The following is a 48,440-nucleotide window of genomic DNA, read 5'->3' on the forward strand; positions in this document are numbered from 1 at the left end:
CACCGCCATCGCGGGCAAGCCCGGCTCCCACATTGACCGCGTACAACCGAGTGAATTTGCCACACCGAAGATCAAAATGTGGGAGCGGGCTTGCTCGCGAAAGCGGAGTGTCAGCCAACAGATTCGTCGACTGATTCACCGCCTTCGCGAGCAAGCCCGCTCCCACATTTTTGACCGGGTTGTGCCAGCTTATTCAGCCGTAGACGGTTTTTCCCACAGGTTAATCCCGCCTTCCTGCGCAAACCGATCAATCTCCGTCAGTTCTTCTGTACTGAAGCTCAGGTTCTTCAACGCACCGACGTTTTCAATGATCTGCTCCGGGCGGCTCGCACCAATCAAGGCACTGGTCACCCGTGGGTCTCGCAGGGTCCAGGCCAAGGCCAGTTGCGCCAGGCTTTGGCCACGGCGCTTGGCGATTTCATTCAACCCGCGCACATGGGCGATATTGGCCTCGGACAAGTGCTTGGCCTGCAACGAGCCGCCACCTGGACGGTTGACCCGCGCATCGGCCGGCACGCCGTTGAGGTACTTGTCGGTGAGCAAACCCTGGGCCAGCGGCGTAAAGGCAATCACCCCGGCACCCAGCTCATCGGTGGTGTCCAGCAGGTCTTTTTCAATCCAGCGGTTGAGCAGGTTGTAGGCCGGCTGGTGGATCAGCAACGGCACTTTCCACTCTTGGAGCAGCGCCGCCATTTCGCGGGTTTTCACCCCCGAATAAGACGAGATACCAATGTACAACGCCTTGCCCTGTTGCACGGCAGTGGCGAGGGCGCTGGCGGTTTCTTCCAGCGGGGTGTCGGCGTCAAAACGGTGGGAGTAGAAAATATCCACGTAGTCGACGCCCAGGCGTTGCAGGCTCTGGTCCAGGCTCGCCAGTACGTATTTACGCGAACCACCACCCTGGCCGTAAGGGCCGGGCCACATGTCCCAACCGGCTTTGCTGGAGATGATCAGTTCGTCGCGGTAGTGCTTGAAGTCTTCGCGCAGCAAACGGCCAAAGTTGATCTCGGCGCTGCCGTACGGCGGGCCATAGTTGTTGGCCAGGTCGAAGTGGTTAATACCCAGGTCGAACGCGGTGCGCAGCAAGGAACGCTGGGTGTCGATCGGGGTGCTGTCGCCAAAGTTGTGCCACAGCCCCAGGGACAGTGCCGGCAGCACCAATCCACTGCGACCTACGCGGCGGTACGGGATAGATTCATAGCGGTTTTCGGCAGCAATGTAAGTCATCGAATCCTCTCTTGGACGTAGGCAAATAAGGCCCGGGAATAAGGGTATCCCCAGGCCTTTTAACCAGCTGAATCGCTTAAGCCTGCCGTTCCGTTCTACAGCAATTTCCTACCAGAGTGGAACGACATAGCTGACATAAAAGCGATTTTCATCTTGGACGGTGGCACCGGTAATGTCCGGGCTGGCGTGGGCATTTTTCCAGGTCACGCCCAGGCCCTTGAGGGTGCCGGTGGGTACCTGGTAAGCCACGGCAATGTTGCGTTCCCACTCGCTGGTGGTGCCTTGCACGGTGCGGATGTCATCACCGTGGGCATAGGCGGCCGAGAACGTCAGGCCGTTGAGGCCCAGCTTACCGAAGTCATACTTGTACTGCGCAAGCCATGTGCGCTCACCGGCGTGTTGAAATTTATTCAACTGCATGTTGGTGAGCGCCGGGGTGTCTGCGCCTGAGCCCGGCCCTTGGCGGTTGTCGCCGCTGTTGAGGCCGGAATCAAGGTACGGAAAGTCGCTGTCGCCGCTGTTTTTCTGGATGCCCAGGCCGACGGTGTGACCGTCCAGGCTGTAGCTCTCAAGCAAGCTGGCGGTGGTCTGGTTGATGCGGCCTTTGCTGGTGCCGTCGCCATACAGACCGGCGCCGGTAAAGTCTTTATCGCCATCGGCGTTGGCGCCTACCCCGAGGCTGCGGAACACGCGCACGTCGGTGTCGATGGCGCCCACGGACAACGCGTCATGGCGCTTGGCACCGAGGAAGAACTGCTGGTAGTAATCCTCAAGGTTGGAGTACCACAGGCTCACGGTGGTGTTCTGGATGCCGGTGTAATCCGCACCGCCGAACAGGAAGCGGTCGCTCTCTTTGGTGCCGCCGGCGGTGATCATGCCTTGGTCGCCGGTTTCGTTGCGGATCTTGGTCTTGAAGATATCGCCGCCGGTGAAGGTGAAGTCGCTGAGGTCTTTGGAGACCAGTTGCACGCCGGTATTGGTCTGCTGGTACAGGCGGCCGTCGGTGTTGGCCAGTACCGGGTTGTTGCCGAACAAGGTGCCGACGCGCAGCTCATCCTTGGCGAAACGCATCTTGAATGTAGGGCTGAGCACACCGAACTGGTCGGCGGACTTGCCGTCGTCCAGCGGGAACATGCTGCCGGGGTAACGGCCCTGGTGATCCTTGTCGTTGAGGTCGCCACCGGAGTCGAGTTTAAGGCCGTAGAACGCCTGCAAATCCAGGCCAAAACCTACCGGGCCTTCGGTGTAGCCAGACTTGAAGTTGAACTCGAAACCCTGGCCCCAATCCCGCACGCTATGCGCCTTGGCGTTGCTGCCCACCACGTCACGACCTTGCTGGTTGAGATAGCGGTTGAGCAGGGTCACGTCGGCGTGGCTGTCGTCGATAAAATCGGCATGGGCGGACAGCATAAAGCTCGCCATGGCGGCACCCACCATGGGGCTTATTAACGTCTTCATTGTTACCGGTCTCCGTCACTGTTCTGAAATGAAAGCGTCAAACGCTTCACACAATTACGCAGTGGCCAGATGACAGTTCGGAGTCAAAACACTTAGTTCACGAATGAAATTAAGTTTAAGAAAGCCTTTAATTACGCGGGCTTGCGGGCATTTGATCGTTCCCACGCTCTGCGTGGGAATGCATCCATTGACACTCTGCGTCATCTCTGCGGCGGGACGCGGAGCGTCCCAGTCGGCATTCCCACGCGGAGCGTGGGAACGATCGGTGGGTCAGCGCACCAGGTGCAGGAACTGCAGGTGGCGCTCGTACTGGTCGAGGATATCGTTGATGATCTGCTCCTTGGTGTAGCCGACCAGGTCGTAGTCCTGGCTGCCCTCACTCAAGTGCACTTCCGCACGGTAGTAACGGCGGTTGTTGATCTCTTTGGAACCCATGCCACCGCGCGCAAACGACGGCGTGAAGTAGCCGCGCATCTGCACTTGGTAAACGAACGGATGCTCCTCGCCATGCCCGATTTCCAGGCTGACGCTGTCGTTGGACGGATCAGGCTGAGTCACCACATTCAGGCCCTTCTCGACAAACACCGCCGTCACTTCTTCGATCGCCGGGCGCACCGTCGCTTCGAGGAAGCGGTACACCTCATCCCGTGACGGGAAGTGCACGGCCTGGCTCAAGCGCTGACGCCAACCGCCTCGGCCTTTGCGCGCCGCCGACACCGGCGCCAGCGAATGCAGCTGGGCAATCTGCTTCTGCGATTCAAGGTAGAACGCCTTGTGCAGCCCCCACATCATCAACAACAGGATCAGCGAGAACGGCAACGACGTGAGCACCACCGCCGATTTGAGCGAGTCGATACTGCCGGCAAACAGCAGGGCACTGGTGACCAGCGCCGTCATCGCGCCCCAGAACACCCGCAGCCATTTCGGCCCGTCTTCATCGGCGTTGCCGCCTTTGGACGACAAGGTCGACAGCACTACGGTGCCGGAGTCGGCCGAGGTGACGAAGAACACGAAGCTGATAAACACCGTGACGGCGATTACCGTCTTGCTCCACGGGTAGGTTTCCAGCAGCAGGTAGAGGCTCATCGACGGGTCGTCGATGGCCGACTGGCCGAGCGCGGTCATGCCGTGGTTAAGCACTTGGTCGATGGCACTGTTGCCGAAAATCGACATCCACGCCAGGGTAAAGCCCAGCGGAATCAACAGTACGCCGAAGACGAACTCGCGGATGGTACGGCCACGGGAAATACGCGCGATAAACAGGCCCACGAACGGCGACCATGCGATCCACCAGGCCCAGTAGAACACCGTCCAACCGCCCAGCCAGTCGCTGGGTTTGTCGTAGGCGTACACATCGAAGCTCTTGGTCGGCAAGGCGCCGAGGTAGTCACCGATGTTCTGGATCAGGGTGTTGAGCAGGTGCTGGGTGGGGCCTGCGAACAACACAAACAGCAGCAGCGCGCAGGCCAGCAGCATGTTGATGTCGGACATCACTCGCACACCCTTGTCGACACCAGCCACGGCGACGAGGATCGCGGCGCCCATCATCAAGGTGATCAGGCCAACCTGAATCCACTGGGTATGCGCGATGCCAAACAGGTAATCGAGACCGGAGTTGAGGTGCAGCACGCCAAAACCCATGTCGGCGCCCAGGCCGAACACCGTGGCGATGATGCCGAAGCCATCGACGGCATAGCCTATAGGCCCGTTGATACGCTTGCCGATCAGCGGGTACAGCGCCGAACGCAGCGCCAGCGGCAGGTTATGCCGGTAGGCGAAGTACGCCAGGGCCATGCCGACAAAGGCAAACACGCCCCAGCCGTGCAGGCCCCAGTGCAGAAACAGAATCTGCATGGCCTGACGTGCCGCATCGGCGTTCATCGGCGCGCCCTGAGGCGGTTGCACCAGGTGCGTCAATGGCTCGGAGACACAGAAGAAAAACAGCGTGATGCTGATCCCGGCCGCGAACAGCATGCCGGCCCAGGACAGGTAACTGAATTCGGGCTCGTCGTGGTCGGCACCGAGTTTTATCTTGCCGTAGCCCGATAGCGCGGTGACCACCACGAAGACCAGATACAGCGTCATCGCGAGCATGTAGTACCAGCCGACCGTGTTGGCCGCCCAGTTTTGTGCGGCCAGCAGCCAGGCACCGGCCTGTTGCGGAATCGCGATGACAGTGATGCCAAACAGCAGGATGAAGCTTGCGGCAAAGTAGAAAACCGGCGCATTCATGCGCACCAGGCCGCTGGATGGGGTGGACGATGCACTCATGATCGATGCACCCCGAAGGTGTGTGATGTGGCTGTAAATAACGGACTCAGCAAAGGTAAGCCTCCTGTTGTGAGCGGGCAGCGAACCACCGGGTTTAACTTGAACGAGCATTCAAGTTAAACATAGGTAGGCGGTTTGGGACTAATCGCAGGGCCGAGCGGTAGACAATTCCTACACTAGCTCAAGGATTGGTATGACGGGCGGGGATGGCAAATCGTTCAGTGGTTGCGGGTCTAATTTGAAATGCGGTTAAACCTGTGGGAGCTGGCTTGCCTGCGATAGCGGTGGGTCAGTCAGCAAATCTTTAACTGACAGATCGCTATCGCAGGCAAGCCAGCTCCCACAGTTGATCGGTGTTTGGCTCAAATACTATTTCTGCGCGCCGTCGTCATGCTGCAAATTCGCCTGGGTGATGTTCACCCCCGCCGGCACGCTGCGGGTCAGCCACACATTGCCGCCAATGGTCGAGCCCTTGCCGATGGTGATGCGCCCCAGGATCGTCGCCCCGGCGTAAATCACCACATCGTCCTCAACAATCGGATGGCGCGGATGGCCTTTCTGCAACTGCCCGTCCTCATCCGCCGGGAAGCGCTTGGCGCCCAACGTAACGGCCTGGTAGATGCGCACACGCTCGCCGATGATCGCGGTCTCGCCGATCACCACACCTGTGCCATGGTCGATAAAGAAGCTCGGACCGATCTGCGCACCAGGGTGAATGTCGATGCCGGTGGCCGAGTGGGCAATCTCTGCGCTGATGCGCGCCAGCAACGGCAGACCGGAGCGGTACAGATGGTGCGCCAGGCGATGGTGAATCACCGCCAGGATTCCCGGATAGCACAGCAGCACTTCATCCACACTGCGTGCGGCCGGGTCGCCGTGGTAGGCGGCAAGCACGTCGGTGTCCAACAGACTGCGCAGTGAGGGCAAGGCCAGGGCGAAGTCCTGGATCAGCCGGATGGCCAGCGCATCGACCTCGCTGTCATCCTTGGCGCCCTGGCGCGCGGCGTAGCGCAGTTCCAGTCGAGCCTGGGCCAGCAAGGCATTCAGGGCGACGTCGAGGGTATGCCCGACGTAAAAATCTTCACTTTCTTCACGCAGGTCCACCGGCCCCAGGCGCATCGGGAACAACGCGCCGCACAACGCTTCAAGAATCTGCGCCACCGCCTCGCGGGACGGCAACTCGCGGCCACCGTGTTCGCCACTCAGGCGGCCATTGCGCGTGCGCCACTGATCCCGGGCGCTGCGCAGTTGGCTGACGATGGTCTGCAATTGCCAATGGCTGGAACGCTCACTCACGGTATTCACTCCTGACGATATGGCCATCACTTTACGGTATGCACCCTGGCCGCCCTTAAGAACCAATGGTGTGATGCTAAGAACTATCCGGCATAAGCGATTGGCGGTTGCCGGTTGAAAAGTGCCTGCCTATAGTCGCCCCATCACTTAGCCACTGTACGTCGCCATGATCAAACAACAGCTCGACCGTTTTAACCGCCTGGAACTGCTGGGCGGCGCCACTGCCCTGGAAAAACTCGAGCGGCTGTCGGCCTGGCTGGGCAGGGACATTTACGTCAAGCGCGACGACACCACGCCGCTGGCCATGGGCGGTAACAAGCTGCGCAAACTTGAATACCTGGCCGCCGATGCCATTGCCCAGGGCGCCGACACCCTGGTGACCGCCGGCGCCATCCAATCCAACCATGTGCGCCAGACCGCCGCGCTGGCCGCCAAGCTTGGCCTGGGCTGCGTCGCGCTGCTGGAAAACCCCACCGGCACCGAAGACCCCAACTACCTCGGCAACGGCAACCGCCTGCTGCTGGAGTTGTTCGACGCCAAAGTCGAATTGGTCGAGAACCTCGATAACGTCGACGACCAACTCAACGCCCTCGCCGACCGCCTGCGCAGCAACGGCAAAAAACCGTACCTCGTCCCCATCGGTGGTTCCAATGCCTTGGGTGCCTTGGGTTATGTGCGCGCCGGGCTGGAGCTGGCCGGGCAGATCGCAGACAGCGGCATTGAGTTCGCCGCCGTGGTGCTGGCCTCGGGCAGCGCAGGCACCCACAGCGGCCTCGCGCTGGCGTTGAGTGAAGTGCTGCCGAATCTGCCGGTGGTGGGCATTACGGTGTCGCGCACCGAAGAAGCGCAGTTCCCGAAGGTTCAGGGCCTGGCCGAACGCACCGCCGAATTGCTGGGCGTGGACATTCCCGAAGCCTTCAAGGTGATCCTGTGGGACGAATATTTCGGCCCGCGCTACGGCGAACCGAACGCCGGCACCCTGGCTGCGGTCAAGCTATTAGCCAGCCAGGAAGGCTTGCTGCTGGACCCGGTCTACACCGGCAAGGCCATGGCCGGCTTGCTTGATGGCATCGGGCGTCAGCGGTTTGAGGACGGCCCGATCATTTTCCTGCACACCGGCGGGGCACCGGCGTTGTTTGCGTATGACGCTATTCTAACGGACTGAACACGGAACAAAATGTGGGAGCTGGCTTGCCTGCGATAGCGGTCCGTCAGCTACAGATGGGCTGGCTGATCCACCGCTATCGCAGGCAAGCCAGCTCCCACATTAGATCACCTGAATATTCAATAAAAGAATATCAAAAAGAATTTATATTATTTTCAAGTCTTAAAAACTGGCTTTATAGTCGCGCCGCAGGCGAAGACGCGCATCGTGCTTTAGGGCAGGATACGACTACTGCGTCACCTGCTTCGCTCAACATAAAAACACAGGGGCTGTTCATGACTATTTCTGTATTGCGTCGCACGTTGCTGGTTGGCACTTTGGGCTTGGCACTCGGGGCAGGTCTGATGGGCCAGGCCATCGCCGGCGAGCAGTTGGGCAACATCAAGAAAGCCGGCGAGATCAAGATCGGCCTGGAAGGCACCTACCCGCCGTTCAGCTTTGTCGATGAAAGCGGCAAGCTCAGCGGCTTCGAAGTCGAGCTGTCCGAAGCGCTGGCCAAGGAGCTGGGCGTCAAGGTCAAGCTGCAGGCCACGCCGTGGGACGGTATCCTCGCCGCCCTGGAATCCAAGCGCCTGGACGCAGTGGTCAACCAAGTGACCATCTCTGAAGAGCGCAAGAAGAAGTATGACTTCTCCAAGCCGTACACCGTGTCGGGTATCCAGGCACTGGTGCTGAAGAAAAACGTCGACTCCATCAAGACTGCCAACGACCTGGCCGGCAAGAAAGTCGGCGTAGGCCTGGGCACCAACTATGAGCAATGGCTCAAGGACAACCAGCCTAAAGCCATCATCAAGACTTACAACGATGACCCAACCAAGTTCCAGGACCTGCGCATTGGCCGTATCGACGCCATCCTGATCGACCGCCTGGCCGCGCTGGAATACGCCAAGAAAGCCCCGGACACTGCTGCTGCCGGTGATGCCTTCTCCCGCCAGGAAGCCGGTATTGCCCTGCGCAAAGGCGAGCCAGAACTGCTCGACGCGGTGAACAAGGCCCTCGACAAGCTGCGCGCCGATGGCACCTTGAAGAAGCTGTCCGAGAAGTACTTCAACGCTGACGTCACTGAATAATGGAAGCAGGTTTCCAACTCGCGCTGGACTCCGCGCCCTTTCTGCTCAAGGGCGCGTACTACACGGTGATTCTTAGCCTCGGCGGGATGTTTTTCGGCTTGTTGCTGGGCTTCGGCCTGGCCTTGATGCGCTTGTCGCGCTTCAAGCTTCTAAGCTGGACCGCCCGAGTCTACGTGTCGTTCTTTCGCGGCACGCCGTTGCTGGTGCAGCTGTTTTTGATCTACTACGGCTTGCCGCAAGTGGGCATCGAGCTGGATCCGATCCCGGCGGCCATGATCGGCTTTTCGCTGAACATGGCCGCTTACGCCTGTGAAATCCTGCGCGCCGCGATCAGTTCCATCGAGCGCGGCCAATGGGAAGCTGCCGCCAGTATCGGCATGACGCGCGCGCAGACCCTGCGCCGGGCCATCCTGCCGCAGGCGATGCGCACGGCCTTGCCGCCGTTGGGCAACAGCTTTATTTCGCTGGTCAAGGACACGGCGCTGGCCGCCACAATCCAGGTGCCGGAGTTGTTCCGCCAGGCACAGCTGGTGTCAGCGCGTACCTTCGAAATCTTCACCATGTACCTGTCCGCCGCCCTGATCTACTGGATCCTGGCGAGCATCCTGGCGCACTTTCAAAATCGCCTGGAAGACCGGGTCAACCGGCATGACCTGGAGTCCTGAGCATGATCGTGGTTGAAAAACTGACCAAACAATTCAAAGGTCAGGTGGTACTCAACGGCATCGACCTTGAGGTCAAGGAAGGCGAAGTGGTCGCCATCATTGGCCCCAGCGGTTCCGGCAAGACCACCTTGCTGCGCTGCCTGAACTTCCTCGAAGAACCCACCAGCGGTCGCATCAAGGTCGGTGATATCGAGATCGACAGCAGCAAGCCGCTCAACCAGCAACAAGGCCTGGTGCGGCGCTTGCGCCAGCACGTGGGTTTTGTGTTCCAGAATTTCAACCTGTTCCCCCATCGCACCGCGCTGGAAAACGTCATCGAAGGCCCGATCGTGGTCAAGAAGATGCCGCGCGAGGCGGCGACCGCACTCGGTCGCAAGCTCTTGGCCAGGGTCGGCCTGGCAGGCAAGGAAGACGCGTACCCGAGGCGCTTGTCCGGCGGCCAGCAACAGCGCGTGGCGATTGCCCGTGCCTTGGCCATGGAGCCGGAGGTGATTCTGTTTGACGAACCCACCTCGGCGCTCGACCCGGAGCTGGTCGGCGAAGTGCTGGCGACCATCCGCAGCCTGGCCGAAGAAAACCGCACCATGGTCATCGTCACCCACGAAATGAGCTTCGCCCGGGATGTGGCCAACCGGGTGATCTTTTTCGACAAAGGCGTGATCGTGGAACAGGGCGAAGCCAAGGCGCTGTTTGCCAACCCCAAGGAAGAGCGGACCAAGCAGTTTTTGAGCAAGTTTTTAGCCCACTGACAGTTTTTGTGGGAGCTGGCTTGCCAACTCCCACCTAACAGCGTTCCTACACAAAATCCTCGTTCCCATCAGTAAAACTCCCCGCGACACCCACCTTAAAATCCCCCGCCCCGTCAGCCTTTTCTGAATCTGCTCCAACTCGCCGTTAAGCCTTTTGCCGCCATTGACGACTGCCAGCCAACCCTCTTATCTAGCGCCCAGAGGATTGGATCCTATCCCGGCTACTCACTGAATCGTTCCTTTCGGCACCCCGCGCGCAATCGCGCCACGGGCGCCGGAACGATTGCTGCTGGCTGCATCAAGGAGATTACTTATGACGCGCACCGCACCCCAGGCCACGCTCACCGCCCCGACCCTGCCCCAGGCGAATCGACACGGCATCAATGCCCTTGCCGCTACCCAATTGCAGGTGGATATCGCGCCTTACCCTGGCATGGACGAGGGCGACCTGATCGAGTTGTTCTGGAACAACTGCTTTGCCGACTCACGTCGGATTACCGCGTGCAAGGTCGGCACGCTGACTCGCCTGCGTGTACCCGAAAGTTTTATTCAGGATGGCACGGCACGGGTTCACTATCAGGTCATGCAAGTCGGCCACGGCCCGGCACGTTCAGAACTCACCCAGGTGCCCGTGAAGACCTGCTACCCCGGTGGCCACCCTTCTGCGCTGCTGGACGGTGAAAACCAGAACCTTGCCCCCGTGGGCCTGCCCGAAACCATCCGGCGCTACGGCGTCAACGGCAGCCAGGTAAGGCGCGGTATCCCGCTGACCATTCAGCCCTACCTGAACATGGCCAAGGGCGACGCCATTACCCTGCGCTGGGGCGACGTGCGCCTGGACCTGCCGAGAATCCAGGCCAAAGGCGTGGGCCTGCCGGTACAAGTGTGGGTGCCGTCGGCCATTATTATCGAAGCAGGCGACGACAGCCGCCTGGACGTCACGTACTGCATTCTCGATCGCGTCGGCAATAATTCGCGCTGGGCGCCGGTGCGCACCTTGAACATCGCCACCTGCGCGCCCCAGCCGCCGGCCCGGCCAGCCAGCGCCACGACGGTCTATCAACCGCGTCAGCCCGGTTCACCCTGCGAACCTGGGTGACAGCCCTTCTATGCATATTCCTAAAAGTTAGTTTATTTAAAGATTTAACACGCTTAGGGTATATGCACCGGACCACCGGACATCTCTGATTTTTTTGTTTCTATTTCATTGAATGCGAGGTCGGTATGGTCAGAATTACCCCGGTGCATAACGCCAGGGCATTACGTGCAGCCAAGGAGCGGCGCTGATGTCTAACTTGGCTCTAACACCCCCCCAGAGTGATCTGGACGTAGCCCCACTGCTGTTGCCGGCCACGGTGCTGCGCAACGACGCCCAGGCGTTGAGCGCGGCCCATGAGCTGGCCCAGGCCGCACGCCTGCAAGCCGCCAAACGCGACCAGCAGCGCCAACTGCCCTGGGCGCAGCTTGAGCAGTTCACCCGCAGCGGGCTGGGCAGTATTTCGATTCCCCGTGAATACGGCGGCCCCCAAGTGTCATTCGTGACCCTGGCCGAAGTGTTCGCGATCATCAGCGCAGCGGACCCGGCCCTCGGGCAAATCCCGCAGAACCATTTCGGCATTCTGCACCTGCTGCAAAGCACCGCCACCGAGCGCCAGAAAAAGCAGCTGTTCCAGAGCGTGCTCGACGGCTGGCGTATCGGCAATGGCGGCCCCGAACGCGGCACCAAAAACACCCTGGAACTCAAGGCGCGCCTCACTGCCAAGGATGACGGCTATGTGATCAGCGGCCAGAAGTTCTACTCCACCGGTGCCTTGTTCGCCCATTGGGTCGCGGTAAAAGCACTGAACGATGACGGCAAGCAAGTCATGGCGTTTGTACGCCGTGGCACGCCAGGGCTGCGCATCGTCGATGACTGGTCGGGCTTTGGCCAACGCACCACCGCCAGCGGCACCGTACTGCTCGACCAAGTGCCGGTGGACGCAGAGTTGGTCGTCGACAACTGGCGCCTCGCCGACAGCCCGAATATCCAGGGCGCCGTCTCGCAACTGATCCAGGCCGCCATCGATGCCGGCATCGCCCGTGGCGCGCTGGACGACACCATCGCTTTCGTGCGCGAACGCTCGCGCCCGTGGGTCGACGCCAAGGTCGAACGCGCCAGCGATGACCTGTACGTGATCGCCGATATCGGCAAACTTAAAATCGAACTGCACGCCGCCGAAGCCCTGCTGCGCAAAGCCGGCAAGCTGCTGGACGACATCAGCGCCGCGCCGATCTCCGCGCAATCGGCCGCCCGTGCCTCGATTGCCGTGGCCGAAGCCAAGGTGCTGACTACCGAAGTGTCGTTGCTGGTCAGCGAAAAGCTCTTCGAGCTCGCCGGCAGCCGCGCAACCCTTGCCGAATTCAACCTCGACCGCCACTGGCGCAATGCCCGCGTACACACCCTGCACGACCCGGTGCGCTGGAAGTATCACGCCATCGGCGCCTATCGACTGAACGGCACTTTGCCTGCTCGACATTCCTGGATCTGACCGACCAGACATCTGGAGAAACCCATGACTTTTTCCCCTAACGTCGCGGTCATCACCAGCGACGAACAAGCTCTTGTTGTCGCCAGCGACCTGGCCGAAGACTTTCGCCGTGACAGCGCCCAGCGCGACCGCGAACGCCGCCTGCCCTTGCCTGAATTGGACGTGTTTTCGCGCTCCGGCCTGTGGGGCATCAGCGTGCCCAAGGAGTATGGCGGCGCCGGCGTGTCCAACGTCACCCTGGCCAAAGTCATCGCCCTGATCGCCCAGGCCGACGCCTCGCTGGGCCAGATCCCGCAAAACCACTTTTATGCGCTGGAGGTCCTGCGCGTAAACGGCAGCCCGGCCCAGCAACAACGCCTGTACGCCGAAGTACTCGCCGGGCAACGTTTCGGCAATGCGCTGGCGGAACTAGGTACCAAAACCGCCCACGACCGCGTCACCTCCATCACACGCGATGGCGATGGTTTTCGCATCACCGGGCGCAAGTTTTACTCCACTGGTGCGATCTACGCTCAACGCATCCCTACTTCGGTGGTGGATGAACACGGCGTGCAGCAACTGGCGTTTGTGCCCCGTAACAGCGAGGGTTTGAGCGTGATCGACGACTGGAGTGGCTTCGGTCAGCGCACCACTGGCAGCGGCTCGGTGGTGTTCGAAAACGTCTGGGTGGCAGCCCAGGACGTAATCCCGTTCCAGAGCGCCTTCGCGCGCCCGACCACCGTCGGCCCGCTGGCGCAGATCCTTCACGCCGCCATCGACACCGGCATAGCCCGCGCCGCCTTCGAAGACGCGCTGCACTTTGTGCGCACCAAAACTCGCCCGTGGATCGACGCCGGCAACGACAAGGCCAGCGAAGACCCGCTGACGCTCAAGAGCTTCGGCCACTTGAGCGTCCGCCTGCACGCTGCCGAAGCCTTGCTGGAGCGCTCGGGTGAATACCTCGACCGCGCCCAGGCCGACAGCAATGCCCAGACCGTCGCGGCGGCCTCGATTGCTGTCGCCGAAGTGCGCGCCCTGAGCACGGAAATTTCCCTGGCTGCCGGCAGCACCTTGTTCGAGTTGGCGGGCAGCCAGGCGACCCTGGCCGAGCATGGCCTCGACCGCCACTGGCGCAACGCCCGCGTACATACCCTGCACGACCCGGTGCGCTGGAAATACCACGCGGTGGGCAATTACTACCTCAACGATGAAAACCCACCCCTGCGGGGGACCCTCTGAATGGCCAAGAAAAAAATCCTGCTCAATGCCTTCAACATGAACTGCATCGGGCATATCAACCACGGCCTGTGGACCCACCCACGGGACACCTCGACGCACTACAAAACGGTCGAATACTGGACCGACCTGGCGCAAACCCTGGAGCGCGGGCTGTTCGACGGTTTGTTCATCGCGGATATCGTCGGCGTGTACGACGTGTACCAGAACGCTATTGACGTGCCGCTCAAAGAGTCGATCCAACTGCCGGTCAATGACCCGTTGCTGTTGGTCTCGGCGATGGCCGCCGTGACCAAAAACCTCGGTTTCGGCCTCACCGCCAACCTCACCTACGAGCCGCCGTACCTGTTCGCCCGGCGCATGTCCACGCTCGATCACCTGAGCCGTGGCCGGGTCGGTTGGAACATCGTCACCGGCTACCTCGACAGCGCGGCCAAGGCCATGGGCCTGACCGAGCAGGTCGAGCATGACCGCCGCTATGACCAGGCCGATGAGTACCTGCAGGTGCTGTACAAACTCTGGGAAGGCAGCTGGGAAGACGACGCGGTGCTCAACGACCCCAAGCAACGGGTCTACGCGCAACCGGGCAAGGTGCACAAGGTCGAGCATCACGGCGAGTTTTATCAGGTGGAGGGTTATCACCTGTGCGAACCCTCGCCGCAGCGCACGCCGGTGCTGTTCCAGGCGGGCAGTTCGGACCGTGGCCTGCTGTTCGCCGGGCAACATGCCGAGTGCGTGTTCATCAGCGGCCAGAACAAGGCCGCGACCAAAGCCCAGGTGGACAAGGTGCGCGCCAGTGCCGTCGCGGCCGGGCGCAACCCGGAGGACATCAAGGTGTTCATGGGGCTTAACGTGATCGTTGGCGCCACCGAAGAACTGGCCTGGGCCAAACACGCCGAGTACTTGAGCTACGCCAGCCCGGAGGCCGGCGTGGCGCACTTTTCGGCATCCACCGCGATTGATTTTTCTCAATACGAAATCGACGAACCGATCCAGTACGTGAAGAGCAACGCGATTCAGTCGGCCACCAAGAACCTGCAGAACAACGACTGGACCCGGCGCAAATTGCTGGAGCAGCACGCCTTGGGTGGGCGCTACATCACTTTGGTTGGCTCGCCCGAACAGGTGGCGGATGAGCTGGAATCCTGGATCAGCGAGACAGGGCTGGATGGCTTCAATTTGACGCGCATCGTGACGCCGGAAAGCTATGTCGACTTTATCGATTTGGTGGTGCCCGAGTTGCAGAAGCGTGGGTCGTACAAGACGGCTTATGAGCAGGGAACACTGCGCGAAAAGGTCTTTCACGCCGGCGCTCGCCTGCCCGAACAACACACCGGATCAACCTACCGACACTGAACCAAAACTGTGGGAGCTGGCTTGCCTGCGATGGCGGTGGGTCAGCAAAAAATATGTGGCTGACACGCCGCCATCGCAGGCAAGCCAGCTCCCACATTTAGAGCCACATTGTTCTTACCAACACCTTATGACTGGAAATCGATTATGAAAAAAACACTGCTCTCCCACCCAGTCAAAGCACTGGCCCTGGCCTTCGGCTTATTCAGCGCCAGCGTTTTCGCCGCTGACGCACCGCTGAAAATCGGCACCACCGCCGCCTTCGCGATTCCCCTCGAAGCCGCCGTCGCTGAAGCCGGCAAGCAAGGCCTGAAAGTCGAGCTGGTGGAGTTCACCGACTGGATCGCGCCCAACGTCAGCCTGGCCGCCGGCGATATCGACGTGAACTACTTCCAGCACATCCCGTTCCTGGAAAACGCCAAGGCCGCCGCCGGTTTTGACCTGGTGCCATACGCGCCGGGCATCATCAATAACGTCGGGCTGTACTCCAAGAAGTACAAAACCATCAACGACCTGCCCCAAGGCGCCAGCGTGGCGATTGCCAACGACCCGATCAACAGCGGTCGCGGCTTGCAATTGCTGGCCAAGGCCGGGCTGATCAGCCTCAAGCCGGGCGTGGGCTACAAGGCTACCGAAGAAGACATCATCGCCAACCCGAAAAAGCTCAAGATCCTGCAAGTCGAGGCCGTGCAACTGGTGCGCGCCTATGACGACGCCGATCTGGTGCAGGGCTACCCGGCCTACATCCGTCTGTCCAAGACCTTCGATGCCGAGTCGGCGCTGCTGTTCGACGGCCTCGACCACCCGGAATACGTGATTCAGTTTGTGATCCAGCCCAAGAGCAAAACCGACCCACGGGTGATCAAGTTCGTCGACATTTACCAGCACTCGCCGGTGGTACGTGCCGCGCTGGATAAATCCCTCGGCAAGCTTTACCAGGTCGGCTGGGAAGCTAAAAAATGACCGCCGCCCACGCCCAACTGCGCGACCTGGGCACACCACCCAGGGACGCCGAGCAGACAGAGCTGCACCCGGACCTGAACCGCGCCCATGTGCGCTTCATCAACCTGGGCAAAACCTATGACGGCGCCGTGCATGCCCTGCAAGGCATTGATCTGGCGATCCAGCATGGTGAAGTGTTCGGCATTATCGGCCGCAGCGGCGCCGGCAAGTCGTCGCTGATCCGCACCATCAACCGCCTGGAACAACCCAGCAGCGGGCGCGTATTGATCGATCAGGTGGACATCGGTGAGTTCGACGAAGACCGCCTGGTGGCGCTGCGTCGGCGCATCGGCATGATCTTCCAGCACTTCAACCTGATGTCGGCCAAGACCGTGTGGCAGAACGTCGAACTGCCGCTGAAAGTCGCCGGAGTGCCCAAGCCGCAGCGGGAGCAAAAAGTGCGCGAGTTGCTGGAACTGGTCGGCCTCAAGGACAAGCACAGAGCCTACCCGGCGCAACTCTCCGGCGGGCAGAAACAGCGCGTGGGCATCGCCCGTTCGCTGGTGCACGACCCGCAGATTTTACTGTGCGACGAAGCCACTTCGGCCCTCGACCCGGAAACCACCCAGTCGATCCTCGGCCTGTTGCGCGAGATCAACCAGCGCCTGGGCCTGACCATCGTGTTGATCACCCACGAGATGGCGGTGATTCGCGATATCTGCGACCGCGTGGTGGTATTGGAACACGGGCGCATCGTCGAACAAGGCCCGGTGTGGCAAGTGTTCGGCAACCCGCAGCACGAGGTCAGTAAAACTTTGCTGGCGCCGTTGCAACACGGGCTGCCGGACGAACTGCAAAGTCGCTTGCAGGCTGAACCTTCGTCGACGGCGGCGGTGGTGTTGCGGTTGCAGTTCACCGGCAGCGCCGCAGACGAACCGGACCTGGCCGCGCTGTTCAGCGCCCTCGGCGGGCGCGTGCGCTTGCTGCAAGGCGGTGTGGAACGGATTCAGGGACATGCACTGGGGCAATTGTTGTTGGCGGTAAATGGCTCGCCACACAACGCCGAGGAACTGCGCAACCGTGCCGGGCATTGGGCACAACAGGTGGAGGTGCTGGGCTATGTGGTTTGAACGTTTATTGCAGGGCGCCATCGACACCTTGTTGATGGTTGGCGTGTCATCGCTGATCGCACTGCTGGTGGGGATACCGCTGGCGGTGTTCCTGGTCACCAGCGACAAAGGTGGCATCTACCAGGCACCGGCGCTGAACCGCGTGCTGGGAGCGTTCGTCAATCTGTTCCGTTCGATTCCGTTTTTGATCCTGATGGTGGCGCTGATCCCGTTCACCCGGCTGATCGTCGGCACTACCTACGGCGTGTGGGCCGCCGTTGTACCGCTGACCATCGCCGCCACGCCGTTCTTTGCGCGCATCGCCGAGGTCAGTTTGCGTGAGGTCGACCACGGCCTGATTGAAGCAGCACAGGCCATGGGCTGCCGCCGCTGGCACATTATCTGGCATGTGTTGCTGCCAGAAGCACTGCCGGGGATTGTGGGTGGTTTTACGATTACCCTGGTGACCATGATCAACTCGTCGGCCATGGCTGGGGCGATTGGGGCTGGCGGTTTGGGGGACATTGCGTATCGGTATGGGTATCAGCGCTTTGATACGCAGATCATGCTCACGGTAATTGTGCTGCTGGTGGTGTTGGTGGCGGTGATTCAGCTGGGTGGAGATCGGTTGGCGCGGGGGCTTAACAAGAGGTGAGGTAGAGGTGAGGTATAGTCAGGCAATCTCAGCGCCCGGTATTACCCGTCATGACCCTAAAGCCCGACGACCTCAACCAAATCACCACCACCACCCTCGGCCACTACAACAAAGTCGCCGAAGACTTCCGCGAAGGCACGCGCGATCACGATGTGAGCCAGAACATCGACGCCCTGCTGCGGCATATCGACGGCTCGGCGCCGTTCACCGTGCTGGATTTCGGCTGCGGCCCTGGGCGGGATTTGCGCACGTTTACGCGCATGGGGCATATCGCCGTGGGGCTGGACGGCTCTGAGCGCTTTGCGCAGATGGCGCGTGAAGACAGTGGTTGTGAGGTGTTGCAGCAGGACTTTCTGAAGCTGGCTTTACCCGCCGCGCGCTTTGATGGGGTGTTTGCCAATGCGGTGCTGTTTCATATTCCCAAGCAGGAACTGCCACGGGTGCTCAAGCAGCTGCATGGGGCGCTGAAGCCGGGTGGTGTGTTGTTCAGTTCCAACCCTCGAGGTGAGAACCAGGAAGGCTGGAACGGGCCTCGGTACGGGTCTTATCACGACCTCGAGGCGTGGCGGGGTTTGCTGACGGCGGCGGGGTTTGTGGAGTTGGAGCATTACTACCGACCGGCCGGGTTGCCGCGGGAGCAGCAGCCTTGGTTGGCGAGTGTGTGGCGCAAGCTTTAGAACTCGGTTGCCTGGTCAGACGCTTTCGCAGGCAAGCCAGCTCCCACATTTGACCGAGTTCCAATATTGGAATGCGATAAAATGTGGGAGCGGGCTTGCTCGCGAAGGTCTTTGCGGCACGGTCATTGGACCTGATACACCACCGGTTTTTCACCCGCCACCAACGCCGTCACACTGCGCCCCACATACCCTGCTTGCTCCTGCACAGAAAAATTCGCCACCAACCTTGTGCCATCGGCAAAGGTAGTCTGTTGCACCTTTTTGTCCGCTGTCAGCCAACGAAAATCGGTCATCGCCTGAGCCGCCAAACGCTGATGCAACGGCCTGAAAAAGCGGTCCTGACGCTGGATCACTGGCAGCCGCTGCGCAAAGGTCGCATCCGTCAGGTGATACAGCGGCGGCACGTTGTAGAGCAACTGGGTCAGCTCGTTCTCGGCCCGCACATTGCTCAGCTTCAGGCTGTCGAACAGCCAATGGTGGGTGGTAATCACCGAGCCGTGAAACACCGCCTGGTACAGCGGCAGGCGCGTCGTCGGGTCGAAGTACAGCGTGCGCAACGGCTCTTTCAACGGTACAGGCTTGAAGAACACCGCCGGCTGTTCCGGCGGGTACCAGTTGCCGACGTAATAGGGCGACTGCTTGTCCTGGGTCATCTGCCGATCGCCCCAGCCGATCACCGGCGTCTGCATGCCGTGGGCAAACAGAGTGCCTTGAGCAGTGCTGGCATTGCCATCTTCGGAGCCCGCCGGCAGCTTGAGTACCGTGCTGATCCAGCGGGAGGCGTCGATATTGCCTTCAGCGTTCTGCGCCTGAGTCATTGGCGCACTGTCACGGTAGCTGTCGAACACCATGCCGGTGGCGTAGGCATCCAGGAACCAGGCGTTGAAACCGGCTTTGGCCTGCACGGCCTTCACCCGCGCTTCCAGTGAAGGCCGTATACAGCGCGGGTCGATGTAGTGGCCCGATTGCTGGAAGCCCGTCTTCAACTTGCCGTCCTTGAGCACAATCGCACAGTCGCGGTAGGCCTTGGCGCCCAGGTGCGCGGTGGTCCAGTCCGGGTTTTCGCTGGCGGACAAGGCGGTCTCGTAAGAATCGTAAGGCGCTACCAGGTAACCAGCCTCGACACCGGCGCGAATCGCTTCGGGGTGCCACAGGCCGCCTTCCCAGCCTTCGCCCAGGGTCAGTAACAGGCGCGGCAGGCCGGCGTCGCGCAGGGATTGAATCGTCTGGTTGCCCCAGGTCTCGGGGGTGCCGGTCAAGGCCCCGGCAAAGTCCTTGGCCAGCTCGCTGCGCAGTTCACCATAGCGGGCGGCGAGTCGGGTCATGTCCGGGTCTTCTACTTGCCATGCCTGCCGCGCTCGCTGGTTGATCGCCCCATTGAGGCCGCGCAGCAAGACACCTTGCTCATAGCGATTCAAGGCGGTGGCCTGGGCCAGAACCTGAGCAGCCCCTTTGTCCAATAACCCTTTGAGGTCATGGCCGCGCAAGCGCTTGACCAGTAGTGGCCAATCCCGCACATCGGCCCGTGTCAGCAGGCTGTTGCCCCACAGGTAGATATGGCTGGCGCCCAGCAGTTTTTCGGCCTCCGGCGTTTGCCGCAGCTTGTCGGCCAGCGGCTCATAGCGGCCTTGCTCCACCAGCCATTGGCGATAGCGCTTGGCGCCGGCCAAGGGGTCGGCGTCGCCCAGGTGCAAGCGCAAGGTCATCGGCGCCGTGGGGTCAAGACGGGTAAATTCGTGAGCCACCGAGAGTGCCAGGCCCTGGCCGTCGGCCTGCCATTGCAAATGGTTGTTGTAGGGGTTGGTCAGCAACCAGTTTAATGTGAAGCGGCCGTGATCCATGCCCCACAGCGGCAGGCTGAGATCCTGAGTGGTATTGAGTTCGCCCTGCTCCAGCAGAAACGCTTTCCATACGGCGTTACCGGCCGGTATGTAATGCCCTTCGGCCAAGGGCCAGATCAAGCCCTTGCCCATGGCCGCCGCGGGTTGGCGCAGCAGCGGCAACTCACCCGGCTCGCGGGCGCTGATGGTCAGGGACAGGTCGCGTTGCTCAAGGCGAGCCGACAGGTGATAAGCGCCGTTGTCCCACTGCCAGGCAGCCTGCTCGGCACCCGCCTGCATATCACTGACAGCATGGGCAGCCACCCCGCTGGACGCCTGCACAGCGGCCTCGCCTGCGGGAGTGACACTCAGCGCGAGCGTGGCGGGGTCGAGTTCGACACGCCACAGGGCGTTTTCCAACACAGTACCGGCTAATGCCAATGGAGACAGAAACAGGCAGACAACCAGCAAAAAATGACGCATGGCACGGGCCTTCCAGACAAGATCAGGCCCGGAGGGTAATGCACATAACCCTCAGAAAATGTTCGAAAAGTGTTTCAAAGAACCTTCCCACATCCTTTTAGGAAGGCTCCGATGGTCAGGCCTGTTCTTTTTTCGGCTCGCGAATCTTGTACCAAGCCACATACAACGCCGGCAAAAACAGCAGCGTCAACAAGGTGGCAATGATGATCCCGCCAATCATCGCGTAGGCCATCGGCCCCCAGAACACCTCCCGCGCAATCGGGATCATGCCCAGGCTGGCCGCCGCTGCAGTGAGCAGGATCGGCCGGCGGCGGTGCTCGGTGGCTTCCACCACCGCGTCCCACGGTGTGTAGCCGGCCACTTCATATTCGTGGATCTGCGTCACCAGAATCACCGAGTTACGGATGATAATACCGATCAGCGCAAGGATGCCGAGGATCGCCACAAAGCCCATGGGCGTGCCGGTGGGAATCAGCGCCAGCACCACGCCAATAAGGCCCAGCGGCGCGACACTGGCCACCAGGAACATCTTCTGCACGCTGTGCAGCTGGATCATCAGGAAGGTCGCCATCAGGAACAGCATCAGCGGCACCACCTTGGCAATCGGGCCTTGGGCCTTGCCGCTTTCTTCGACGGTGCCGCCGGTGGCCACCTTGTAACCCACCGGCAGCTCGGCGCTGAATTTGTCGATGGTCGGCGCCAGCTGTTTCACCAGGTCCGTGGGTTGCATCTCGTCGCGCACCGAGGCCTTGATGGTGATCGTCGGCTTGCGGTCGCGACGCCATACCAGCGGCTGCTCCAGCTCATAACGCACGGTGGCGAAGGCCAGCAGCGGAATCGAGGTGCCGTTGGGCGTGACGATCTGCAGGTTCTGCAAGGTTTCCGGCGTGCCACGCTCGGCATCTTCGGCGCGGCCGACCACGTTAATCAGGTAAATATCGTCGTGTACCTGGGTCACCGAGGCGCCGCTGACCACGCTGTTCATCAACTGCGCCACGTCTTCCGACGACAGCCCCAGTTGCCGCGCCTTGTCCTGGGCAATGTCCACGCGCAGTACTTTGCCCGGTTCGTTCCAGTCGTAGATGATCTCGCCCAAGTGGGTGTTTTGATCCAGCAACGTTGCCAGTTCGATCGCGTGTTTGCGCACCTGGTCGATGTCTTTGCCCGACACACGATATTGAATCGGCCGCCCCACCGGCGGGCCCATTTCCAGCGGCTGCACATAACTGCCGATGCCGACAAAGTCATCACGCAGGCGCCTTTGCAGGCGCGCAATCAAGGCGCCGCGCTCCTCCAGGCCTTTGCTTACGATGACCAACTGCGCGTAGTAGGGGTTTTCCAGTTGCTGATCCAAAGGCAGGTAGAAACGAATCGCGCCCTGGCCGATATAGGTGCTCCAACGCGCAATGTCCGGGTCGTCCTTGATGATTGCTTCAAGGCGGTCGACGGCCTTGCGCGTCTCGTTGATCGAGGCGTTTTGCGGCAGGTTGAGGTCGACCAGGATTTCCGGGCGGTCCGAGGACGGGAAGAACTGGTTCTGCACAAACTGCATGGAAAACACCGAGGCCACAAACAGGCCCACGGTAATGCCGATGGCCCACCAGCGGTTGCGCATGGCCCAGAGCATGCCGCCATTGAAGGCGCGGCCGATACGCCCCGGCTCGGCGTTATGCGGCTTTACGTTGGCGCTGAGGATATGCACGCCAATCACTGGCGCAAACAGCACCGCCACCACCCACGACACCAACATGGCCACGGCAATCACCGCGAACAGGGTAAAAGTGTACTCACCCGCCGAACTGGCGTTGAGGCCAATCGGCACAAAACCGGCGACGGTCACCAGCGTACCGGTAAGCATCGGGAAGGCTGTGGAGGTGTAGGCGTAAGTCGCCGCCTGCTCCTTGGTTTCGCCTTTTTCCAGGCGCGTGATCATCATCTCCACGGTGATCATCGCGTCGTCCACCAACAGGCCGAGGGCAATGATCAAGGCGCCCAACGACACCCGCTGCATGGTGATGCCGCTGTATTCCATGAACACAAACACCAGCGCCAGCACCAGTGGAATCGAGCACGCCACCACCAGGCCAGCACGCATGCCGAGGCTGATAAAGCTCACCACCAACACGATGATCACCGCTTCAAACAAGGCGCTGGTAAAGCCGCCGACGGCTTCTTCCACCACTTCGGCCTGGTCGGAAACCTTATGCACGCCAACGCCCACCGGCAGGTCAGCGGTCAGTTCGTCCATGCGCGTGTGCAGCGCCTTGCCGAACGACTGGATATTGCCGCCCTTCTGCATGGCGATGGCCAAACCGATCGCCGGCTTGCCATTGAAGCGGAACATCGGCCGCGCCGGGTCGACGTAGCCACGGCTGATATCGGCAATGTCCGCCAACCGATAGAAGCGGTCATTGAGCCGCAGGTTGACGTTGGCCAGGTCTTTTTCCGAGGCGAATTGCCCGGACGTGCGCACCGAAATCCGCTCCGGCCCGGCCTCGATCACCCCGGCGGGGGTCACGGCGTTCTGTGATTGCAGGCTTTGCACCACTTGGCGCTGATCAATGCCCAGCGCCGCCAGTTTGCGCGTGGAGAAGTTCAGGTAAATCACTTCGTCCTGCTGGCCGATCATCTCGACCTTGCCCAGCCCCGGCACCGAACGGATCTCGGCGCGCACCTGTTCTACGTAGTCGCGCAGCTGGCGCATCGACAGGCCGTCGCCGGTAAAGGCATACACCGAGCCGAACACATCACCAAACTCATCGTTGAACGACGGCCCCTGCAAACCCTGGGGGAAGGTGCCGCGAATATCATCGATCTTCTTGCGCACCTGGTACCAGATCTCCGGGATGGCCTTGGCGCTGGTGGTGTCCTTGAGGAATACGAATACCGTGGATTCACCCGGCCGCGTGTAGCTTTTCACGTAGTCGAGGGAGTCGAGTTCTTCGAGTTTTTTCTCGATGCGGTCGGTGACCTGCTTAAGGGTTTCTTCCTGGGTCGCGCCCGGCCAGCGGGTCTGGATCACCATGGTCTTGATGGTGAACGACGGGTCTTCCTCGCGGCCCAGGTTCATGTAGGAGAACACGCCCATCAGCAGCGCGACGAACATCAGGTACCAGACGAAGGACTGATGCTTGAGGGCCCAGTCGGATAAGTTGAAGCTCCCTTTCATCGCGGGCTGTCCTCGTCGATTTTGACTTTTTGCCCGGGTTTCAGGCTGTTCACACCAGCGGTGACGATGCGTTCGCCGGGTTTGACGCCGCCGTTAAGCAGGGCGCTGTTGGCATCGCGGCTGATCACCGTGACGTCACGCGGCTGCACGGTCTGGCTTTGGGTGTCGAGCAGCCAGATGCGGGTCTTGCCGTCGACTTCCTGCAACGCGGTCAACGGCAGTTCGATACGCGGAGCGATGGCGCTGCTCAAGGTCACGCTGATGGCCGTGCCAAGGCGAAACGCAGGTGGCGTCTCGGCCAGGGTCAGGCGCGCGCGGCGGGTGCGCGTGGCGCTTTGGGCCTGGGGTTCGATTTCGCGCACGATGGCGGTGGTATTGACGCTGGGGTCGAGCTGCCCGGCGACCAGAAACACCACGTCCGGCGGCAGGCGCTCGGCGAGCCCGGCGGGCAGGTCGATCACCGCTTCCTTGATGTCCGGACGCGCCAGCGTTACCACTTGCTGGCCGGCGCTGACCACTTGGCCGGCCTCGGCATTCCAGGCGGTAACGATACCGGCGTGGTCGGTGCGCAGTTCGGCGTAGTTGAGTTGGTCTTTAGCCTGGTTGACCGAGGCTTTGGCTTGATCAAGGGTCGCCTGGGTGGTTTTCAGGTCGGTCTGGGCCACATCCAGCTGGGCCTGGGCACCGACGCCGCGATTGAACAGTTCCTGCTGGCGCCGAGCGTTGGCCTGGGCGTTGATGAACTGCGCCTGCACCCGGGCGAGGTCGCCTTGGGCGGCGCGCAACTGGTTTTGCTGGTCGGTGGGGTCGAGCACCGCCAGCAAGGCGCCCTTCTCCACTTCGGCGCCAACATCCACGGCACGGCGGGCGATACGGCCGGGCACGCGGAAACCCAGGTTGCTTTCGTAGCGGGCCTGGATGGTGCCGGCGAAGCGGCCGAGGGTTTCCTGGTCTTCGGACTTCACTTCCATGGACAGCACCGGGCGCACGGGCTCGGGCGGCGCTTCCTCTTTGGAGCAGGCGGCCAACAACAGGCTGGCGGCAAGCAATGCCGTCAGGCGCTTCATGGCTGGACTCCTTGTTGGGCGATCTCGACGATCATGCCGGGGTGCAGCAATTGCCCGCCGGCCACCACGACTTTTTCGCCGCCTTTGAGGCCATCGCCAATGATCACTTTGCCGGTCAGGTAGCGCGCTACCGTCACTTTGTGCAGTTGCGCCTTGCCGTCGCCGTCAATCAGCCACACGGCGGGTTCGTTGAGGTCTTTGGTCAGCGCCGACCACGGCAGCTCGATACTGGCCTTGGCCGGGCCGTTGGCCGTGGCGCTGACCACCGAACCCAACTGCATGCCTTTGGGCAGCGATTGCAGGGCGATTTTCACTTGCACGGTGCCGGTATTGGCCGCCACGGCGGGCGTGACTTCACGCACTTTACCCACCGCCTTGATGCTCGGGTTGTCCAGCAGGCTCACGGTAATGGGCGCATCGGGCGGCGGCTCCACCAGCAAGGATTCATAGACATTGAACACCGCATCGCGCTCACCATCGGTGGCCAGGCTGAAAATCGGCACGGTGGCCTGCACCACCTGGCCGACTTCGGCCTGGCGCGCCGTGATCACGCCCGGCGCATCGGCGATCAGCGCGGTGTAGCCGAGTTGTTCGCGGGCATTGGCCAATTGGGCTTGGGCGGCAGCCAGGGCACTTTGGCTGCTGCGCAACGCGGCCTGGGCGGCGTCGTATTCGCTGCGGCTGGTGTAGCCCTTGGGCAAGAGCTTTTCCTGGCGCACAAAGGCGGCAGCGGTTTGCTTGACCCGCGCCTGCTCGGCCACGACCTGGGCCTGGGCGGAATCGACATTGGTCTGCAAATCCTTGGGGTCGAGCTTGGCCAGCACTTGCTTGGCGGTCACGCGGTCGCCCACGTCGACCATGCGCTGGATGATCTTGCCGCCCACGCGAAAGGACAAGTCAGTTTGCACGCGGGCCTGGATATCGCCGGTCAGGGTCACGGCCGCGGCAAAATCCGCGGGCTGCACGGTCTGCACAAACACCCGCGAATGTTCCTTGGGTTCGGTCTTTTCCTGGCCGCAGCCGCTCAACAGCGTCAGCAGGCCAAGTCCGAAAATACAGGTGTAAATACGACCGCCCATGCAGGCTCCTTTTGCGTGACGCGATGTGACAGTGAGTATGCGACTGTGAGCTTAGATCAGGGTTCCTTATCTGCATGGAGCATCCCATACTCCAAGGGTTCCCACGCCGACTAAATACACATGCTCAAAACCCTCGCGGTGGCCAACTACCGCTCGATCAATAAACTGGTGGTGCCGCTGGACCGCTTGAACCTGGTGACCGGTCCCAATGGCAGCGGCAAGTCCAACCTGTACCGCGCCTTACGCTTGCTGGCCGAAACCGCCCAAGGCGGGGTGATCAATGCATTGGCGCGTGAAGGCGGGCTGGATTCGACCTTTTGGGCCGGGCCCGAGAACGTCAGCCGACGCATGCGCAATGGCGAGGTGGCCGTTGAGCCAACCGTGCGCCAGGGCGTCAAACGCCTGCGCCTGGGGTTTGCCGCTGAGGATTTCAGCTACGCAATCTCCCTTGGCTTGCCGGAAAAGACCCTATCCGCGTTCCAACTGGACCCGGAGGTAAAGAAAGAATGCATCTGGGCCGGTCACATCTACCGCCCGGCCAGCCTGCTGGTGCAGCGCTCCGGGCCGATGGTGCGCGCCCGTGATGGCCGCGCCTGGGATGTACTGGCCCAGCACACGCCCAACTACCACAGCCTGTTCGATCAGGTCGGCAGCCTGCGTGGCTCGCCGGAAGTGTTGCTGCTGCGCGAAAGCATTCGTGGCTGGCGTTTTTATGATCATTTTCGCAGTGATGTGGATGCACCCGTGCGCCAGCCGCAACTGGGCACGCGCACGCCGGTACTGCATCACGACGGGCGCGACTTGGCTGCAGCATTGCAGACCATCCGCGAAATCGGCGACCCCGAGGCGTTGCAACGCGCAGTCAGTGATGCCTTCCCCGGCGCGCGGTTGAATATCGAGCCGTTGCAAGGCGGGCGTTTTGCGATTGAGTTTTATCAGGAAGGTTTGCTGCGGCCGTTGTCGGCAGCGGAATTGTCAGACGGCACCTTGCGCTACCTGCTGCTGATCGCGGCACTGCTGACGCCACGGCCGCCGACCATGATGGTACTCAACGAGCCGGAAACCAGCCTGCACCCGGACTTATTGCCGGCGTTGGCGCGCTTGATTATCCAGGCCTCGACGCAGTGCCAGGTGTGGGTGGTGTCGCATGCCAGCCGCTTGATTGCGGCGTTGCAGCAGGATGAGCAATGCAATTGCATCGTGCTGGAGAAGGTGATGGGGCAGACTCAGATTGTCGGCCAGGGGATTCTGGATGCACCGGCCTGGCATTGGCCGGAATAATCGGTGCCTGGAAGGGCCTCATCGCGGGCAAGCCCGCTCCCACACTTGAAGGTATGCACAAATCAAAATGTGGGAGCGGGCTTGCTCGCGAAAGCGGTAGATCAGTCACCACAAAAGCAACGGATCAACCCTGCCACTTACCGCCTTCAACAATCACACTCTCAGGCTTGGTGTCATCGCTCAATTCCTTACGCACATACTGGTCATACAGCTTGAGCAAAAACTTCTCCTCACCCAACTTCGCCAGCTCCGCGTTCACCCAGTCGCGCAGTTCGATATTGCCCTTCTTCACCGCCGGCGCAATCGGCGCTTCATCGCCGAGTTTCTCTTCCAGCACGCGGTAGCCAGGGTTTTGCTTGGCCCAGCTGAACAGCACCAGGTTGTCTTGCGCGTAGGCATCGCCACGACCGGCCGACAGGGCTTGCAGTGACTCGGAGTTTTTCTCGAACTTGAGCAGTTTCCAGTCCGGGTGGTTCTTGGTCAGCCAGATGTCGGCGGTGGTGCCGGTGGTGACGATGGTGGTGCGGGTCGCCAGGTCATCCAGGCTTTTCACCGCGCTGTCATTCGGCACCAGGGCTTGTACCGCAACTTTGAGGTTGGGGTTGGTGAAGTCCACCGCGTCCTTGCGCTCCGGCGTCACGGTCATGTTGGCGAGGATCAGGTCGACCTTGTCGCTTTGCAGGAACGGAATACGGCTGGCCGGCTCGACGGCTACGAACTCGACCTTGTTTTCATCGCCCAGCAGGTCCTTGGCGAATTGGCGGCCGATGTCGGTATCAAACCCCACATAGCGCCCCGCTTCGTTCACGAAACCAAAGGGTGGCTTGTCGGTAAACACGCCGACAATCAGCTTGTCGCGTGCTTTGATCTTGTCGATGTAGCTGGCAGCAGCGACGGGTTTGGCAGGCTCTTCGGCCTTTTTATCGCAGCCGGCCAGTAAGGCAACGGCAAACAGTGGCAGCAGTAGTTTTTTCATATCAGCTCCAATTCCTTGGTCTTTTTGGGCAGTGTTGAAACAAAGGAGAACTTCTCCAGAAACTGCTGCGCGCGTGCGGTTTGCGGGTTCGTAAAGAATGCCTCGGGGGTGTTGTGTTCGAGAATGCGACCGGCCTCCATAAACACCACGCGGTCAGCGACGGCGCGGGCGAAGGCCATTTCATGGGTGACGATCAACAGGGTCATGCCATCGCGGGCCAGGCCTTGAATCACTTCCAGTACTTCCTTGACCATCTCCGGGTCGAGGGCGGCGGTGACTTCATCAAACAGCATGACCTGCGGGTTCATGCACAGCGAACGGACGATGGCGATGCGTTGCTGCTGGCCGCCGGACAGCTGGCGCGGGAAGGCGTCGCGCTTGTCGGCGAGACCTACGCGCGCCAGCAGTTTCTCTGCTTGCTCACGGGCTTCGCGTGGGTTGCGTTTTTGCACTTTCAACGGGCCGAGCAGGATGTTGTCGAGCACGCTCATGTGCGGGAACAGGTGGTAGCTCTGGAACACCATGCCCACCTCCTGACGCACCTGGCGCCAATCGGTGTTTTTGTCCAGCAGCTCCTTGCCGGCAAACCGCAGGCTGCCGCTGTGGGCGACTTCCAAACCATTAAGGCAGCGCAGCAACGTGCTTTTGCCGCAGCCACTGGGGCCGAGGATCACCACCACTTCGCCACTTTGCACACTCAGGTCGATGCCCTTGAGCACCTGCGCCTCGCCGAAGAATTTGTTGAAACCCTGGAACTCGATCAATGCGCTCATGCCTGGCCCCAGCGCCGTTCCAGCACCTTGGAGGCGGCCGACAACGGGTAGCAGATGAAAAAGAAAAACAGGAACAGCACGCCGTAGATCAGTACCGACTCGTAGGTGCGCTCGATGATTTGCTGGCCGACCTTGATCACATCCACCACGCCGATCAGCACCGCCAGCGAGCTGGTCTTGATGATGCGTGTGTAGACGTTGATGGTCGGCGGCGTCATGCGTTTGAGGGCTTGGGGCAGCAATACGTAGCCGTACAGTTGCGGGTCGGATAAACCAATCGACAACCCTGCCTCGCGCTGGCCACGTGGCAGCGAATGCAGCGCGCCACGCACCACCTCGCCCACCTCGCTGGCGCCCCAGAGCGACAGCACCAGCACCGCGCACCAGAAACTTGGAATGCTCAGGCCAAAGAAGATCGGCAGCCCGAAAAACAGCAGGTACAACCACACCAGCACCGGGATCGCCCGGAACAGTTCCAGGTAAACCCGTAGCACCGCGTTGATCAGCCAGTTATTCAAAGTGCGCAACACGCCGTACAACACACCGCCGACGGTGCTGAAGGCGATGCTCAAAAACGATATCGACAGGGTTTGCGCCGCGCCCTTGCCCAATTGCGGCAACGACACCCACAATAACTCAAGACCCGAACTGGCCATGCTGGAGCCTCCTTTCCAGGCGGCTGAGCAACAGCGACAGCGGCAAGAACAGCAACACGCAAATCAGCGTCAGCACGGCGAGCATTTCGTAGGTCTTGTAGTAGAGCGCGATGTAGCTCTTGGTGGTGTAGAGAATCTCCGGCACCGCCACGGCGGACACTACGGTGGTCTCTTTGAGCAAAAAGATGAAATTGGCGAACAGCGCCGGCAGGCTGAGGATACCGGCCTGGGGCAGGATCACGTGGCGCAGCAGTTGCCAGTCGGACAGGCCGATGGACTTGCCCGATTCGATCTGCGCCAGCGGCACCGCTTCCACCCCGGCGCGCAGCACTTCAGTGAGGTAGGCGCCGCCGAGGAAGGTCATGGTGATGATCGCCGCCCAGAACCCGGAGATGTTGAAGCCCAGGGCCGGCAAGGCGAAGTACACGAAAAACAGTTGGATCAGCAGCGGTGTATTGCGTGCCAGCTCCACATACAGCGCCACCAGGCGTGACAGGTAGGGCGTGCGAAACACCAGCAATGCGGCGTTGATCAGCGCCACCAGCAACGAGGTGGCAATGGCGATCAAGCCCACTTGCAGCGTCACCCCCACGGCCTTTAGAAACGCCGGCAAGGTGCTGAGGATAAAAGCAAAATCGAAGGTCATCTTGAGTCCATGACGCCGCATGGTAATGCGGCGGGCGCTGTCCGTTCCGACGAGGGTAACGCCGGATAGCGCGAACTTTAAAGGTATAAAAAGTAAAATTTAAATACCAAAATAGCATATTGATATCACCCAAAAAGATAACCGACGGATTCGCGGCCTTGGCGGGTGACGGCTATGGTTGCTGGGTCTGGATTCGAGGGAATGAATAATGAACGAAGCGAAACCGATTGATCCGCAGGAGCTGGTGAAGTGGCTGGTGGCGTTGCGTCGGGCGATCAACAGCCGCGATCTCTGAGCCACTGCCCTGATCGTTCCCACGCTCTGCGTGGGAATGCAGCGCAGGACGCTCCGCGTCCGCTCTAAAGTCGTGACGCGGAGCGTCACAGGAGGCATTCCCACGCGGAGCGTGGGAACGATCAAAAAAACGCCGACGCTGCAGTAGCCGTCGGCGTTCAAACCTTGAAGGGGGTTTGGTCTACATCAGAACGCAGGCACTACCGCGCCGTTGTACTTCTTCTCGATGAAGGCTTTGACTTCCGGGCTGGTCAGGGCTTTGGCCAGTTTCTGGATAGCATCGCTGTCCTTGTTGTCCGGGCGGGCCACCAGGAAGTTCACGTACGGCGACTTGGCGTCTTCGATGATCAGCGCGTCTTTGGCTGGGTTGAGGCCGGCTTCCAAGGCGTAGTTGGTGTTGATCACGTCCAGGTCAACCTGGTCCAGTACACGTGGCAGCAGCGCCGATTCCAGCTCTTTGAATTTCAGGTTTTTCGGGTTGCTGGCGATGTCTTTCGGCGTAGCCAGTGCATTGGTCGGGTCTTTCAGCGTAATCAGACCGTTCTTTTGCAGCAGCAACAGGGCACGGCCGGCGTTGGAGCCTTCGTTCGGGATAGCTACGGTGGCGCCCTCTTTAAGTTCAGAGATGTTCTTGATCTTTTTCGAGTAACCACCGATCGGCTCAACGTGCACACCAATCACGGTGACCAGGTTGGTGCCCTTGCCCTTGTTGAAGTTTTCCAGGTACGGCAGGGTCTGGAAGTAGTTGGCGTCCAGACGCTTCTCGGCGACCTGGGTGTTGGGTTGCACATAGTCAGTGAAGACTTTGATTTGCAGGTCCACGCCTTCTTTAGCCAGGGTCGGCTTGACCAGCTCAAGGATCTCCGCGTGCGGGATCGGGGTAGCCGCTACCACCAGTTTCTCGTTGGCTTGGGCGAAGCTTGCAGTCAGGGCAGCCGCCAGTGCGGTAAACAACAGAACCTTTTTCATGCAGTGTCCTTATCGAAATTCCGGGGCGTCTCTGACGACCGTTTTTTATGGTGTGCCAGCGAAGTGCTATCGCGGCGTGGAATGGACAATACCTAGTTTTTTTATTCCCGAACAATATCTTTTATTCAAGTTGATATTCCATTTTGTTCATGTAGCCGCTGTTCATTTAGAAAGCTGAGCAAGGTGTGCCGCTCGGCGGCGCTGGCACTCGCGAAGATCCGCTGCAGTTGTTCCAGCGGCGAGCCTGCGGCGGGCAGGTTCAAATGCTCGGGCAAAATCTCATCGCCACTGCTTACCAACAACGCAAAGTGAATAACGTTTTCCAGCTCGCGGGTATTGCCCGGCCAACTGTGATGTTCCAGCACACGCTGGGCGGCGTCACTGATCAGCGGCACCGGCAAGTCCAGGCGTTGGCTGTAGATGCCGAGGAAATATTCAGCCAGGGACAAAATATCGCCCACCCGCTCGCGCAGGGCCGGCAGGTCGAGCTGGCCTTCGCTCAAGTAATGGAACAGGCGCTCATGAAACTTGCCGGCGGCTACAGCCTGGGCCAGGTCGATGCTGGTAGCGGCCACCAGGCGTACATCCACCGGGCTCGGCTGATGCGCGCCGACACGTGTGACTTCGTGATTTTCCAGGGCCGCGAGCAATTTCACCTGGATCGGCAGCGGCAAGTCACCAATCTCGTCCAGGTACAAGGTGCCGCCGTTGGCAGAGCCAAACCAGCCCGCCCGACTACTCTCTGCGCCGCTGTGGCTACCGGCGGCATAGCCAAACAACTCGGCATCCGCATAGGTGGGGCTGATGGCACCACAGTTGACCGAGACAAACAGGCCAGTACGGTCACTGCCACGGTGGATGTGTCGCGCCAGCAGTTCTTTACCACTGCCGGTTTCACCGCAGATCAATACGGGTAAGGCGCGCGGCGCAAGGCTTTCCAATTCTTCACGCAGCTGGCGTGAGCGTGGGTCGACGAACACCAACGCCTTGGCGCGGATGCTCAGTGGGCTTTTTTCGGCATCGGGAAAGGTCAGCAAAGGCTGGCCGTAGGTTTCATGCAGACTCATGGCGGGCTCCCGCCCCAATCCACTCAGGGACGGGGCGTTGAAAAATATTAGGCGCTACGCCGAGCGTGGTGCTCGGGGCGATGTTGCAGGCGATAAAGGTAAGCAAAACCTTGTTCCCAGCGCCGGTGGCCGGACTTCACATTGATATGCCCGGCACCCGAGAGGATGCCGGCTTCGGCGCCCCATTGACGTGCCAACTCCAAAGCCCTGGAGGCGCTGACGGCACTGTCGTTGTCGGAGCTGACCACTTGGCTGGGGAATGGCAACAAATCGGCAGGAATCGGTGCGAAATTGCGCAGTGCCGGTGCACACGCCGGGCGTTCGACATCTGCCGGAGCCACCAGCAACGCGCCGCGTATCTGACGCAAGAAATGCACGGGTGCGGTGGCGGCCCAGTGGGCCACGGTGATGCAACCCAGGCTATGCGCGATCAGAATCACCGGCGTGCTGTCGGCGGCGATGGCCTCGGCCAGCGCGGCCACCCAGTCTTCGCGACGCGGGGTAAGCCAATCGGCCTGCTCCACGCGTGCGCTGTTGGGCAGGCTGTTCTGCCAATGACTTTGCCAATGATCTTCTGGCGATCCTTGCCAGCCCGGCACGATCAGATAACGAATCGACTCGCTGTGCATGGGTGTGCCCTCCTGCAGCGTTTAACGTTGCTGGTCAGTATAGAGGCACTCAAACAATCAAATAAGGAATAAAAAGGAATTTGTTAATAACCAAAAACTCATGAAATTACTTTTTTCGAAGCCTGTTGCTCCGACATTCATGGAACCCAAACCATTGCCCCCCCAACACCAAGGCATCAGGGGGCGGTGACTGTAATGCCGTCAGTCGTTGAGTTGTATAACCCAGGTCTCAACGACGACGACCGCTTTGCCAATTCAACGCGAGTGATACATAGAGTGCTCTGAGCCAATAGTTACCCCAAACCTATTGTGCATTGGCATATAAAAACTCAGTGCTTCTTTGTACTTATTTTTATAGTCCTCGGGAAGTATAAAACGCTCCGCCATTAGTTCAGTAATTTCATCAATCACCGGGAAAAACCCATATTCTTCTTGCTCCGCTACATCACTAAACATTCTCGGCCCGGTCACCTCGAAAACTTTCATTTCGTACTCTTTATAGGTTTGCCGCTCTATAGCTGTCGAGCTGTCGTTCAGGAAAGGACGATGGGTGTTAAACCACGGTTCGTTGGCTTTGTATCGCTGATACGACTCCTCCAGAATCTTATCGAACAACGGATTACCTGGATGACTTGCAAAATTACTTGTATTGAACCCGTGGAAATCCGCACCTGCATACTTGACGGGCGCGCTCATCAATACATCACTTTGCGTAGCGTTCAGCGTGACCCCGCCCACGTCAAACGTCAGCGCATCATCTGTATCCAGATATATTCCACCGTACTTTTTTATCAACGCCACGCGCATCACGTCCGATGAGGCTGCCAAATTCTGCCCCTGGCCTGAGCGAAAGTACTGATACATTTCTCCATACTTACTATCATTTAGTTCTCGAAAAGCCTCATCGTCTTTTAGATCATGCACTTCCAGCCCACCCACTTTGTGATCCAGCGCGGACTTTATTTTCTGAAAAGCATTCGCGTTATTTGCATCCACATGAACAATGGACTTGTATCCTGGACTTTTTCTAGAGTTTTCCGCAATATTTTCGATCAAATGTTCTGGCATCTCGTTGCCTGCCCAAAAATAGTGAATCACTTTAGGTACCGGCGTAGCGCCCGACGGTAGCGGCGGTAACTTCGGCAGCTTCAGCGTTCTATTGATAACCGAAACAGGTGAGCTTTTACTACCTGCAAGCGCTTCAGACTCGGTGCCACTCAGCCACTCCCCTTGACTATTACGCCAATAAAATATGTCTGCCGCCTCACCTTCATTGGTAAGCCCACGCCAGAGGCCTGCCCCGACGTCATACGTAACTGGAAAAAGGTATTGTTTAATATCAATCATATTGCCTCCCATGAGTGCTGGTTGCACACCGTCCATGGGGATCGTGAACTCTTCGCGGATCACCGGCGGCGAAACAGGCCCCATCGGGTAGCCGATTTGGCCATTGACCCGTCGTGGCGGATTGAAGAATGGGCGCTCCTGTTCACCCACTTGAGCGGGCTCCCGAGCTGTAGCATCAACCCCGGCGGCAATGCCCTCGCTGGACACTCTCCCTGTCATCACTTTCGCCAATGGAGCCCCCGCATGGGTGGCTAGGGGCGGTACCGCGTTCAATACCCCGAAAACGATTCGGTCAGAGGCCGTCGCTTTACCTTTGACGGCATCATCAATACCGATACCTGTTTGAGTGGCCCCGGCAGCCATGAAGAAAACATCCAGGCCTATTGCGACTTCCGGCATGACCAACGCGAGAGGCGTCATGAACATGGCGACCTTCGTGGCCTCTTCCACGCCTTGCAAGACTTTGTTCTTGGTGTAGTCACCATCACTGACGATCGCGTTTTCCGCATCCGAATAAGACCGCGCCTTTTGCCGAACCTTGACCGCTTCAAAAGGATCGTTGCGCAACGGGTCAACAGTGATAAAGCGATCAGGTATCCAGCCATTGAGCCCTGAAAGGAAAGCGTTCCCTGACGCCTGCGCATTGGACCAATTTGCCATCCCTTCCAAGGATTGACGCACACCGTCTGAAAACGACTTGTCGGCTTGGTCCTTGAGAGAGAAATGCGTTAGCAGTGAGGCGCGCTTTACTGGATCGGTGGCTTGCTCGGCCAACCAGGTTTTCATTTTCTGAGGGTTATCGAAACGATGTATCGGCGAGGAGTTACCAGGGATGTACAGCAACGTCAGCTGGGTTCTGCGATCGGTCACACACATCAAGTCGGTTGACTGCAAGCCATTGATGCTCAGCAACCCAATATCCACATTAGGATCCTTTATCCCAGGCGCTGAAAAATCCTGCACCGTCAGCTCCGACCATTCCTTTTGCGCAATAGGCCCTAACGCCCGCTGGGCAAGTGCCGCCTCGACAGGGCCAAGCGTCCCTTCCAAGCGCTGTAGATGGATCGCTTTAAGATAGGATATTTTACTCAATGAAGCGTATGAACCGCTGTGCTTGTCCCAAAACCCGTCCAGCGTATTCTTGTAAAGTTGGGTTCGGTCTGTATCCCAGACCAAGGCTTTGAAGTCCTCAACAGGAATGGACACTTGAGTGGCCGCGCTATAGAGCGCAGCACCTGGAGAACCTGGCTGCCGATAAATACCTTGTCGACTGTGTGCTTCCTCCACCCAGCCTTCAATCTTATTGGTTATATAAACTGCCGGTGAAAAAAACTTGGCGATTTTTCGAAACCACCCCTCATTATCTTCAATTTTTACATCTTGCCTATTTTTCAAAGCCGCCTGGGTCAGCGTTACTTTCTCTACAACATCCTTTTCATCAGTACCATTATGTTTAAACGTAACCAGATACGTGGTGTCAGGATCAACGTCCACCCCCCAATGCTGCTTTATCTTGGTGGACAAAATGGTCGAAATTTCTTTTTCAGGCGAAATAAAATCGGATGCGTGCGTGCTGATATAAGCATCTATTTCAGGATTAGGCTTGAGCCCTTTTGAAGTGGCACTTTCCCGAGAGCCGACATGACTTGACGACCGTTGCGCTAAAGGGTGTTGCGGGCCGGGCCTATCAGGCCGTGAAAAAACACCGACGGGTTGTTTTTCTTCAGGTTGAGCGGTCGTTACTTGCGGGTTCACGAATGCACTTACTGAATGAATAGGAAAACGTACGGTCATGCAACTACTCCTTTAATTAAATTACTCCGTGCGCCGACCAGAATAAGCATACCGTTGCGAATTGCACGCTTGGAAACATTCAAAAACGTGTCAATTCTTTTCTCCTATCAACGCCAAAACACTTAAATAAAAAAGGCCGCACCCTGCCAAGGAAAGCGGCCAAAAAACTGTCGAGACTTTTTGAAACTAACGTGCGGTGATCACCGACAACTTGGTTATGCCCGCGCGCTCGATCGACGCCATGGCTCGCGCCACCTCGCCGTAGTTCACTCCATCGTCAGCCTGCAGTTGCACCCGCACATCGGGGTCCTTGGCCTTGGCCGACTGCAGGTTGAATTCCAGCAGGTCGGGCTGGATTTCGTCCTTGTTGATAAACAATTTGCCCGCGCCGTCGATGCTCACCACCAGCGGGTCTTTCTGCTCCACCGGGGCGACTGCTTGAGTCTTGGGCAGGTTGATCGGGATCGAGTTGGTCAACAACGGCGCGGTGACGATAAACACCACCAGCAGCACCAGCATCACGTCCACCAGCGGCGTGACGTTGATCTCGCTCAGCACTTCATCACTGTCTTGCGTGGAGAAGGCCATTTCAGGACGCCTCCTTCACTTTTTGCGGGTTGCTGGCCGCGCTTTTGGTCAGCGCAGGGTGCAGCAGCACGCGGAAGGAATTCTTCTGCGCCAGGCTGTAGAAGTCGTGGGCGAAGTCATCCAGGTCCGCCGCCGTGAGCTTCAGGCGGCGCAGGAAGTAGTTGTAGACCAGCACCGCCGGCACGGCGACGGCGATCCCCACACCGGTGGCCACCAGTGCCGCACCAATCGGGCCAGCCACGGTTTCCAGGCTGGCCGAGCCGGCGGCGCTGATGCCCTTGAGGGCTTCCATAATGCCCCACACGGTGCCGAACAGGCCGATAAACGGCGAGGTGCTGCCGATACTGGCGACCACGGCCAGGCCGGTTTCCAGAGAGCGGCGCTCACGCACAATTTGCTGGCGCAGGGCGCGTTCAAGGCGGTCCTGGTGATTGATGGCCTGGCTCAGGTCTGCCGCGTGCGGTGCATCACTGACCTGGATCGCGGCATAACCGGCCTGGGCCACACGGGCAGCAGCGCCGGGCTGGGTTTCGGCCAATTCAGCGGCGGAATCGAGACTCGACGCCGCCCAGAACTGTTTGTGGAACTTGCGATCCTGCGCTTTGAGGCGCCCGAACTGCACGCCCTTCAATAACGCCAGGCCCCAGGTGGCGACCGAAAAGACCACCAGCAGCCAGATCACCGCGCTTTCGATGGATTCAAGTGGAGATGCTAATGCCATGATGTTTTCCCTCTGTGCAGGTGACGGCGTGTCCAACACACCGCTGCCGAATAGTTAGTGAATCTTGAAATCGATCGGGACGCTGACCCAGCCGTCCTGCGCCACATCGCCCTGCTTGGCCGGCACAAAGCTCCAACGCTTCACGGCGGTCAATGCGGCGTCGTCGAGTTGCTGGCGACCGCTGCTTTTCTGAATCTGGATCTCACCCGGCTTGCCGCTGGCCAACACATGCACGCGCAACAACACTGTGCCTTCCCAGCCACGGCGCTGGGCCAGTGACGGGTACTCCGGCGCCGGGTTCTTCAAGTACGCGGCGTTGGCTGAAGCGGGTGTCACCGGTGCGGGTGACGGTGGAGCAGCCGGTGCTGGCGGAGCAGGAGGCGCAGGCGTCGGTGGCACAGGCGGCTGTTCGACCGCTTTCGGCACAGGCTTGGGTTCTGGTTTCGGCACCGGCTTTGGTTTGGGTTTTGGAACAGGTTTTGGCGGCGCAGGCTTGGCCGCCAACTCATCGACAACCGGCGGCGGAGGCTCAACCACAGGTGGCGGTGGTGGTGGCGGTACAGGCGGAGGCGGCTCCACCACTGGCGGCGCCGGTTGGGAAAATTCAATGGTCATCGGCGGGATTTCCGGCGGCACAATCGGCAGTACCGGCGTGGGCTTCTGGCTCACCCAATAGATCACCGCACCGTGCAGGGCCAACACCAGCAACCCGAGCAGAATCCCTTCGCGACGGCTCGAAAAACGCTTCGGGGTTTGCTGCAAACGCAATTGCCCCAACGGCGCGCGGTGCGGCCGGCCAAGGTCGACCAACTCACCACCCGGTGCCTGGCGCCACTGCGCCTCGGGTGCACTGGCGGCGGTCTGGACATTGCCCATTGATTCACTCCCTACGGTTTTCACACAAAAAAACCGACAGGCCTGCTAAAGCGGCCGTCGAGGGCTGAATCATCGGGGCTAGACGCTTATCTCTTAAAGTAATATTTGAAGTTATACATAGATCAAATTTGAATAAAAGAAACACGCTGAAACGCCAAAGCCACGGCCGGCGTAGCTTGTAGCGCAGGCGCTGAATAACGATGCTTTTAAGGCATAAAAAATATTCACCAAAGGCATGGTTTTTCCGTCGATTGGTAGCGCATCGCAAGTGTAGGACGGATCCCAGATCTGCTGGATAACAGCGTTTTTTCAAACACGCTATCGGAACCAAAACCCACCATGAACCACCCAGCGCTATACCGACATGCCTGGATAGCGCGTCAAAATGCATACACACCTGACGGCTCCTTGGATGGGGAGATCACACAGGGCAGAGGACCTCATGACTATCAACGCCCGGTTCAGCAATACAAATGCATATTACCCGCCCCTCAATCCAGCGGCTTACTCGCCTGGCACACATGCCTCAGGTAGACAGGAACGGAGCGTCCAGCCTCAAGCCAACGGCCCCTACTCCCCAGCAGCGCTTCTAGATGGTTTCTGGCAAAAATGGGGCACGATGAATTGCGTCACCGTTGCGGGAATAAAAGCCGCAATGCAACGCTTTGGCGGCCCCAATGAAGTGTACTTTTCGGTACAAAGAACTTACGGCGGGTTTGACGTCAGGATGAGAGACAACCCCAGGAATGTCTACCATGTGACATTTGATGAGCTTGCATACGCAGCCAGATTTTCAGGATTTGGGGGCAACAACCAGAAGATACTCAACGAAGCCAACTTCATGTATGCCGTGAGTGCCAAGCGGGCACAGCTAGAAAACAATGATGGCTATGCCGCACGTGGCTTTACAGCCGCGGTGCACAGCCTGGACACCTGGGAACATACCGCAGAAGGGCTGAACCGTCTGGGACTGGCAAATTATGTTCAGCACACTAATGCACAAGATTTGATCAACGGCGCACCTGGGGTCATGGCCGAAAACGACCACGTCGTCACCGTACTCAATGGCAGAAAAGATCATTACGGCAGGGTGGGCTACCGGCCAAACCCATGGGCTGCAGCCTTGAAGTTGCTTTATACGCCCAGAGAAGCATATGGGGGGACATTTAACTTCAAAATGCATCGCTGACTATCCATACTTGATGCCCCTTTTGTGCGCCCGCAGGTCATGCATGCCGCTTAACCCTTCATTCATGAGCAAACTCGCCGGCTGGGGGTTGCTGGTGGTTCTGGGCCTCAACCTGCGGCCCATCCTCAGCTCCATCAGCCCCTTGCTCGGCGAAATCCGCCAGGCCACTGGCCTGAGCTTCCAGAGCAGCGCCCTGCTCACCAGCCTGCCGGTGGTGTGCATGGGCCTGGTGGCGCTGGTCGGTGTGCGCGTGGAAGCGCGCCTGGGCGAACGACGCGGCATCGCATTGGGCCTGATGATGATTCTGCTGGCGTGCCTGGCGCGCTGGTTGATGGGCCAGGCGTCGGCGCTACTGGTCACGGCGTTGCTGGGCGGCGCCGGTGTGGCGCTGATCCAGGCGTTGGTGCCGGCGATGATCAAGCGCGAATTTCATCACCGCGTGCCGGTGGCGATGGGTGTGTACTCGGCCTCGCTGATGGCTGGCGGCGGGCTGGCGGCGTTGCTCAGCCCGCTGGTGGCCACGCATTTTCAGCAATGGCAGGCGGGGCTCGGCGTGTGGCTGCTACCCGCGCTGGGGGCGTTGTTGCTGTGGGCCTGGCTACCGCTGGGCGCGGCGAGAAACCTGCAAATCGCGCCGCCATTCAAGGGGCTGCGCAACCGTCGGGCGTGGCTGCTGGCGTTGTATTTCGGGCTGGTGAATTGCGGCTACATGAGCATGGTCGCGTGGCTGCCCGCCTACTACCAGCAACTGGGGTGGGGCGTGTTGCCGAGCGGTTCGTTGTTGGCGTTCATGACCATTTTCCAGGTGATCGCCGCGCTGCTGATGCCGGTGTTGGCCCAGCGCGGTATCGACCGTCGCCCGCTGCTCGGCATCAGCCTGTTGGCACAGACTGTCGGCTACCTCGGCCTGATCCTCGCACCGCTCGAGTATCCCCACCTGTGGGTCGCCTTGTGTGGTTTTGGCCTGGGCGCGTGTTTCGCCCTGAGCCTGCTGCTGACCCTCGACCACCACCGCGACCCACGCCAGGCCGGGCAACTGGCGGCCTTCGTGCAGGGCGTGGGCTTTTTGATCAACGCGGTCTCGCCTTGGCTGACCGGCTGGCTGCGCGAACTCACCGGCAACTTTGTCAGCGCCTGGGTGGTGCTGACGGTCACGGTGCTGGCGATGCTGGTGGTGACGCGGGTGTTCAGCCCCGCCACCTACCGCACCCACTCAGAAGTCGTAGCGCCCCGTCACGCCTAGGGTGCGCGGCGTGCCCAGCAAACCTTCGTAGCCGCCGTTGCCGCCCGTCCACAGGGTGGTGTAGTAGGTTTTGTCGAAGGCGTTTTTCAGCCATAACGACACATCCCACTGCCCTTGCTGGTAGTTGCCGCGCAGGCCGGTAGAGAGGTTGACCACCGCGTAGGCCGGAATCTGCCCATAGTCGGAATCCTCGACCGTGCCCACCGCTTTGGAGCGGAATGCATAGCTGGCGGTCACGTAAGGTTCGAAGCCGTTATCCAGGTTCCACTTGTACTCGCCGTTGGCGTTGGCGATCCACTTGGACGCGCCCACCACTTGGTGGCCGCTCAGGTCGCAGGAGGCTGGCGCACCCGGGCGCAAGCTGACTTCCGGTGGGCACGGCGCATCTTTGTAAGACAGGTAACTCACATCGTTGAGCGAGCCATTGATATTCAACGTCAGGCCCCGGATCGGCACCAGCGTGCTTTCCACTTCCACGCCGCGCGAGCGCACCGAACCGGCGTTGGTCAGGTATTGCACGCGGTTGTCCTGGTCGTAGGCGTTGGTCTGGTAGCCGTTGACCTGGGTCCAGAACAGGTTGGCATTGAGTTGCAGACGACGGTCCCACAGCGTGCTTTTAAACCCCAACTCGGCGTTGTTGGCGCGCTCGGTGCCCACCAGCAGCGAATCCGCCCCGGCCGTCGGCGCAGAACCCACCACCAAATTGACCCCGCCGGACTTCTCGCCATGGGACAACGTCGCATAGCCCAGCAAATTATCGTTGAAGTGGTAACTCAGGTTGAGCAGCCCCGACGGCGTGGCGCTGTACTGGTTGAGATCGCCGGAGTCATACGCGCCGGTGCGTCCTCGCCGCGCCGTGGCAGCGGCGCCGGTGACCGCAGCGCCACCCACGGGCGCATTGCGGCTGACCCAGGCGCTTTTTTCTTCGTAGGTGCCACGCACACCGGCGGTGAAATCCAGGCGTTCAGTGAGGTGCCAGGTGCCTTGGGCGAACAGGGCAAAACTGTCGGTGCGGATGTGCCCGTTGCCGACGCTGCTCACATCGTTCAGCGCGCCGGTCGGCGTGCCGTTCCAGATATCCGCCTTGGGCCCGTAATAGGCGAAGGATTTGTTATCCAGCGAGTTACCGAAGTAGTAGGCGCCCAGCACATAGTCGAAGAACCCACCGGTAGGTGACGCCAGGCGGAACTCCTGGGACCACTGCTTATCTTCCACCGACACACCAGCGTTATACGACGCCGGCACGTTAAGGCCGTCGTCATTGCGCGGGGTGAAATTCCACCAACGATAGGAGCTGACCGAGGTCAGCGTGAAGTCGCTTGGTAGCGTCCAGTTAGCCTCAAGGGACGTGCCACCTTGGAACACCGTGACATGCTGGTCGTTGTCCAGGTTGACCTTGCGGTGCGTGCCATCCACCAGGGTTGCGCCCGCCGCTGCGGCGCGGGATTGGTAGAGGTTGGTGCCATTGATGGTCGGCCCGGTGCTGTACAGCACGCGGGTGCCGGCGCTGGAATCTTCTTCGTTGTAGTCGCCGATCCAGCGCAGGTTGAAGGTGTCGCTGGGCTTGTACAGCAACTGCCCGCGAAAGCCCTGGCGTGAGCCGCCGTTAAGATCATGGCCGTCGTACTCGTTCTTGATGTCGCCATCGCTGCGTGTGCGATAGGCCGAAAAACGCCCCGCCAGATCGTCGGTGAGCGGGCCGGAAATCGTGCCCTTGGTCTGGAAATAACCGTCCTCGCCCAATGATGTTTCGATGCTGCGCTCCGGAGTGAAACTCGGCGCGCGCGTGCTGATATTGATCACGCCCGCCGTGGTGTTCTTGCCGAACAAGGTGCCTTGCGGCCCGCGCAAGACTTCGAGCTGCTCGATGTCCATCAAGTCGAACACCGCCATGCCTGGCCGCCCAAGGTACACGTTGTCGATATACAGCCCCACGCTGCCTTCCAGGCCGTCGCTGGCCGGGTTGTTGCCCAGCCCGCGAATCGACACGCTGGACTGACGCGCATGCATGTAGGCGACGTTGACACTGGGCACCAGTTGCTGCAAATCCTGAATGCGGTAGACCCGTTGGCTCTCCAACGCCTGGCCGCCGATGACGCTCATGGGCGTCGGCACTGCCTGGGCGCTCTCGGTGCGCCGCCGGGCGGTCACAGTGACGGTCTCAAGCTGGCCGCTGGCGTTTTCGCCCTTGCCTGCCGGCGCAGGTGTTTCGGCGGCCTGGGTCGGCGACCAACTGGTGCTGCCGGCCACCAACATGGCCAGGGGCAAGGACTTCAACAGACTCATAAGCGGCTCCGAAACCCGGAAATATCCATCAGTATATATTCCCAAAAGTTATTTATTTATGTTTTATCGAACATTTACTGCATAAGAGATAGCCTTTATAAGGAGTCGACCTAATGCATAGCCAATGCATTTCCCGGATATTTTTGATGTGAAAAATGCATATCGACTTGCGCCAACTTCGCCACTTCATTGCCCTTGCCGAACAACGCAGTTTTGTCGCGGCGGCGTTGGCCGTGAACCTGTCGCAGTCGGCGTTCAGTCGCAGCATCCAGGCGCTGGAACACAGTGCTGGTTGCCAACTGGTGGACCGTGGCCGCAAGGACCTGGCGCCGACCAAACAAGGCCAGGTGCTGCTCGAACATGCACGGCGCCTGGTCAGCGGCGCGCAGCAACTGGCTAACGAGATCAGCCAGTTCAATGGCCTGGAAGCCGGTGAACTGCGCTTCGGCTGCGGCCCGGCGCCCGCTGCCGGGTTGATCCCGCGTGCCATCGGCAGTTTTATCGGGCGCTACCCCAAGGCCCGCGTGCAGTTCCAGGTGGATGACTGGCAAAGTTTGAGCAAGCGCCTGCTCAGCGAAGAGTTCGAATTTTTCGTCGCCGACACCCGCCACTTCGAAGCCAACCCGGACTACCACACCCACCGCCTGCGCGCGCGGCGCTGGTACTTCTGCTGCCGCGCCGGGCACCCGCTGGCCGAGCGCGAAAGCGTCAGCGCCGCCGAGCTGATGAGCTACCCGCTGGCGGTGACGATTCGCCCGCCGAACCTGCGCAAAGTCATCGTCGACCTCAGCGGCCGGCCGGATTACCTGCCCAATGTGGAGTGCGAAAACGGCTACAGCCTGATGGGTGTGGTGCTGCGCTCGGATGCGATCGGCATCGTCAGTGCCAACAGCGATGTGCTGCACATGGCGCGGGGTGAGTTGGTGTGTTTGAAGATTGATGGGCTGGCTGAGGATCTGGAGGAGCGCTATACGCGCTATGGGATTGTCAGCCGTGCGGGGTATCGGCTGTCGCCGTTGGCGGAGGCGATGATTGAGCAGATCAAGCATATGGATGAGCTGGATGAGGACGTGTGCGCGCTGGAGAATGTCGCCGTCTGAGCGGGCGCTATCGCAGGCAAGCCAGCTCCCACAGGGGAACGCATTTCAAGTGTGGGAGCTGGCTTGCCTGCGATAACGCCAGTAGCAACACCCATGCATTCCCTGCATCAAACCCAGTCCTAAAATGCACTTGCCAGCGCCCTGCCCGAACAGCGAAAACCTTCACCTGTCCTCCGTTCGGTGAAGCCTCATGTCCAACTCACAACCCGTGCGCAATGTGCTCTACATCATGTGCGATCAACTGCGCCGCGATTACCTGTCGTGCTACGGCCACGCGCATTTGCACACGCCGAATATCGACCGCCTCGCCGCTGCCGGCGTGCGCTTCAGCCGCGCCTACACCCAGGGCACCATTTGCGGGCCGTCGCGGATGTCGGCGTACACCGGGCGTTATGTCAGCAGCCATCAGGTGGCCTGGAACGCGGTGCCGCTGCCCTTGGAAGAGCTGACCATCGGCGATTACCTGCGCCCCCATGGCATCCGCATCGCGCTGGTGGGCAAGACCCACGCCACGCCGAACCTGGAGGCGTTGCAGCGCCTGAATATCGACCCCGACAGCCAGCAGGCCGAGCCTTTCAACGAGGTGGGCTTCGACGCTTATTTGCGCCACGACGGCATCTACCCCGACAGCCCGCTGTTCGCGGAAAAACGCGAGTCTGCGCCCTACACTCAGTACCTGCGCGAGCACGGCTACGACGGCACCAACCCATGGCATGAATGGGCCAACGCCGCTGCCGGCGAAAACGGCGAAGTGCTCAGCGGCTGGCATATGCGCAACGCCGGGCTACCTGCGCGAGTAGCAGAGGAGCATTCGGAAACCGTCTACACCACCGACCGCGCCATCGACTTTATCGCTGAACAAGGCGAGCAGCCGTGGTGTCTGCACCTGTCATACATCAAGCCGCACTGGCCCTACATCGCGCCGGCGCCGTATCACGCGCTGTATGGCGCCGAGCATATCCAGGCGCCGATTCAGCCTGCGCACACCAGCGATCATCCGGTTTACCAGGCTTTCCGTCAGCATCAGGAGAGCGTGAATTTTTCCCGTGATGAAGTGCGGCTCACGGTGGTTCCGACCTACATGGGCCTGATCAAACAAGTCGATGATCAACTCGGGCGGCTGTTCGATTTTCTGCAAAGCAACGGCCGCTGGGACGACACGCTGATCGTGTTCACCAGCGACCATGGCGACTTCCTCGGCGACCACTTCCTGGGCGAAAAAGAATTCCTGCTGGAGCCTGCAGTGGGCATTCCGCTGATCGTGCGCGACCCGCGTGCCAGTGCCGATATCAGCCGTGGCACGGTGGATGAGCGCCTGGCGGAAACCATAGACGCCCTGCCAACGTTCCTCGATGCCCTGGGCTTGCCCGCCGCAGACCATCGCCTGGAAGGCCGTTCGCTGATTCCGCTGCTGCACGGCCAACCCATCACGTGGCGCAACTACGCCATCGCCGAATACGACTATGCCTTCCAGGCCCCGGCTCGTGAGCGCCTGGCACAACCGATCGACCGCTGCCGCATGACCATGGTGCGCAGTGAGCGTTGGAAATACCTGGCCTATGACGGTTTTCGTCCGCAGCTGTTTGACCTGCAGAATGACCCGCAGGAAGTACACGATTTAGGCGAGGACCCCGCGTATGCGGCGGTGCGCGAAACTCACTTGGGTTATCTGTTCGAGTGGCTGCGTGGGTTGAAGCGGCGCACCACCATCAGCCATGCAGAGGTTGACTCCCGTGGACAATGGTTTCGGTACGGTGAGCCTGAGGCGGAAAAAGTAGTGAAAATCGGCGTCTGGTAATCACACAAAACTAATGTGGGAGCTGGCTTGCCTGCGATGCAGACACCTCGGTGTATCAGTCACACCGAGGCGATGCTATCGCAGGCAAGCCAGCTCCCACATTGTTTAATCTCCAACAGGTTTAGAGGCCTTTGGTGGTCTGGCTGCGCTGCCCTTGCACGCTCACCGGCACATCGCCCTTGAGCGTGACCCGGCGCACGATGCGTTCCTGAGTGCCGTAATCGTCCACCGCGTAGTGCTGAGTCGCGCGGTTGTCCCAGATCGCCACATCGCCGGTGTTCCAGCGCCAGCGCACGGTGTTTTCCAGGCGGGTGACGTGGCCTTGCAGCAGGTTGAACAGCTGCGCCGATTCGGTCTGTGAATAGCCTTTGAGGCGTTTGACGAAGTGGCCCAGCAGCAAGGTTTTTTCGCCGCTGACCGGGTGTACACGCACCACTGGGTGCTCGGTTTCATACACGGTGGAGGTAAAGATTTTGCGGTATTCCTCGAGCTTTTCTACCGACACATCCGGCTTGCGCCCGGCGTAGTCGTACTCATTGCTGTGTACCGCCCACAGGTTGTCGGCGAGTGCGCGCAGGTCGACGCTGAGGTCGTTGTAGGCGGTGGCCGTGTTGGCCCACACCGTGTCGCCACCGGATTTTGGCGCCAGCACCGAACGCAGGATCGAGGCTTTCGGGTAGGCATCCACGAAGGTCACGTCGGTGTGCCAGGAATTGGCGCGCTGGCCACGGGCGCCATCGAGTTCCAACAGGAAGCGCGTGCCGTCGCGCACTGGCACCGTCGGGTGTGCGATTGGCTCGCCGAGCAGGTGCGCGAAGGCTTCCTGGCTCTGGTCATCGAGGTGAGTTTGTTCGCGGAAGAAGATCACTTTGTACTGCACCAGCGCTTGCTGGATGGCCTCGACGGTGGCGGCATCCAGGTCACCGGAGAGTTTGATGCCACGGATCTCGGCACCGATGCGGCCTGCCACCGGGTGGATGTCGAGCGCCTGGGCGACGGGTTGAATAGCTAATGCGGCGTTGCTCATTGTGATGACCCTCATGTGCCTGCTGATGGTGGGAAGCTTTCCAGCAACGCTCTATTCATATGCAATTTAGATCTAGCAAATGAACCAATGCTTCGTTGACGGAATAAGAGCTTGCATTTAAAACCTCAGCTCCCACGGTCGCAAATGCCTTCGACCTATTTTTCAAATGCCGGGAAAGCATATGGATCTTCGCCAACTTCGGTACTTCATCGCCCTCAACGAACACCGCAGTTTCGTGCGCGCAGCCGACGCCATGGGCATCACCCAACCGGCGTTCAGCCGCAGCATCCAAGGGCTGGAGCAGGAGTTCGGCTGCGTGCTGGTCGACCGTGGCCACAAGGACTTGCGCCCCACGCCAGAAGGCCAGGTGGTGCTGCAACATGCCTTGACCCTGGTACACGGCGCGGCGCTGCTGAGCAGTGAAGTCACGCGCATGACCAAGCTCGACGCCGGCGACCTGCGCTTCGGTTGCGGCCCGGCGCCGGCGGTAAAACTGGTGCCGGATGCAGTGGCGCGTTTTATCGGCTCGCACCCGAAAATCCGCACCAGTTTCCAGGTGGATAACTGGGAGAAACTCAGCCGCGCCTTGAGCCGCGAAGAGATCGAGTTCTTTATCGCCGACATCCGCCAGTTCGAGGCCGACCCGAACTTCCAGACCCGCGCATTGACGCCCAAGCGCGGCGTGTTTTTCTGCCGTCCGGGGCACCCGTTGCTGGCCAAGGACAGCCTGTCGACCAACGATATGTTCGACTACCCGCTGGCCTCGCCGCTGATCTCCCAGGGCATTCGCAAACTGCTGGCGAACCTGAGTGGGCGCATGGATTTTTCACCCAGCATTCAGACTGAACACTTCCCGGCGCTGGTAAAAATCGTGCTGCAATCGAACGCCATCGGCGTGGGCACCGAGGAAGCCTTTGCCGAGGACATTGCACAGGGTTCGCTGGTGCTGCTGCACTGGCGCAATTTGCCGCAAAACATGGAGACCATGAGTGCGCGGTGCGGGATTGTCAGCCGCACGGGGTCGAGGTTGTCGCCGGCGGCGAAGGCGATGATCGAGACATTGGTGGAGGTCGACAGGCAGGAGGTGAGTGTGGCGGTTTGACGGGCCTCATAGCAGCATAGGTATCGACACAACCCGTTGTTGTGGCGAGCAGGCTTGTCCTGCGTTGGGCTGCGAAGCGG

The 48,440-nt window shown here is 60.1% G+C and carries 39 protein-coding genes; 18 read left to right on the plus strand and 21 right to left on the minus strand.

The window, feature by feature from the left end; all coding sequences use genetic code 11:
• Window positions 1–189: 189 nt before the first annotated feature.
• The 4 genes from mgrA to epsC form a co-directional block, all read right to left on the minus strand.
• Complete coding sequence (gene mgrA, locus K0H48_RS09385; RefSeq protein ID WP_219267259.1) at window positions 190–1,227, minus strand: L-glyceraldehyde 3-phosphate reductase; 1,038 nt, start codon at window positions 1,225–1,227, stop codon at window positions 190–192.
• 108 nt (window positions 1,228–1,335) lie between these two features.
• A complete protein-coding gene (locus K0H48_RS09390) occupies window positions 1,336–2,664 on the minus strand; it encodes an OprD family outer membrane porin (RefSeq protein WP_219267333.1) in 1,329 nt (442 codons plus the stop codon).
• 291 nt (window positions 2,665–2,955) lie between these two features.
• A complete protein-coding gene (gene betT, locus K0H48_RS09395) occupies window positions 2,956–4,917 on the minus strand; it encodes a choline transporter BetT (protein ID WP_178112753.1) in 1,962 nt (653 codons plus the stop codon).
• A gap of 408 nt (window positions 4,918–5,325) precedes the next feature.
• The gene (gene epsC / locus K0H48_RS09400) at window positions 5,326–6,252 is read right to left on the minus strand and encodes a serine O-acetyltransferase EpsC (protein ID WP_219267260.1); all 927 of its coding nucleotides are present in this window, start codon (window positions 6,250–6,252) and stop codon (window positions 5,326–5,328) included.
• Between the two features lie 166 nt (window positions 6,253–6,418).
• Here epsC and K0H48_RS09405 point away from each other — a divergent pair, with 166 nt between their 5' ends.
• From K0H48_RS09405 to K0H48_RS09460, 12 genes are all read left to right on the plus strand, one after another.
• Window positions 6,419–7,417 carry a D-cysteine desulfhydrase gene (locus K0H48_RS09405; RefSeq protein ID WP_219267261.1) on the plus strand — a complete coding sequence of 333 codons (999 nt, stop codon included), beginning with the start codon at window positions 6,419–6,421 and terminating at the stop codon, window positions 7,415–7,417.
• A 275-nt stretch (window positions 7,418–7,692) separates the two neighbouring features.
• Window positions 7,693–8,487 carry a cystine ABC transporter substrate-binding protein gene (gene tcyJ, locus K0H48_RS09410; RefSeq protein ID WP_219267262.1) on the plus strand — a complete coding sequence of 265 codons (795 nt, stop codon included), beginning with the start codon at window positions 7,693–7,695 and terminating at the stop codon, window positions 8,485–8,487.
• Window positions 8,487–9,152, plus strand: coding sequence for a cystine ABC transporter permease (gene tcyL, locus K0H48_RS09415; protein ID WP_017135731.1), 666 nt, complete (start codon window positions 8,487–8,489; stop codon window positions 9,150–9,152). Before tcyJ ends, tcyL begins: the two co-directional genes overlap by 1 nt.
• A 2-nt stretch (window positions 9,153–9,154) precedes the next feature.
• Entirely contained in the window at window positions 9,155–9,901 is a 747-nt protein-coding gene (gene tcyN / locus K0H48_RS09420; protein WP_056858176.1) for an L-cystine ABC transporter ATP-binding protein TcyN, read from the plus strand.
• A 313-nt stretch (window positions 9,902–10,214) separates the two neighbouring features.
• Window positions 10,215–11,000: a hypothetical protein gene (locus K0H48_RS09425; protein WP_219267263.1), complete on the plus strand. Its 786-nt coding sequence runs from the start codon at window positions 10,215–10,217 to the stop codon at window positions 10,998–11,000.
• Between the two features lie 187 nt (window positions 11,001–11,187).
• A complete protein-coding gene (locus tag K0H48_RS09430) occupies window positions 11,188–12,429 on the plus strand; it encodes an SfnB family sulfur acquisition oxidoreductase (RefSeq protein WP_219267264.1) in 1,242 nt (413 codons plus the stop codon).
• A gap of 24 nt (window positions 12,430–12,453) precedes the next feature.
• Window positions 12,454–13,647, plus strand: coding sequence for an SfnB family sulfur acquisition oxidoreductase (locus tag K0H48_RS09435; RefSeq protein WP_219267265.1), 1,194 nt, complete (start codon window positions 12,454–12,456; stop codon window positions 13,645–13,647).
• A complete protein-coding gene (locus tag K0H48_RS09440) occupies window positions 13,648–15,000 on the plus strand; it encodes an LLM class flavin-dependent oxidoreductase (protein ID WP_219267266.1) in 1,353 nt (450 codons plus the stop codon). It begins immediately after the preceding gene.
• A gap of 144 nt (window positions 15,001–15,144) precedes the next feature.
• Entirely contained in the window at window positions 15,145–15,960 is an 816-nt protein-coding gene (locus tag K0H48_RS09445; protein ID WP_219267267.1) for a MetQ/NlpA family ABC transporter substrate-binding protein, read from the plus strand.
• Window positions 15,957–17,069: a methionine ABC transporter ATP-binding protein gene (locus K0H48_RS09450; protein ID WP_219267268.1), complete on the plus strand. Its 1,113-nt coding sequence runs from the start codon at window positions 15,957–15,959 to the stop codon at window positions 17,067–17,069. The genes K0H48_RS09445 and K0H48_RS09450 overlap by 4 nt, the downstream gene beginning before the upstream one ends.
• On the plus strand, window positions 17,059–17,703 hold the full coding sequence (locus K0H48_RS09455; RefSeq protein WP_219267269.1) for a methionine ABC transporter permease: 645 nt from the start codon (window positions 17,059–17,061) through the stop codon (window positions 17,701–17,703). Before K0H48_RS09450 ends, K0H48_RS09455 begins: the two co-directional genes overlap by 11 nt.
• A gap of 50 nt (window positions 17,704–17,753) precedes the next feature.
• The gene (locus K0H48_RS09460; RefSeq protein WP_219267270.1) at window positions 17,754–18,380 is read left to right on the plus strand and encodes a bifunctional 2-polyprenyl-6-hydroxyphenol methylase/3-demethylubiquinol 3-O-methyltransferase UbiG; all 627 of its coding nucleotides are present in this window, start codon (window positions 17,754–17,756) and stop codon (window positions 18,378–18,380) included.
• Between the two features lie 122 nt (window positions 18,381–18,502).
• Here K0H48_RS09460 and K0H48_RS09465 read toward each other — a convergent pair whose 3' ends face one another.
• From K0H48_RS09465 to K0H48_RS09480, 4 genes are all read right to left on the minus strand, one after another.
• Window positions 18,503–20,683, minus strand: a complete 2,181-nt coding sequence (locus K0H48_RS09465; protein WP_219267271.1) for a glycoside hydrolase — start codon at window positions 20,681–20,683, stop codon at window positions 18,503–18,505.
• Between the two features lie 115 nt (window positions 20,684–20,798).
• A complete protein-coding gene (locus K0H48_RS09470) occupies window positions 20,799–23,852 on the minus strand; it encodes an efflux RND transporter permease subunit (protein WP_219267272.1) in 3,054 nt (1,017 codons plus the stop codon).
• Complete coding sequence (locus K0H48_RS09475) at window positions 23,849–24,919, minus strand: efflux RND transporter periplasmic adaptor subunit (RefSeq protein WP_219267273.1); 1,071 nt, start codon at window positions 24,917–24,919, stop codon at window positions 23,849–23,851. The genes K0H48_RS09470 and K0H48_RS09475 overlap by 4 nt, the downstream gene beginning before the upstream one ends.
• Window positions 24,916–25,998: an efflux RND transporter periplasmic adaptor subunit gene (locus K0H48_RS09480; protein ID WP_219267274.1), complete on the minus strand. Its 1,083-nt coding sequence runs from the start codon at window positions 25,996–25,998 to the stop codon at window positions 24,916–24,918. The genes K0H48_RS09475 and K0H48_RS09480 overlap by 4 nt, the downstream gene beginning before the upstream one ends.
• Window positions 25,999–26,118: 120 nt before the next feature.
• Here K0H48_RS09480 and K0H48_RS09485 point away from each other — a divergent pair, with 120 nt between their 5' ends.
• Window positions 26,119–27,279, plus strand: coding sequence for an AAA family ATPase (locus K0H48_RS09485; protein ID WP_219267275.1), 1,161 nt, complete (start codon window positions 26,119–26,121; stop codon window positions 27,277–27,279).
• 124 nt (window positions 27,280–27,403) lie between these two features.
• Here K0H48_RS09485 and K0H48_RS09490 read toward each other — a convergent pair whose 3' ends face one another.
• From K0H48_RS09490 to K0H48_RS09540, 11 genes are all read right to left on the minus strand, one after another.
• Window positions 27,404–28,255, minus strand: coding sequence for a transporter substrate-binding domain-containing protein (locus K0H48_RS09490; RefSeq protein WP_219267276.1), 852 nt, complete (start codon window positions 28,253–28,255; stop codon window positions 27,404–27,406).
• Window positions 28,252–29,028, minus strand: a complete 777-nt coding sequence (locus tag K0H48_RS09495; protein ID WP_219267277.1) for an amino acid ABC transporter ATP-binding protein — start codon at window positions 29,026–29,028, stop codon at window positions 28,252–28,254. Before K0H48_RS09495 ends, K0H48_RS09490 begins: the two co-directional genes overlap by 4 nt.
• Window positions 29,025–29,684 carry an amino acid ABC transporter permease gene (locus K0H48_RS09500; RefSeq protein ID WP_219267278.1) on the minus strand — a complete coding sequence of 220 codons (660 nt, stop codon included), beginning with the start codon at window positions 29,682–29,684 and terminating at the stop codon, window positions 29,025–29,027. The genes K0H48_RS09495 and K0H48_RS09500 overlap by 4 nt, the downstream gene beginning before the upstream one ends.
• Window positions 29,665–30,330 (minus strand): amino acid ABC transporter permease, encoded by a 666-nt coding sequence (locus K0H48_RS09505; RefSeq protein WP_003187615.1) that lies wholly within the window; start codon window positions 30,328–30,330, stop codon window positions 29,665–29,667. The genes K0H48_RS09500 and K0H48_RS09505 overlap by 20 nt, the downstream gene beginning before the upstream one ends.
• Before the next feature lie 480 nt (window positions 30,331–30,810).
• Window positions 30,811–31,593 carry a MetQ/NlpA family ABC transporter substrate-binding protein gene (locus K0H48_RS09510; protein WP_219267279.1) on the minus strand — a complete coding sequence of 261 codons (783 nt, stop codon included), beginning with the start codon at window positions 31,591–31,593 and terminating at the stop codon, window positions 30,811–30,813.
• Window positions 31,594–31,718: 125 nt separating this feature from the next.
• Complete coding sequence (locus K0H48_RS09515; RefSeq protein ID WP_219267280.1) at window positions 31,719–32,660, minus strand: sigma 54-interacting transcriptional regulator; 942 nt, start codon at window positions 32,658–32,660, stop codon at window positions 31,719–31,721.
• Between the two features lie 47 nt (window positions 32,661–32,707).
• Window positions 32,708–33,289 (minus strand): alpha/beta hydrolase, encoded by a 582-nt coding sequence (locus K0H48_RS09520; protein WP_219267281.1) that lies wholly within the window; start codon window positions 33,287–33,289, stop codon window positions 32,708–32,710.
• Window positions 33,290–33,544: 255 nt separating this feature from the next.
• Window positions 33,545–36,430: a glycosyltransferase family 32 protein gene (locus K0H48_RS09525; protein WP_219267282.1), complete on the minus strand. Its 2,886-nt coding sequence runs from the start codon at window positions 36,428–36,430 to the stop codon at window positions 33,545–33,547.
• 186 nt (window positions 36,431–36,616) lie between these two features.
• Window positions 36,617–37,018: a biopolymer transporter ExbD gene (locus K0H48_RS09530; protein WP_005783751.1), complete on the minus strand. Its 402-nt coding sequence runs from the start codon at window positions 37,016–37,018 to the stop codon at window positions 36,617–36,619.
• Window position 37,019: 1 nt separating this feature from the next.
• Window positions 37,020–37,742 carry a MotA/TolQ/ExbB proton channel family protein gene (locus K0H48_RS09535; protein ID WP_219267334.1) on the minus strand — a complete coding sequence of 241 codons (723 nt, stop codon included), beginning with the start codon at window positions 37,740–37,742 and terminating at the stop codon, window positions 37,020–37,022.
• A 51-nt stretch (window positions 37,743–37,793) separates the two neighbouring features.
• Window positions 37,794–38,615 (minus strand): energy transducer TonB, encoded by an 822-nt coding sequence (locus K0H48_RS09540; RefSeq protein ID WP_219267283.1) that lies wholly within the window; start codon window positions 38,613–38,615, stop codon window positions 37,794–37,796.
• Between the two features lie 442 nt (window positions 38,616–39,057).
• On the opposite strand from K0H48_RS09540, the gene K0H48_RS09545 reads away from it, so the two are divergent.
• A complete protein-coding gene (locus tag K0H48_RS09545; RefSeq protein WP_219267284.1) occupies window positions 39,058–39,804 on the plus strand; it encodes a hypothetical protein in 747 nt (248 codons plus the stop codon).
• 43 nt (window positions 39,805–39,847) lie between these two features.
• On the plus strand, window positions 39,848–41,047 hold the full coding sequence (locus K0H48_RS09550; protein ID WP_219267285.1) for a CynX/NimT family MFS transporter: 1,200 nt from the start codon (window positions 39,848–39,850) through the stop codon (window positions 41,045–41,047).
• Here the strand turns inward: K0H48_RS09550 and K0H48_RS09555 are convergent.
• Window positions 41,018–43,333 carry a TonB-dependent receptor gene (locus K0H48_RS09555; protein ID WP_219267286.1) on the minus strand — a complete coding sequence of 772 codons (2,316 nt, stop codon included), beginning with the start codon at window positions 43,331–43,333 and terminating at the stop codon, window positions 41,018–41,020. The genes K0H48_RS09550 and K0H48_RS09555 overlap by 30 nt on opposite strands.
• 155 nt (window positions 43,334–43,488) lie before the next feature.
• On the opposite strand from K0H48_RS09555, the gene K0H48_RS09560 reads away from it, so the two are divergent.
• Window positions 43,489–44,433, plus strand: a complete 945-nt coding sequence (locus K0H48_RS09560; RefSeq protein WP_219267287.1) for a LysR family transcriptional regulator — start codon at window positions 43,489–43,491, stop codon at window positions 44,431–44,433.
• A 190-nt stretch (window positions 44,434–44,623) separates the two neighbouring features.
• Window positions 44,624–46,231 (plus strand): alkaline phosphatase family protein, encoded by a 1,608-nt coding sequence (locus K0H48_RS09565; RefSeq protein WP_219267288.1) that lies wholly within the window; start codon window positions 44,624–44,626, stop codon window positions 46,229–46,231.
• A gap of 121 nt (window positions 46,232–46,352) precedes the next feature.
• On the opposite strand, the gene K0H48_RS09570 is transcribed toward K0H48_RS09565, so the two are convergent.
• The gene (locus K0H48_RS09570; protein WP_219267335.1) at window positions 46,353–47,258 is read right to left on the minus strand and encodes a TauD/TfdA family dioxygenase; all 906 of its coding nucleotides are present in this window, start codon (window positions 47,256–47,258) and stop codon (window positions 46,353–46,355) included.
• A 181-nt stretch (window positions 47,259–47,439) separates the two neighbouring features.
• On the opposite strand from K0H48_RS09570, the gene K0H48_RS09575 reads away from it, so the two are divergent.
• Window positions 47,440–48,360: a LysR family transcriptional regulator gene (locus K0H48_RS09575; protein ID WP_219267289.1), complete on the plus strand. Its 921-nt coding sequence runs from the start codon at window positions 47,440–47,442 to the stop codon at window positions 48,358–48,360.
• Window positions 48,361–48,440: the final 80 nt, after the last annotated feature.

This window comes from Pseudomonas sp. Xaverov 259 (genome assembly GCF_019352915.1).
Taxonomy (GTDB): domain Bacteria; phylum Pseudomonadota; class Gammaproteobacteria; order Pseudomonadales; family Pseudomonadaceae; genus Aquipseudomonas.

Bases quoted from the DNA above. Each gene is read 5' to 3' on its own strand.
- mgrA (WP_219267259.1), bottom strand. From the start codon at position 1,227: ATGACTTACATTGCTGCCGAAAACCGCTATGAATCTATCCCGTACCGC.
- K0H48_RS09390 (WP_219267333.1), bottom strand. From the start codon at position 2,664: ATGGTGGGTGCCGCCATGGCGAGCTTTATGCTGTCCGCCCATGCCGAT.
- betT (WP_178112753.1), bottom strand. From the start codon at position 4,917: ATGAATGCGCCGGTTTTCTACTTTGCCGCAAGCTTCATCCTGCTGTTT.
- K0H48_RS09405 (WP_219267261.1), top strand. From the start codon at position 6,419: ATGATCAAACAACAGCTCGACCGTTTTAACCGCCTGGAACTGCTGGGC.
- tcyJ (WP_219267262.1), top strand. From the start codon at position 7,693: ATGACTATTTCTGTATTGCGTCGCACGTTGCTGGTTGGCACTTTGGGC.
- tcyL (WP_017135731.1), top strand. From the start codon at position 8,487: ATGGAAGCAGGTTTCCAACTCGCGCTGGACTCCGCGCCCTTTCTGCTC.
- tcyN (WP_056858176.1), top strand. From the start codon at position 9,155: ATGATCGTGGTTGAAAAACTGACCAAACAATTCAAAGGTCAGGTGGTA.
- K0H48_RS09425 (WP_219267263.1), top strand. From the start codon at position 10,215: ATGACGCGCACCGCACCCCAGGCCACGCTCACCGCCCCGACCCTGCCC.
- K0H48_RS09430 (WP_219267264.1), top strand. From the start codon at position 11,188: ATGTCTAACTTGGCTCTAACACCCCCCCAGAGTGATCTGGACGTAGCC.
- K0H48_RS09435 (WP_219267265.1), top strand. From the start codon at position 12,454: ATGACTTTTTCCCCTAACGTCGCGGTCATCACCAGCGACGAACAAGCT.
- K0H48_RS09440 (WP_219267266.1), top strand. From the start codon at position 13,648: ATGGCCAAGAAAAAAATCCTGCTCAATGCCTTCAACATGAACTGCATC.
- K0H48_RS09445 (WP_219267267.1), top strand. From the start codon at position 15,145: ATGAAAAAAACACTGCTCTCCCACCCAGTCAAAGCACTGGCCCTGGCC.
- K0H48_RS09450 (WP_219267268.1), top strand. From the start codon at position 15,957: ATGACCGCCGCCCACGCCCAACTGCGCGACCTGGGCACACCACCCAGG.
- K0H48_RS09455 (WP_219267269.1), top strand. From the start codon at position 17,059: ATGTGGTTTGAACGTTTATTGCAGGGCGCCATCGACACCTTGTTGATG.
- K0H48_RS09460 (WP_219267270.1), top strand. From the start codon at position 17,754: ATGACCCTAAAGCCCGACGACCTCAACCAAATCACCACCACCACCCTC.
- K0H48_RS09465 (WP_219267271.1), bottom strand. From the start codon at position 20,683: ATGCGTCATTTTTTGCTGGTTGTCTGCCTGTTTCTGTCTCCATTGGCA.
- K0H48_RS09470 (WP_219267272.1), bottom strand. From the start codon at position 23,852: ATGAAAGGGAGCTTCAACTTATCCGACTGGGCCCTCAAGCATCAGTCC.
- K0H48_RS09475 (WP_219267273.1), bottom strand. From the start codon at position 24,919: ATGAAGCGCCTGACGGCATTGCTTGCCGCCAGCCTGTTGTTGGCCGCC.
- K0H48_RS09480 (WP_219267274.1), bottom strand. From the start codon at position 25,998: ATGGGCGGTCGTATTTACACCTGTATTTTCGGACTTGGCCTGCTGACG.
- K0H48_RS09485 (WP_219267275.1), top strand. From the start codon at position 26,119: ATGCTCAAAACCCTCGCGGTGGCCAACTACCGCTCGATCAATAAACTG.
- K0H48_RS09490 (WP_219267276.1), bottom strand. From the start codon at position 28,255: ATGAAAAAACTACTGCTGCCACTGTTTGCCGTTGCCTTACTGGCCGGC.
- K0H48_RS09495 (WP_219267277.1), bottom strand. From the start codon at position 29,028: ATGAGCGCATTGATCGAGTTCCAGGGTTTCAACAAATTCTTCGGCGAG.
- K0H48_RS09500 (WP_219267278.1), bottom strand. From the start codon at position 29,684: ATGGCCAGTTCGGGTCTTGAGTTATTGTGGGTGTCGTTGCCGCAATTG.
- K0H48_RS09505 (WP_003187615.1), bottom strand. From the start codon at position 30,330: ATGACCTTCGATTTTGCTTTTATCCTCAGCACCTTGCCGGCGTTTCTA.
- K0H48_RS09510 (WP_219267279.1), bottom strand. From the start codon at position 31,593: ATGAAAAAGGTTCTGTTGTTTACCGCACTGGCGGCTGCCCTGACTGCA.
- K0H48_RS09515 (WP_219267280.1), bottom strand. From the start codon at position 32,660: ATGAGTCTGCATGAAACCTACGGCCAGCCTTTGCTGACCTTTCCCGAT.
- K0H48_RS09520 (WP_219267281.1), bottom strand. From the start codon at position 33,289: ATGCACAGCGAGTCGATTCGTTATCTGATCGTGCCGGGCTGGCAAGGA.
- K0H48_RS09525 (WP_219267282.1), bottom strand. From the start codon at position 36,430: ATGACCGTACGTTTTCCTATTCATTCAGTAAGTGCATTCGTGAACCCG.
- K0H48_RS09530 (WP_005783751.1), bottom strand. From the start codon at position 37,018: ATGGCCTTCTCCACGCAAGACAGTGATGAAGTGCTGAGCGAGATCAAC.
- K0H48_RS09540 (WP_219267283.1), bottom strand. From the start codon at position 38,615: ATGGGCAATGTCCAGACCGCCGCCAGTGCACCCGAGGCGCAGTGGCGC.
- K0H48_RS09545 (WP_219267284.1), top strand. From the start codon at position 39,058: ATGACTATCAACGCCCGGTTCAGCAATACAAATGCATATTACCCGCCC.
- K0H48_RS09550 (WP_219267285.1), top strand. From the start codon at position 39,848: ATGCCGCTTAACCCTTCATTCATGAGCAAACTCGCCGGCTGGGGGTTG.
- K0H48_RS09555 (WP_219267286.1), bottom strand. From the start codon at position 43,333: ATGAGTCTGTTGAAGTCCTTGCCCCTGGCCATGTTGGTGGCCGGCAGC.
- K0H48_RS09560 (WP_219267287.1), top strand. From the start codon at position 43,489: ATGCATATCGACTTGCGCCAACTTCGCCACTTCATTGCCCTTGCCGAA.
- K0H48_RS09565 (WP_219267288.1), top strand. From the start codon at position 44,624: ATGTCCAACTCACAACCCGTGCGCAATGTGCTCTACATCATGTGCGAT.
- K0H48_RS09570 (WP_219267335.1), bottom strand. From the start codon at position 47,258: ATGAGCAACGCCGCATTAGCTATTCAACCCGTCGCCCAGGCGCTCGAC.
- K0H48_RS09575 (WP_219267289.1), top strand. From the start codon at position 47,440: ATGGATCTTCGCCAACTTCGGTACTTCATCGCCCTCAACGAACACCGC.